This is a genomic window from Pseudomonas sp. OST1909 (genome assembly GCF_015277575.1).
Classification (GTDB): Bacteria; Pseudomonadota; Gammaproteobacteria; order Pseudomonadales; family Pseudomonadaceae; genus Aquipseudomonas; species Aquipseudomonas synxantha_A.
The window spans coordinates 1-57,334 of record NZ_CP063780.1; the positions used below are offsets into that span (position 1 = coordinate 1).

Consider the following 57,334-nt stretch of genomic DNA (forward strand, 5'->3'; position numbering starts at 1 on the left):
ATGTCCCGACTCAATCCCCGGCAGCAAGAAGCCGTGAACTACGTCGGCGGCCCTCTATTGGTGCTCGCCGGCGCCGGCTCCGGCAAGACCAGCGTGATCACCCGCAAGATCGCGCACCTGATCCAGAACTGCGGCATCCGCGCCCAGTACATCGTCGCCATGACCTTTACCAACAAGGCGGCGCGGGAAATGAAAGAGCGGGTCGGCACCCTGCTCAAGGGCGGCGAAGGCCGCGGCCTGACGGTGTGTACCTTCCACAATCTGGGCCTGAACATCATCCGCAAGGAGCATGTGCGACTGGGCTACAAGCCCGGCTTCTCGATCTTTGACGAGACCGACGTCAAGGCCCTGATGACCGACATCATGCAGAAGGAATACGCAGGCGACGACGGCGTCGACGAAATCAAGAACATGATCGGCTCATGGAAAAACGACCTGATCCTGCCCGCCGAAGCCCTGGAAGCTGCACGCAACCCCAAGGAGCAGACCGCCGCCATCGTCTACACCCACTACCAGCGCACGCTCAAGGCGTTCAACGCAGTGGACTTCGACGACCTGATCCTGCTGCCGGTCAAGCTGTTCCAGGAACACAAGGACATCCTGGAGAAGTGGCAAAACAAGGTGCGCTACCTGCTGGTGGACGAATACCAGGACACCAACGCCAGCCAATACCTGCTGGTGAAGTTGCTGATTGGTACGCGCAACCAGTTCACCGTGGTGGGCGACGACGACCAGTCGATCTACGCCTGGCGCGGCGCCCGCCCGGAAAACCTGATGCTGCTCAAGGAGGACTACCCGTCGCTGAAAGTGGTGATGCTGGAGCAGAACTATCGCTCCACCAGCCGCATCCTGCGTTGCGCCAACGTGCTGATCTCCAACAACCCCCACGAGTTTGAAAAACAACTGTGGAGCGAGATGGGCCATGGCGATGAGATCCGCGTGATCCGCTGCCGCAACGAAGACGCCGAAGCCGAACGCGTGGCCGTGGAAATCCTCAGCCTGCACCTGCGCACTGACCGACCCTACAGCGACTTTGCGATCCTGTATCGCGGCAACTACCAGGCCAAGCTGATCGAGCTGAAACTGCAGCACCATCAGGTGCCGTATCGCCTGTCGGGCGGCAACAGCTTTTTCGGACGCCAGGAAGTAAAAGACCTGATGGCCTACTTCCGGCTGATCGTGAACCCGGACGACGACAACGCCTTCCTGCGCGTGATCAACGTACCGCGCCGGGAAATCGGCTCCACTACCCTGGAAAAGCTCGGCAACTACGCTACCGAACGCAAGATTTCCATGTATGCCGCCACCGACGAAATCGGCCTGGGCGAACATCTGGACACGCGCTTCACCGATCGCCTGTCACGCTTCAAGCGCTTCATGGACAAGGTGCGCGAACAGTGCGCCGGCGAAGACCCGATCAGCGCCCTGCGCAGCATGGTCATGGACATCGACTATGAAAACTGGCTGCGCACCAACAGCTCCAGCGACAAAGCCGCGGATTACCGCATGGGCAACGTCTGGTTCCTGATCGAGGCGCTGAAGAACACCCTGGAAAAAGACGAAGACGGCGAAATGACCGTCGAGGACGCCATCGGCAAGCTGGTGCTGCGTGACATGCTCGAACGCCAGCAGGAAGAGGAAGACGGTGCCGAAGGCGTGCAGATGATGACCTTGCATGCCTCCAAGGGCCTGGAGTTTCCTTACGTGTTCATCATGGGCATGGAAGAGGAAATCCTCCCGCACCGCTCCAGCATCGAAGCCGACACCATCGAGGAAGAACGGCGCCTGGCCTACGTGGGCATCACCCGCGCACGTCAGACCCTGGCCTTCACCTTTGCCGCCAAGCGCAAGCAATACGGCGAAATCATCGATTGTGCCCCCAGCCGGTTCCTTGACGAGCTACCGCCGGACGACCTGGCCTGGGAAGGCAATGACGACACCCCCACCGAGGTGAAGGCCGTGCGCGGCAACACCGCCCTGGCGGATATACGCGCGATGCTAAAGCGCTAGAATCGACTACTTTTTAATCTACTTTCGGCGCCTGTTGCGCCATCAGAGGAAGCTTTCCGTGGAAGCACTGCACAAGAAAATTCGCGAAGAAGGCATCGTGCTTTCCGATCAGGTTCTCAAGGTCGATGCCTTTTTGAACCACCAGATCGACCCGGCACTGATGAAACTGATCGGCGACGAATTCGCCGCGCTGTTCAAGGATTCGGGGATCACCAAGATCGTCACCATCGAAGCCTCAGGTATTGCACCGGCGATCATGACCGGGCTGAACCTGGGTGTACCGGTGATCTTCGCGCGTAAGCAGCAGTCGTTGACCCTGACGGAAAACCTGCTGTCGGCAACGGTGTATTCCTTCACCAAGAAAACCGAAAGCACCGTGGCGATCTCCCCACGCCACCTGACCAGCAGCGACCGCGTGCTGGTGATCGATGACTTTTTGGCCAACGGCAAAGCGTCCCAGGCGCTGATTTCGATCATCAAACAGGCCGGCGCTACCGTGGCCGGCTTGGGGATCGTGATCGAGAAGTCGTTCCAGGGTGGGCGTGCGGAGCTCGATGCGCAGGGTTATCGGGTTGAGTCGCTGGCGCGGGTGAAGTCCTTGGCGGGTGGTATCGTGACCTTCATCGACTAAATCAACGTGTGGGAGCTGGCTTGCCTGCGATAGCGGAGTGTCAAACGACAGAGATGTCGACTGTCAGGCCCTCATCGCAGGCAAGCCAGCTCCCACATTTGATTTGTGTTGCCTGTCAGCGGGCGGTCGCCTGTAGCCCAGCAAGCAATAACCGTTGATACAAATCCTCTTTAAACCCCTCCGGCTTATCCAGACGCATCCGTACCAGATGCTCGGGATACGCCTGCGGCTCCGGTGCATCCAGTGCCGCCTTGCCCAACTCCAGAATCTCCGTCAGCTTGAATTTGCTCTTGAGCCAGTTCAACGCTCGCAACAAGTCCCGCTCCTCATCCGTGAAATCACTGCCCAACGGGTATTCCGGGAACAACCGTCGATGCTTGGCCTGAATCGCCTGGAGGCGTTCCGGCGTGTTGTCCGCAAAGCGCGGATCCAGCTGGAAGTCCTTGGGCAGCTTGCCGGCCTTTTGTGCCTGCTCAATCAAGTCGCCCTGGAAACGCGAGTCTGTGATATTGAGCAGCGCTTCGATCACCTTGGCATCCGTCTGCCCGCGCAAGTCGGCAATGCCGTACTCGGTAATGACGATATCCCGCAGGTGCCGGGGAATGGTGCAGTGGCCGTACTCCCAGACAATATTGGAACTGACCTCGCCCGCCGACTCCCGCCAGCTGCGCAAAATCAGGATTGAACGCGCACCGTCCAGCGCATGCCCCTGGGCAACGAAATTGTATTGCCCGCCCACACCGCTGAGCACGCGACCGTCTTCCAATTGGTCGGCCACGCCGGCACCGAGCAATGTGACCATGATCGCGCTGTTGATAAATCGCGCATCCAGGCGCTGCAGCCGCTTGAGTTCTTCCTGGCCGTACAGCTCGTTGATATAGCTGATGCCGGTCATGTTGAATTCGAGGCGCTTGGCGTGGGTCATTTCCTGTAAGCGCTGGTAAAAACTGCGCGGCCCTAGAAAGAAGCCGCCATGGATCGACACGCCATCGGGTTGCGCCGCATCGTCCAGGGTGCCTGCGTTGGCCTGCATCTGGGTCGCCACATCCGGGTAGACCTTGCGCCGCACAATCCCGGCATCCGCCAGCACCAACAGGCCGTTGACGAACATCTCGCTGCAACCGTAAAGACCACGGGCGAAAGGTTCGACACCGCCCTCACGGCTGATCAACGGCGCCCACTGATACACATCCAGGTCCGTCAGCAGCAATCGATAGGCTTCGTTATCGGCCTGGCGCGCCAGCAAGGCGGCAGTCAGCGCATCGCCCATGGAGCCAATGCCAATCTGCAAGGTGCCGCCGTCACGTACCAGGGTGCTGGCGTGCAGGCCTATAAAATGATCCTGGAAGCCCACCGGCATGTTCGGCGTGGAAAACAATGTGCTGCTGTCTTTTTCATCGAGCAGGTAGTCGAACGCGTCCATGCCCAACTCGGCGTCGCCGGGCATGTACGGCAAATCGCTATGGACCTGGCCGACAACGAGGATGGTTTCCCCGGCTTCGCGGCGCTTGGCGATCATCGGCAGCAGGTCGAGGGTGATATCCGGGTTGCAGCTCAGGCTCAGGCGATCAGGATGCTCGGCGCTGCTGGCAACCAGTTGCGCCACCAGGTTCAGGCCGGCGGCGTTGATGTCGCGGGCGGCATGGCTGTAGTTGCTGCTGACGTAATCCTGCTGCGCCGAGGCGCTATGGAGCAGGCTGCCGGGCTGCATGAAAAACTGCTTGACCTGGATATTCTGCGGCAGGCTGTCCTTGTGCAGGTCTGCGAGGAAATCCAGCTCGGGGTAGTCACCGAACACCCGCTCGATGAACGGTTCGAGAAAGCGCTTCTGCAAGCCATCGCCCATCGTCGGGCGGCCCAGGCTCAACGCGGTGTAGATCGTCAGCGCCCGCTCCGGCAGTTTGGCAATACGCCGGTACAGCGCGTTGGCGAACAGATTGGGCTTGCCAAGACCCAGCGGCATGCCCATGTGGATATGCGCCGGCAACCGCGCCAGTACGTCGTCAACTGCTTGCTCGATTGAACACAACTGCACCATCGGACTGCTCCCGAACATTCCATGAATTGGAGTTGGACCGAGCTTGCCGGGTCTTTGCTGCAATGAACAGCGTCGAAACACAAATCGCGAGCACAAAAAAGCCGCTCGCAAGCGGCTTTTTGGCGAACTTAAGCTTATTTCAAACCTGACATCTTCTGGATAGCGCCCTTAAGCTCGTCATCCGAGCAATCATTGCACGTGCCTTTAGGGGGCATGGCGTTGATACCGGTGATGGCCTTGGCCAGGATGCCATCAAGGCCGCCCTGATGATCGGCGCGCTCTTTCCACGCGGCCGTATCGCCAATCTTCGGCGCGTTCAGCAGACCGGTACCATGGCACGCATTGCAGTGCTTGGCGATCACCTCATCCGGCGTTTTCGCACCACCGCCACCACCCGCTGCCACAGCGACCTCCATGCCCTTGCACTCCTGGCCCTGGACGCAAACCTGGCCCACAGGCTCCAGGCGCTTGGCAATGTCATCATTGGTCGCAGCTTGAGCGCTGACAGCCCATAGGGCCAGTACGGTTGCTGGTGCAGCCAGCATTTTCATAATTAGGTTCACGCGTTCACCCTCAATGGTGGCTATTCACGCCTGCGGCCACGGTTTCGCAGGCGGCGAAAGTATAACGGTTAGCCCGGGCTGCCGAAACAACCCTATTAAATAAAGGGAGATACGGCCACACGGATACAGCTATGGGAGCCTCTGCAACGCTGGCAGGGCGCCTCTTTTGTTAAAAGTTCGCGGGCGTGGCTGCGCTGATTAGTCGCGCCGGCACATCGAACGGGTTGCGAAAACGATGGGGCTTGGTGCTTTCAAAGTAGTAGCTATCGCCAGCTTCGAGCACAAAAGTTTCAAGACCGACCACCAATTCCAGGCGACCTTCCAACAGGATCCCGGTCTCCTCGCCCTCATGGGTGAGCATTTCTTCGCCCGTGTCGGCGCCTGGCGGGTAAATTTCGTTGAGAAAGGCAATAGCCCGGCTCGGGTGCGCCCGGCCCACCAGTTTCATGGTGACGGCACCGTCAGAGATGTCGATCAGCTCATTGGCTTTATAGACGATCTGCGTCGGTATTTCCTGGAGGATCTCCTCGGAAAAGAACTCGACCATGGACATGGGGATACCGCCCAGCACCTTGCGCAGGGAGCTGATCGAGGGGCTGACGCTGTTTTTCTCGATCATCGAAATGGTGCTGTTGGTGACGCCCGCGCGCTTGGCAAGCTCGCGCTGGGAAAGACCTTTGAGTTTACGGATGGATTGCAGTCGTTCGCCGACGTCCAATGCAGGAGCCTCCTAGGATTCAGGCTTTGTTGTAATTGAGCGTTATCATGGCGACAGCGTTCAGTATTTACAACACTTGGGCCTAAATCCCGGGCAGCTGCATTCGTACCCGGCCATCAAGCGCCGCAATAGAGCCTTGGCACCCGGCGCAGGTTGCAGAAAATCTGGTACGGAATGGTATCGGCAGCAGTGGCGACGTCACTGGCGAGGATGTTCTTGCCCCACAACTCCACGGTTGAGCCAAGGCCCGCTTGGGGTAAGTCGGTGAGGTCGACACACAGCATGTCCATGGACACGCGCCCCAGCAGTTGGCTGCGCTGGCCCGCCACCAGCACCGGCGTACCGGTTGGCGCGTGGCGGGGGTAACCGTCGGCATAGCCCATGGCAACCACTCCGATGCGCATCGGCTTGGGCGTGACAAACCTGGCGCCATAGCCCACGGGTTCGCCAGCCGGCAGTTCGCGTACACAAATGATTTTGGACTCCAGGGTCATCACCGGCTGCAACCGTGCGGCAAAGGCCTGGTCTTCGCCAAATGGCGTTGCGCCGTAGAGCATGATGCCAGGGCGTACCCAGTCGCTGGCCACGCCTGGCCAGCCTAATACAGATGGGGAGTTACGCAGGCTGACTTCGGCAGCCAAGCCTTGGCGAGCTGCTTCGAATACCGTGACTTGTTCGTTGCTGCTGACGCAATCGAGCTCATCGGCGCGGGCAAAATGGCTCATCAACACGATCTTCGCGACTTTGCCGCTGGCCAGCAGGCGCTGGTAAGCCTCTTGATAATCCTTGGGGTGCAAGCCGACACGGTGCATGCCCGAGTCCAGCTTGAGCCACACGGTCAGTGGTTTGCTCAGTTTGGCCTGTTCGATGGCCTCAAGCTGCCACAACGAATGCACCACACACCACAAATCCTGTTCGATGATCAGCGGCAACTCGTCCGCCTCAAAAAAGCCTTCCAGCAACAGCACCGGCGCGCGAATGCCGGCGGCACGCAGTTCCAGGGCTTCCTCGATGCATGCCACGGCAAACCCGTCGGCTTCGGTTTCCAGTGCCTGGGCCACGCGCACGGCACCATGGCCGTAGGCATCCGCCTTGATCACGGCGAGCGCCTTGGCCCCCGTGACTTCACGGGCCAATTGGTAGTTGTGGCGCAGGGCTTGAAGGTCGATCAGGGCACGGGCTGGACGCATGGCGGCAGGCTTCTAGGCAGCAAGGTGAAGAAAAACCGGTGCCGACCAACAACGTCGGCGCCGGGAGAGGGATCGTTGCTAAGGCAGCGCCGCCACGACGGACAGCTCTACCAGGATTTGCGGCTCGCACAATTTGGCTTCAACCGTGGCACGGGCCGGGGCGACGCCTTTGGGCAGCCACTTGTCCCACACCGCGTTCATGCCGGCGAAGTCGGCGTCGATATCCTTCAGGTAGATGGTCACCGACAGCAACCTGGACTTGTCGGTACCGGCCAGGTCCAGTAAACGCTCGATATTGACCAGGGTTTCACGGGTCTGCTGTTCAATCCCGGCACTCAGGTCGTCGCCGACTTGCCCGGCCAGATACACGGTACCGCTGTGAACCACGATCTGGCTCATGCGCTCATTGGTGAGCTGGCGCTGGATTGACATGTTGTGCGGACTCCTGGTGATTGCCATAACGGGAAATATCGAGGCCGGCGGCGCTGATCTGCGGCGTTTTCTTTGCCATCAGGTCGGCCAGCAAACGACCGGAACCACAGGCCATGGTCCAGCCGAGCGTGCCGTGACCGGTATTCAGGAACAGGTTCTTGAATGGGGTGGCACCGACAATCGGCGTGCCGTCGGGTGTGGTCGGACGCAGACCGGTCCAGAAACTGGCTTGGGCCAAATCGCCGCCCTGAGGATAAAGGTCGTTGACGATCATCTCCAGGGTTTCACGTCTTTGCTGCTTCAGCGACAGGTCAAAACCGGCTATTTCAGCCATGCCGCCGACACGAATACGGTTGTCGAAACGGGTGATCGCGACCTTGTAGGTCTCATCGAGAATGGTCGAGGTGGGCGCCATTGCCGGGTTGGTGATCGGCACGGTCAGCGAGTAGCCCTTGAGCGGGTAGACCGGCGCCTTGATCCCCAGTGGCTTGAGCAGCTTCGGCGAGTAACTGCCGAGGGCCAGTACATAGCGGTCGGCGGTTTCCAGCTTGCCGTCGATCCACACACCGTTAATGCGATCACCGGCGTAATCGAGGCGCTGGATGTCCTGCTCGAAACGGAACTCAACGCCCAACTGCCTGCACATCTCGGCCAGGCGCGTGGTGAACATCTGGCAGTCGCCCGTCTGGTCGTTCGGCAGCCGCAAAGCACCGGCGAGGATATCCGTGACGCTGGCCAGGGCCGGTTCAACGCGGGCAATACCGGCGCGATCAAGCAATTCGAACGGCACGCCGGACTCTTTCAACACCGCGATATCCTTGGCGGCACCGTCAAGTTGGGCCTGGGTGCGGAACAGCTGGGTCGTACCGAGGCTGCGGCCTTCGTAGGCAATGCCGGTCTCGGCACGCAATTCGTCGAGGCAGTCGCGGCTGTACTCGGACAGGCGCACCATGCGCTCCTTGTTCACCGCATAGCGGCTGGCCGTGCAGTTGCGCAGCATCTGCGCCATCCACAGGTATTGATCGATATCGGCGGTTGCCTTGATCGCCAGCGGCGCGTGGCGCTGCAGCAACCACTTGATCGCCTTGAGCGGCACACCCGGCGCGGCCCATGGCGAGGCGTAGCCAGGGGACACCTGGCCGGCGTTGGCGAAACTGGTTTCCATGGCAGCGGCAGGCTGACGGTCGACCACCACGACATCGAAGCCGGCCCGCGCCAAATAGTAGGCACTGGTCACCCCAATGACACCGCTACCCAAGACCAGAACGCGCATTTTTATATCCTCATCACGGGCTTAGCCGCTGACGTGTGTTATTCGAGCAATGATGGGCGCAGTGTAAAAAACAATCACCAGTGCATTTCACTATATAAATGCCTATATTTGGCGACAATTCTTGGCAAAAACCCTTTTCACAGAGGCGTATCCCCTATGCGTACCAACACCCAGACCAAGCGGGAGCTGGACAAGATCGACCGCAATATCCTGCGCATCCTGCAAACCGACGGGCGCATTTCGTTCACGGAGCTGGGGGAAAAGGTCGGGCTGTCCACCACTCCCTGTACCGAGCGGGTGCGGCGCCTGGAGCGCGAAGGGATCATCATGGGCTACAACGCGCGGCTCAACCCGCAGCATTTGAAAGGCAGCCTGCTGGTATTTGTCGAGATCAGCCTGGATTACAAGTCTGGCGACACCTTTGAAGAGTTTCGCCGCGCCGTGCTGAAACTGCCTCATGTGCTGGAGTGCCACTTGGTATCAGGGGACTTCGACTACCTGGTGAAAGCGCGCATTTCGGAGATGGCTTCGTACCGCAAGTTGCTCGGCGATATCCTGCTCAAGTTGCCCCATGTGCGCGAATCCAAGAGCTATATCGTGATGGAAGAGGTGAAGGAGAGCCTGAACCTGCCGATCCCCGATTGACTCAGTCAGACCAGCACTTGCCGGGTACTCGCCATGTACTCGTGGATCTGCTTCTCGACCCGCGGATGAATCAGCTCAACCGGTCGGCGCCCATTGGGGCATGGCAAGGTCTTGGTGGTGCCAAACAGGCGACAGATCAGTGGCCGCTCGTCATACACCGTGCACCCATGGGGCCCCAGGTGCACGCAGTTCAGCTCATCCATGGCGGCCTCCTGCTCGGCGGCCGTCTTGCGTGGCAGGCGCGACATTTCCTCAGGCGAAGTGGTCACCGGCCCACAGCAGTCATGGCAACCCGGAACACATTCAAATGAAGGAATCTGTCTGCGCAGCGCGCTGACTTTCTGACTGTTGCAACTCATCGAAACACATACCCAACGGCGAATAGGCGTGGATTCTGACGCAAAACGCAGCGCGCAGACAGCTTCATCGGACCGCTGTATCCTGCGTCAAATTTTCCAAACAGGGAGGCTCCCCATGACCGCCAGCGCCCGGCATACCGCGTCCTACTACGCCGCCAGCAGCGTGCCGCACCCCGAATACCCGGCGTTGACAGGCGAGCTGCGCGCCGATGTATGCGTGATTGGCGCAGGGTATTCCGGGCTCAACACGGCTTTGGAGCTGGCCGAGCGCGGCTTCAGCGTGGTGGTGCTGGAAGCACGCAGAATCGGCTGGGGCGCCAGCGGGCGTAATGGCGGCCAGTTGATTCGCGGCGTCGGCCACGGGCTGGATCAGTTCGCGTCCGTGATCGGCAGTGACGGCGTGCGCCAGATGAAGCTGATGGGGCTGGAAGCCGTGGAGATCGTGCGTGAACGCGTAGAACGCTTCCAGATTCCCTGCGACCTGACCTGGGGCTACTGCGACCTGGCCAACAAACCCCGTGATTTGCAGGGCCTGGCGCAAGATGCCGAAGAACTGCGCAGCCTGGGCTACCGCCACGAGGTTCGCCTGCTGCAAGCCAGCCAGATGAGCAGCGTGATCGGCTCCGAGCGCTATGTGGGCGGCATGATCGACATGGGCTCTGGTCACCTGCACCCACTGAACCTGGCGCTGGGCGAGGCGGCCGCCGCGCAGCAGTTGGGCGTGAAGTTGTTCGAGCAGTCTGAAGTGACGCGCATCGACTACGGCCCCGACGTCAAGGTGCACACCGCCCAGGGCCACGTACGTGCCAAGACCCTGGTGCTGTGCTGCAACGCCTACCTGAATGGGCTCAACCCGCAGTTGAGTGGCAAGGTACTACCGGCCGGCAGCTACATCATCGCCACCGAGCCCTTGAGTGAAGCGCAAGCGACCCGCCTGCTGCCGCAGAACATGGCCGTGTGTGACCAGCGCGTGACGGTAGACTACTTCCGCCTGTCCGCCGACCGCCGCCTGTTGTTCGGCGGCGCCTGCCACTATTCCGGACGCGACCCCAAGGATATCGGCGCCTATATGCGACCGAAAATGTTGCAGGTATTCCCGCAACTGGCCGACGTGAAGATCGACTACCAGTGGGGCGGCATGATCGGCATCGGCGCCAACCGCCTGCCGCAGATCGGCCGGTTGGCGGATCAACCCAATGTGTATTACGCCCAGGCTTACGCGGGTCATGGCCTGAATGCCACGCACCTTGCGGGCAGGTTGCTCGGCGAAGCCATCAGCGGCCAGCAACAGGGGCGTTTCGACCTGTTCGCTCAGGTGCCGCACATCACCTTCCCCGGTGGCAAACACTTGCGTTCACCGCTGCTGGCGCTAGGGATGCTCTGGCACCGCCTCAAAGAACTGGTCTGATCAACTGCGCCAGAACGGCTTCAAGCCTTCCTGGCGCGCCTGTTCAGCGGTCAAACCCACGTCCAGCAGCTGCTCGCGGGTCAGCGTAAGCAACGCCTTGCGCGTGTGACGACGGTGCCAGAACAGGCTCCAGCGGCTGCCGACAGGCGCAGTCGTTGCCCGCTCCTGCCCTGCTTCCAGTTCTTGGCTGTGTAGCGCCAGCCGCACATCGCTCATGCCGTTCATTTTGCTGCCCCTCGTTGGCTTGTTGCCTTGAGTGACTAGGATGGGGGCACGGGCAAAACCATTACAGATCCAGCCTGTTTTTATTAAATCCATACAGATACTGCCTATGGACGGCTGAATCCTGTATTTTCCCTCTATCTGTACTGGTCTATCAGGAGCGGCCGCCATGACCCTTTACGTCAACCTCGCTGAATTGCTCGGCACTCGCATCGAACAAGGCTTCTATCGCCCCGGCGATCGCTTGCCCTCGGTGCGAGCCTTGAGCGTGGAGCACGGGGTCAGCCTGAGCACCGTGCAGCAGGCCTATCGGTTGCTGGAAGACAACGGCCTGGCGATGCCCAAGCCCAAGTCCGGTTACTTTGTACCCGCCGGTCGCGAGCTGCCGGCCCTGCCCGAGATAGGCCGCCCGGCCCAACGACCGGTAGAGATCTCCCAGTGGGACCAGGTGCTTGAGCTGATTCGCGCGGTACCCCGCAAAGACGTCATACAGATGGGCCGTGGTATGCCAGATGTATTGTCACCCACCCTGAAACCTTTGCTGCGCAGCCTGGCGCGGGTGAGTCGGCGCCAGGATCTGCCGGGCCTGTATTACGACAACATCCTTGGCTGTATGGAATTGCGCGAGCAAATCGCTCGACTGTCGCTGGACTCCGGCTGCCAACTGACCGCTGAAGACATTGTGATCACCACCGGCTGCCATGAGGCGCTGTCGGCCAGCATCCGGGCGATCTGCGAGCCCGGCGATATTGTTGCGGTGGACTCGCCCAGCTTCCACGGCGCCATGCAGACCCTCAAGGGCCTGGGCATGAAAGCCCTGGAAATCCCCACCGACCCGATCACCGGCATTAGCCTGGAAGCGCTGGAACTGGCGCTGGAACAGTGGCCGATCAAAGTCATCCAGCTCACGCCCAACTGCAACAACCCGTTGGGCTACATCATGCCGGAGGCGCGCAAACGCGCACTGCTGACACTCGCGCAGCGCTATGACGTGGCAATCATCGAAGACGATGTGTATGGCGAACTGGCCTACAGCTACCCACGCCCTCGCACCATTAAATCCTTCGATGACGATGGCCGCGTGCTGCTCTGCAGCTCATTCTCGAAAACCCTGGCACCCGGGTTACGCATTGGCTGGGTCGCGCCAGGGCGCTACCTGGACCGGGTGTTGCACATGAAATACATCAGCACCGGCTCTACCGCCACCCAGCCGCAGATTGCGATTGCCGAATTTCTCAAAAACGGCCATTTCGAACCGCATTTGCGCCGGATGCGCACGCAATACCAGCGCAATCGCGACTTGATGCTCGACTGGGTGAGCCGCTACTTCCCGGCAGGCACGCGCGCCAGTCGGCCCCAAGGCAGCTTCCTGCTGTGGATCGAACTCCCGGAGGGCTTCGACACCTTGAAGCTCAATCGCGTGTTGGTGGAGCAAGGCGTACAAGTGGCCGTAGGCAGCATCTTTTCTGCCTCCGGCAAGTACCGTAACTGCCTGCGAATGAACTACGCCGCCAAGCCAACCCCGCAGATTGAAGAAGCGGTGCGCAAGGTCGGCGCCGCCGCGCTCAAAATGCTGGCAGAGACGCTGCACTGACCTTTCGCCGGAAAAGGCCGTCATATATCGATAACCGCCCCGACCTGGAAGCAGCTCCCTTGATAATTCGACGGCTATTACCGTTTTTGCTGTTGGGCACCTTGGCCCTGGGCGGCTGCGCCACGGTCGACTCACCGCGTATTCCCAGCGATGCCCTGCCGGCGAACGGCTCCTCGTTCGGGCGCTCGATCCAGGCCCAGGCGGCGCCGCACCAGGGGCGCTCGGGTTTTCGCTTGCTGCCCAACAGCAGTGAAGCCTTCATGGCTCGCGCCGAGCTGATCCGCAACGCCCAATCCAGCCTCGATTTGCAGTACTACATCGTTCACGACGGCATCAGCACGCGTATGCTCGTGGACGAACTGCTCAAGGCCGCCGACCGCGGCGTGCGTGTGCGCATCCTGCTGGACGACACCACCAGCGACGGCCTCGACCAGGTCATCGCCACCCTCGCCGCCCACCCCAAAATCGAAATTCGCCTGTTCAACCCCCTGCATTTGGGCCGCAGCACCGGCGTTACACGCGCCATGGGCCGTGTATTCAACCTGTCGCTGCAACATCGGCGCATGCACAACAAACTGTGGCTGGCGGATAACAGCGTGGCCATTGTGGGCGGGCGCAATCTGGGGGACGAATATTTCGACGCCGAGCCCAACCTGAACTTCACCGATATCGACATGCTCAGCGTCGGACCGGTGGCAGAGCAACTGGGTCACAGTTTCGATCAGTACTGGAACAGCGCACTGAGCAAACCTATTGATGAGTTTGTCTCGAAGATGCCCTCCAAAATCGATCTGGCCGTCGCCCGCGGGCGCCTGGAAGCTTCATTGGCGCAATCGCGTCAGCAGAACCACGCGCTGTATAACCGCCTGCGTACCTATCAGACCCAACCCCGTATGGACATCTGGCGCCGTGAGCTGATCTGGGCCTGGAACCAGGCGCTGTGGGACGCACCGAGCAAGGTGCTGGCCAAGGCTGATCCGGACCCGCAGTTGCTGCTCACCACCCAATTGGCCCCGGAGCTGGAAGGGGTCAGCCGTGAACTGATCATGATTTCGGCGTACTTCGTTCCGGGGTCGCCCGGGCTGGTGTACCTGACGGGTCGGGCCGATGCAGGGGTGTCGGTGAGCTTGCTGACCAACTCCCTTGAAGCCACTGACGTACCGGCCGTGCACGGCGGTTACGCGCCCTATCGCAAGGCATTGCTGGAGCATGGGGTCAAACTTTATGAGCTGCGCCGACAACCAGGCGACCCCAGTGCCAGCAGTGGCCCGCACCTGTTTCGTCGCGGCAGCCTCTACGGCTCCGATTCGAGCCTGCACAGCAAGGCAATGATCTTTGATCGCGAGAAGTCATTTATCGGCTCGTTCAATTTCGACCCGCGTTCGGTGCTGTGGAACACCGAAGTCGGCGTACTGGTGGACAGCCCAGAACTGGCGGAGCATGTGCGTAACCTGGCGCTGGAAGGTATGGCGCCGACGCTGAGCTACGAGGCGAAATTGCAGGATGGCAATGTGGTGTGGGTCACCGAGGACAACGGGCAATTGCACACCCTGACCCGCGAGCCCGGCAGTTGGTGGCGCCGTTTCAATGCCTGGTTCGCCACGTCAGTTGGCCTGGAACGCATGCTTTAAGACCAAAGAAGTTCAGGCAGGCTGCGCTGCTCCAAACGCCCCTTGGCGCAGCAACAGCACCACCAGCCCCAACGCCCCCGCCGCCATCAGCAATGGCAGTGCATGACCGCTGACCCATTGGCTGCCCGCACCCGCCACCAGCGGCCCGATCAGGCAACCAATGCCCCACAGCTGCGCCACGTGGGCGTTGGCACGCACCAACGCATCATCACGGTAGCGCTCGCCAATCAAAATCAGCGACAGGGTAAACAACCCACCCGCGCTGGCGCCGAACAGCACCCACACCGGCCAGATCAGCAGTGTGTGCATCAACAACGGCACCGCCAGGCTCGACGCCAACAACAGCAGTGCACACCCCAGGAATAACGTGCGGCGCGGCAAGTAATCGGCCAGGGCGCCGATGGGCAATTGCAGCAGCGCATCACCCACGACCACTGTGCTAACCATCGCCAAGGCAATCTCGGCAGTGAAGCCCTGTTGCAGGCAGTACACCGGCAACAGCGTCAGAATCATCGCTTCGAATGCGGCGAATAACGCCACCGCCCAGGCAATCGCCGGCAAGCTCAGGCAAAAGCGCCACAGCTCGCTGAACGTGACGCTGAACGCATCAGCCGTCGGCGCCCCGGATCGCCCCAGCAACAGCAGCGGCGCCACTACCAAAAGGCCGACGCCCACCCAGAACCCGTAATCATGATCGGTGCCCATCAGGCCCAGCAGCAAGGGTCCCGACAGCTGGCTCAAGGCATAAGTGCAGCCATACAGCGCCACCAAGCGGCCGCGCCACTGCTCGACCACCAGTTGGTTGATCCAGCTTTCACCCAGAATAAATACGATGGTCAGGATCACCCCGATCATCAACCGCAGCACCAGCCACACCGGGTAGCTGGGCAGGATCGCCAGCAAACCGATAGACAGCGCCCCGGCCCACAGGCACAGGCGCATCAAGTTGGCAGTGCCGAGCCAGGACGCCATTCGGCTGGAGACCTTGGCACCCAGCAATACGCCGAATGCCGGCATCGCCGCCATCACGCCTATGGCGAAGCTGCCGTAGCCCCAGCCTTCAAGACGCAGGGATACCAACGGCATGCTCACGCCCAAGGCCAGGCCAACGCTGAGTACCGATGCCAGCACGGCGAAATAAGTCGCCCAACGCATTGCCACGCTCCTGTGGATAATTTACGGGGTCGCACAAAACAGTGTGGGAGGGGGCTTGCTCCCGATAACGGTGGGCCAGTCACCACATGCAGTGGCTGACACCCAGCTATCGGGGGCAAGCCCCCTCCCACATTTGGCCTGCAGTGCTGCTTAGAGTTTGATCCAGGTCGCCTTCAGCTCGGTGTACTTGTCGAACGCATGCAGCGACTTGTCGCGGCCATTACCCGACTGCTTGAAACCACCAAACGGTGCGGTCATGTCGCCGCCGTCGTACTGGTTAACCCAGACGCTGCCGGCACGCAGGGCCTTGGCCGTCAGGTGCGCCTTGGAGATATCCGCCGTCCATACCGCTGCGGCCAGGCCGTATTGGGTGTCGTTGGCAATGGCGATGGCTTCTTCGGCGCTGTCGAAAGTGAGCACCGACAGGACCGGGCCAAAGATCTCTTCCTGAGCGATCTTCATGGCATTGGTCACGCCATCGAAAATAGTTGGCTCGACGTAGGTGCCACCGGTTTCTTCCAGTGTGCGCTTACCGCCAGCGACCAGTTTGGCACCGTCGGCATGACCGGACTCAATGTAGGACAGCACGTTATTCATCTGCTGCGTATCCACCAGCGCACCCACGTTGGTGGCTGGGTCCAGTGGGTTGCCCGGCTTCCAGCCTTTGAGCGCCTCGATCACCAGCGGCAGGAAGGTGTCCTTGATGGAACGCTCCACGAGCAGGCGCGAACCGGCAGTGCAGACTTCACCCTGGTTGAAGGCGATGGCACTGGCCGCAGATTCGGCGGCGGCTTGCAGATCCGGCGCATCGGCAAACACGATATTAGGGCTCTTGCCGCCCGCCTCCAGCCACACACGCTTCATGTTCGATTCGCCGGAGCGGATCAACAGTTGCTTGGCGATCTTGGTGGAGCCAGTGAACACCAACGTATCCACGTCCATATGCACCGCCAGGGCGTTACCCACCGTGTGGCCATAGCCTGGCAATACGTTGAACACGCCTTTTGGAATGCCGGCTTCGACGGCCAGGGCGGCGATACGGATGGCGGTCAGCGGGGATTTTTCGGACGGTTTTAGGATCACCGAGTTACCGGTGGACAACGCCGGGCCGAGTTTCCAGCAGGCCATCATCAATGGGAAGTTCCACGGCACGATAGCGCCGACCACGCCGACTGGCTCGCGGGTCACCAGGCCGAGTTGATCATGAGGGGTGGCCGCGACTTCGTCGTAGATCTTGTCGATTGCCTCACCGCTCCAGCTCAGGGCATTTGCCGCACCGGGAACGTCGATGTTCAGGGAGTCGCTGATCGGCTTGCCCATGTCCAGGGTTTCAAGCAGTGCCAACTCTTCGGCATTGGCCTTGAGCAGCGCGGCGAAACGGATCATGGTGGCTTTGCGCTTGGCCGGCGCCAGGCGCGACCAGACACCGGAATTAAAGGTGGCGCGGGCGTTTTCCACGGCGCCCTGGGCGTCAGCCGCGTCACAGCTGGCGACAGTGGCCAGCAGACGACCGTCTACCGGGCTGATGCATTCGAAGGTGTCACCGGAAACGGCGGCGGTGTATTCGCCATTGATGTAGGCGCGGCCTTCGATCTTCAGATCCTTGGCGCGTTGTTCCCAGTCGGCACGGGTCAGGGTGGTCATGCGAGTGTCCTCCTCTTATTGAATAGAGGGCCAGGCGGGTGTCCCCCCGGCAGCCTCAAAGAATTCTTGCCCGCCAGCCAGCTGTTCGGCGCAAGGCAGCTGCCACCCTAAACCAGCGGCTGGGGATGTTTCAATATATTTGACATAACGGCGGTAAACGCCCTTGCGATGTTCATTTTAATAAACATAGACTTTGGGCTCTCCAACCGCAGGCCAGACGGGACACGCACATGAGCATCCAGGATATCGTCGACTTCAGCCAAGCCAGCACAGCCCCCGAACGCTACCGCCCTGCTGCAGAAAAAATCCTCAAGGGCGATCCCGAGCAAACGATCTACAACCACTACAACAGCCCGTGTGGCCAGATGAATGCAGGGGTATGGGAAGGTGAAGTCGGGCAGTGGAAGGTCAACTACACCGAGCATGAATACTGCGAAATTGTGCAGGGGGTTTCCGTGCTGCGTGACGCCGAGGGCAACGCCAAGACCTTGCGCGCCGGCGACCGCTTCGTGATCCCCGCTGGCTTCAAGGGCACCTGGGAAGTGCTGGAAGCGTGCCGCAAGATCTACGTGGTGTTCGAGCAGAAAGCCTGATCAGCAAATCCCAGGCAAAAAAAAGCCCGCATCGTGAGATACGGGCTTTTTTTCACAAGGAAGAAAATCAATTACTTGATTTTGCCTTCTTTGTAGATCACGTGCTTGCGAACGCGCGGGTCGAACATTTTCTTTTCGAGCTTGTCCGGGGTAGTACGCTTGTTCTTGTCGGTAGTGTAGAAGTGACCAGTACCGGCGCTAGAGATCATTCGAATCAATTCACGCATGATAGAGCTCCTTAGATCTTGCCGGCGGCGCGGATTTCGGCCAGCACGACAGTGATGCCACGCTTGTCGATAATACGCATGCCTTTGGCAGATACACGCAGGCGAACAAAACGTTTCTCTTCTTCAACCCAGAAGCGGTGATGCTGCAGGTTCGGCAGGAAACGACGACGGGTTTTGTTATTTGCGTGGGAAATGTTATTCCCAGTCACCGGACCCTTACCGGTAACTTGACAGACTCTCGACATGCCTCAGCCCTCTAAAACCACATGCCCAACCCGGCATGGGTTGGCCGCTTAATCTCTCAGTCATTTGGCGCCAGGCGCCGCGTTTCTTTAGGGTCTTACCGGCTACACCTACAAGCGAAGGAACCGGGCCCCTAGAAAAGAGCGCTGCTTTATACCAGAAAGACCCCAGTGCAACAACAGCCCGTGTGTTTTTACCAGCGTAAATCTTGGTGCCGGACGCCCGAACCGCTGCCAGTAGGGGCCGCTGTAACAGCTGACCGCTCGTCGCACAGAATGATTTACAGCGCCCGCAGGCACAGGGAAGTGCACGGCGAAACGCGCTGAGGCGCCATCAAAACAGCATTTTGGCCAAAAGCACAGGCAAAAATGGGCTAGTCATTTATCAATCAGACCTCTACGGTAGGCTTTTTCCAGACTGCACTCGCAGATGGGCCTTCGATCTGCACAGGAAACCGAATATGCGCCTCGCTGCCCTACCACTACTGCTTGCCCCCTTCTTTATCGCACCGATGGCCGTTGCAGCCACCAACTTGAGCGTCTGCACCGAGGCCAGCCCCGAAGGGTTCGATGTGGTGCAGTACAACTCGCTGACCACCACCAACGCCTCGGCGGACGTGCTGATGAACCGCCTGGTGAACTTTGATGCGGCCAGCGGCAAGCTGGTACCGAGCCTGGCAGACAGCTGGGAAGTTTCCCCCGATGGTCTGACCTACACCTTCAAGCTGCACCCGGGCGTGAAATTTCACCGTACCGATTATTTCAGCCCAAGTCGCACGCTGACCGCCGAAGACGTGCGCTTCAGCTTCGAGCGCATGCTCGATCCGGCCAACCCGTGGCACAAGATCGCCCAGAGCGGCTTCCCCCACGCCCAGTCCCTGCAATTGCCGGCACTGGTCAAGAAGATCGATGCCCTCGATCCGCTGACGGTGCGTTTCACCCTCGACCACGCCGACTCCACCTTCCTCCCGGCGTTGAGCATGGGCTTTGCCTCGATTTACCCGGCTGAATATGCCGACAAACTGCTCAAGGCCGGCACGCCTGAGAAACTCAACAGTCAGCCCATCGGCACCGGCCCGTTCGTGTTCGTGCGCTTCCAGAAAGACGCCGTGGTGCGCTACAAGGCCAACCCGGACTATTTCGCGGGCAAACCGGCTGTGGATAACTTGATCTTTGCCATCACCCCGGACGCCAACGTACGGTTGCAGAAACTGCATCGCAACGAATGTCAGATTGCCCTGTCACCCAAGCCCCTGGATGTAGGCGAAGCCGAAAAAGACCCGGCGCTGAAGGTGGAAAAAACCGCTGCCTTCATGACCGCTTTCGTCGCCATCAACAGCCAGCACCCACCGCTGGACAAACCCGAAGTACGCCAGGCGATCAACCTGGCCTTTGACAAGGGCAGCTACCTCAAGGCCGTCTTCGAGGGCACCGCCGAAGCAGCCAACGGTGTGTACCCGCCCAGTACCTGGAGCTATGCCAAGGATTTGCCAGGCTACCCACAGGATCTGGCCAAGGCCAAGGCGCTGCTGGAACGTGCCGGGCTCAAGGACGGTTTCAAGACCACAATATGGACGCGCCCTACCGGCAGCCTGCTGAACCCCAACCCGAACCTCGGCGCCCAACTGCTACAGGCCGACCTGGCCAAGGTTGGCATCCAGGCTGAAATTCGTGTGATCGAATGGGGCGAATTGATTCGCCGCGCCAAGGCCGGCGAGCACGACTTGCTGTTCATGGGCTGGGCCGGCGACAACGGCGACCCGGACAACTTCCTGACCCCGCAGTTTTCCTGCGCAGCGCTGAAATCCGGCACCAACTTCGCCCGCTACTGCGACCCCGCTCTGGATAAGTTGATCAGTGCCGGCAAGACCACCAGCGAGCAAGGCGTACGCACCAAGCTGTACCAGCAGGCCCAGGCGCAGATCCAGCAGCAGGCGCTGTGGCTGCCGCTGGCGCACCCGACGGCGTTTGCATTGGCGCGCAAGAATGTCGAGGGTTACCAGGTAAGCCCGTTCGGCCGCCAGGATTATTCGAAAATCAGCCTCAAGCCCTAGGGCGCAACCCCCTTCCCTGTGGAGCGAGCTTGTTCGCTCCTACAGGGACAGAGGTGGCTATACCCATCCGTATTCAGCCATCGACAGCGGATCACCATCTCCCACAATGATGTGATCCAGCACCCGCACATCCACCACTTCCAACGCCTTTTGCAGCATTTTGGTCAATCTGCGATCAGATGCACTGGGCTCCGCATTCCCGGAGGGATGGTTGTGGCACAAAATCACCGCTGCCGCGTTATGCGCCAAGGCACGCTTGACCACCTGCCGCGGGTAAACAATCGCAGTGTCGATGGTGCCCTGAAACAACGCCTCGAACCCCAGTACACGATGCTTTGAGTCCAGGAACAGACAGCCGAATATCTCATGAGGCTCATGGCGCAACAGCGCCTTGAGGTATTGACGCACAGCCAGCGGGCTCTCCACTACCGAGTCGGCGCGCAAGCGTTCGGCCAGATGGCGCCGGGACATTTCCAGCACCGCCTGCAATTGGGCGAACTTCGCCGGCCCCAACCCCATATGCTGGCTGAACAGCGTCTGGCTGGCCTCCAACAGCGGGCGCAGGCCGCCAAACTGCACCAGCAGATCACGCGCCAGATCCACCGCACTTCGACCGGAAACTCCAGTACGCAGGAAGATCGCCAACAATTCGGCGTCGGACAGGCTCGCCGCGCCGCCTTCCAACAGCTTCTCCCGTGGACGCTCCGCCACAGGCCAATCACGAATACTCATCCCACCTCCGTCTGTATCTGCTGCGCTGTTGCGCGGCGGACGCTGTGTTATCGTAGGCCCTCTTTTTTGCATGCGATTTCACCTGGGGAGGGGTCATCGCAGGCGTCACTGAACTGGCATCACTGAACTGGAAAGGCAAACCAATGCAGCGTCTGTATCGGAAACGCATCGTTCTCGGCGTCGGCGGCGGCATTGCCGCTTACAAGAGCGCAGAGTTGGTTCGCAGGCTCCTGGACCAGGGCGCGGAAGTGCGCGTGGTCATGACCCGTGGTGGCAGTGAGTTCATCACCCCGTTGACCATGCAGGCCCTGTCCGGCCACCCGGTTCACCTCGACCTGCTGGACCCGGCGGCCGAAGCCGCCATGGGCCATATCGAACTGGCCAAATGGGCCGACCTGGTGCTGATCGCCCCGGCCACCGCCGATCTGATCGCCCGCCTGGCCCAGGGCATCGCCGATGACCTGCTGACCACCCTGGTATTGGCCACCGACGCCACCGTGGCGATCGCCCCGGCCATGAACCAGGCCATGTGGCGCGACCCAGCCACCCAAGCCAATACCCAACTCCTGCAAAGCCGTGGCCTCAAAGTGTTTGGCCCCGCATCCGGCAGCCAGGCCTGTGGCGACGTCGGCATGGGCCGGATGCTCGAAGCCACCGACCTTGCGCTGTGCGCCGCCGATTGCTTCCAGCATCTGGCCCTGACCGGCAAGCACGTGCTGATCACCGCAGGCCCAACCCAGGAAAACATCGACCCGGTGCGCTACATCACCAACCATAGCTCAGGAAAAATGGGCTTTGCGTTGGCAGAAGCTGCGGTCGAGGCAGGCGCACGGGTGACCCTGATCACAGGTCCCGTGCATTTGCCGACCCCTGATCGCGTCACGCGAATCGACGTAGTCAGCGCCCGGGACATGCTGGCGGCCTGTGAAGCCGCCATTCCCTGTGACCTGTTCATCGCCTCGGCAGCGGTTGCGGATTACCGCCCGGAAGTCGTAGCCCCGCAAAAGCTCAAGAAAGACCCTACAAGCGGCGACGGCCTGCTCCTGCAAATGGTGCGCAACCCGGACATTCTGGCCACCATCGCCACCCGTCCGGACCGTCCGTTCAGTGTCGGTTTCGCTGCCGAGACCGAGCACCTTCTGGACTACGCCGCGCGCAAACTGAAAGACAAAAATCTCGACTTGATCGTTGCCAATGATGTCGCCAACCCGAGCATCGGCTTCAACAGCGAGGAAAATGCCTGCAGCGTGATCGACCGCGAGCTGCACGCCACCCTTTTCGCCCAGACCAGCAAGGGCAAGATTGCCCGCCAACTGATCTCTTTTATCGCCCAACGGCTGAACCAGGTTTAATTTTCATGCACGCTTTGCAAGCCAAGATCCTCGACCCCCGCATCGGCAACGAATTTCCCCTGCCGGCCTACGCCACACCAGGCTCCGCCGGCCTGGACCTGCGCGCCATGCTCAAGGAGGACACCATCCTTGAGCCGGGCCAGACCATCCTGATCCCGACCGGCCTGTCGATCTATGTCGGCGACCCGGGCCTGGCGGCGCTGATCCTGCCGCGCTCCGGCCTGGGCCACAAACACGGCATCGTGCTCGGCAACCTGGTCGGCCTGATCGACTCCGACTACCAGGGTGAGCTGATGGTCTCGTGCTGGAACCGTGGCCAGACTGCTTTCAACATCGCCGTCGGCGAGCGCATCGCCCAACTGGTCCTGGTGCCGGTGGTGCAGGCGCATTTTGAATTGGTGCAGGAATTCGACGAAACCCAACGCGGCGCAGGCGGTTTTGGGCATTCCGGCAGTCACTGACTAAGCTGAACGTGGCCGGATGCAATCGTCCGGCCACGCGCCACCGCCCGGCTTTTCAGGATGAAGAATGCGCGGAAATAATCATCGAGATTTCTCCAATGAAATCAAAGGACTACGTAAAAATAATGCTAGCGCCAATGCGCCGATGGCATTTTTACACCACGAACTCTCTGCCGAAAACGCCGTCATACCCTTCAGTTTGAGCCTGCCGGCCAGCCACATCAGGCCCGCCTTGCCCCCTTTCAGATGGAGTTTCCCCCGCGATGAGTACCGCAGCCCGCGTAGCCCCGACCTTTCCCGACAGCATTTTTCGCGCCTATGACATTCGTGGCGTGGTACCCAAGACCCTGACCGCCGAAACCGCCTACTGGATCGGCCGCGCCATCGGTTCGCAGAGCCTTGCCCAGGGCGAACCCAACGTCTCGGTGGGTCGTGACGGCCGCTTGTCCGGCCCCGAGCTGGTCGAGCAACTGATCCAGGGGCTGGCCGACAGCGGTTGCCATGTCAGCGACGTCGGCCTGGTGCCGACACCCGCGTTGTACTACGCGGCCAACGTACTGGCCGGTAAATCCGGGGTGATGCTCACCGGTAGCCATAACCCTTCGGACTACAACGGCTTCAAGATCGTCATCGCTGGCGATACGCTGGCCAATGAACAGATCCAGGCCCTGCACACCCGCCTGAAGACCAACGACCTGACCAGCGGCACCGGCACCATCACCAAGGTCGACATCCTGCAGCGCTACTCCGATGAAATCACCCGCGACGTCAAGCTCGCGCGCCGCCTCAAAGTGGTGGTGGATTGCGGAAACGGCGCGGCTGGCGTGATTGCCCCGCAATTGCTCGAAGCGCTGAACTGCGAAGTGATCCCGCTGTTCTGCGACGTCGACGGCAACTTCCCCAACCACCACCCGGACCCGGGCAAGCCGGAAAACCTGGTGGACCTGATCGCCAAGGTCAAGGAAGTGGGCGCCGACGTCGGCCTGGCCTTCGATGGCGACGGTGACCGCGTAGGCGTGGTGACCGAAACCGGCGAGATCGTATTCCCCGACCGCCTGCTGATGCTGTTTGCCCGTGACGTCGTGGCGCGCAACCCCAATGCCGAGATCATCTTCGACGTGAAATGCACCCGCCGCCTGACGCCACTGATCAAGGAGTACGGCGGTCGCCCGCTAATGTGGAAGACCGGTCATTCGTTGATCAAAAAGAAAATGAAGGAAACCGGTGCACTATTGGCCGGCGAAATGAGCGGCCACGTCTTCTTCAAGGAGCGCTGGTTCGGGTTTGACGACGGCATTTACAGCGCCGCTCGTCTGCTGGAGATCCTCAGCAAGGAAAAATCCACCGCCGAAGAACTGTTTCAGACCTTCCCGAATGATATTTCTACGCCAGAGATCAATATCCATGTGACCGAGGAGAGCAAATTCAGCATCATTGACGCATTGCACGATGCGCAATGGGGTGAAGGGGCCAACCTGACCTCCATTGATGGTGTGCGAGTCGATTACGCCAAAGGCTGGGGCCTGGTTCGCGCGTCCAACACCACACCGGTGCTGGTCCTGCGTTTCGAGGCGGATACCGAGGCCGAGTTGCAGCGCATCAAGGACGTGTTCCACGCCCAGTTGAAACGTGTTGCCCCTGATCTCCAATTACCGTTCTGATTTTTTGCCCGGAGCCCTGAATGACCCTCGAACGCGAAGCCGCTGCCAACACCGCCAAGGTCCTGTCCGAAGCGTTGCCTTATATTCGACGCTACGTCGGCAAGACGCTGGTGATCAAGTATGGCGGCAATGCCATGGAGAACGAAGAGCTGAAAAATGGCTTCGCTCGCAATGTCGTGCTGATGAAAGCAGTGGGCATCAACCCAGTAGTCGTACATGGCGGCGGGCCGCAAATTGGCGACCTGCTCAAGCGTCTGTCTATCGAGAGCCACTTCATTGATGGCATGCGCGTGACCGATGCACAAACTATGGACGTGGTCGAAATGGTTTTGGGCGGTCAAGTCAACAAAAGCATTGTCAACTTGATCAATAGCCATGGTGGCAGCGCGATTGGCCTGACCGGCAAAGATGCCGAACTGATCAGGGCCAAGAAACTCACCGTGACGCGGATGACGCCGGAGATGACCACTCCAGAAATCATCGACATCGGCCAGGTGGGCGAAGTGATCGGCATCAACACCGATTTGCTCAACCTGCTGGTCAAGGGCGACTTCATCCCGGTGATTGCGCCGATCGGCGTGGGTGCCAATGGCGAGTCCTATAACATCAACGCCGATCTGGTAGCCGGTAAGGTGGCGGAAGCACTGAAGGCTGAAAAGCTGATGCTACTGACCAATATCGCCGGTTTGATGGACAAGGAAGGCAAGGTACTGACCGGCCTGACCACCCAGCAGGTAGACGACCTGATCGCCGACGGCACCATCTACGGCGGCATGTTGCCGAAGATCCGTTGCGCGCTGGAAGCAGTCCAAGGTGGTGTAGGCAGCTCGCTGATCCTGGATGGCCGTGTGCCGAATGCAATCCTGTTGGAAATCTTCACTGATACCGGTGTGGGCACGCTGATCAGTAACCGCAAGCGTCCTTAACCGCTGCAAATAAAAAGGCCCCGCTCAATCCGATTGAGCGGGGCCTTTTTGTATAGAGCCAGAGGACAATGGAGATCCCCCTCCTACACAAGCCCCTTTCAACAAAAATTCAGTATCAGACGCCAAACTGCTCGCGGTATGCACGCACAGCCGGCAAATGCTGCTTGAGCTGCGGATCATCCTCCAGGAACTGCAACACCTGGTTCAACGACACGATACTTACCACGGGAATGCCGAAATCACGCTCCACCTCCTGGATCGCCGACAACTCACCGTTGCCACGCTCCTGGCGGTTCAAGGCGATCAGCACGCCGGCGGCCTTGGCGCCGTCCTGGGAAGCGATGATTTGCATCACCTCACGAATCGCGGTGCCGGCGGTGATCACGTCATCGATGATCAGCACATCACCGGTCAACGGAGCCCCTACCAGGCTGCCGCCTTCACCGTGGGCCTTGGCTTCCTTACGGTTGAAGCACCACGGCAGATCCTGCCCATGATGTTCCGCCAGGGCCACCGCTGTAGCCGCAGCCAGGGGAATACCCTTGTAGGCCGGACCAAAAAGCACATCAAAGGAAATACCGCTTTCAACGATGGCTGCCGCGTAGAAACGACCCAGCTGAGCCAGGGCCGAACCCGAGTTGAACAAGCCTGCATTGAAGAAGTACGGGCTGGTGCGCCCGGACTTGAGAGTGAACTCACCGAAGCGTAAAACGCCGCGATCGATGGCAAAACGAATGAAATCGCGTTGATACGCCTGCATGAAAAAAGCCTCAGATACCACGGATTTAGCTAATTAGGTGGACGGCGTGTATCATACACGCACGCGATTTTTGGGGCCATTTATGCGGATCATCAGTGTGAACGTTAATGGTATTCAGGCTGCAGTCGAGCGTGGTTTGCTCAGTTGGCTGCAAGCCCAGAATGCCGACGTCATCTGCCTGCAGGACACCCGCGCCTCCGCCTTTGAACTGGACGACCCAGCCTTCCAACTGGATGGCTACTTCCTTTATGCCTGCGATGCCGAAGTGCCCACCCAAGGTGGCGTGGCTTTGTACTCGCGGTTGCAACCCAAGGCGGTCATCAGCGGCCTCGGCTTCGAGACAGCCGACCGCTACGGGCGCTACCTGCAAGCCGATTTCGACAAGGTCAGCATCGCGACCTTGCTGCTTCCTTCGGGGCAGAACGGCGATGAAGACTTGAACCAGAAGTTCAAGCTAATGGACGACTTCGCCCGTTACCTGGATAAACAGCGACGCAAACGTCGCGAGTACATTTATTGTGGCTCGCTGTACGTGGCGCAACAGAAGCTGGATATCAAGAACTGGCGCGACAGCCAGCAATCACCGGGCTTCCTGGCGCCGGAACGGGCCTGGATGGACGAGATTGTCGGCAACATGGGCTATGTCGATGCCCTGCGCGAAGTCAGCCGCGAAGGCGACCAGTACAGCTGGTGGCCGGATAACGAACAGGCCGAGATGCTCAACCTGGGCTGGCGCTTCGACTATCAGCTGCTGACCCCGGGACTGCGCCGGTTCGTACGCAGCGCTCGCCTGCCACGCCAGCCGCGCTTCTCGCAGCACGCGCCGCTGATCGTGGACTACGACTGGACCTTGACCATCTGAGGTCCTTTTCCAGGCACAAAAAAAACCGACAGCAATGTCGGTTTTTTTGTGGCCGCTCGGTTACTTGACCAGACGCCAAGTCCACGGATAGCGATAGGCAATGCCCTTGTTGGCCTTGATCCCGGCAATGATCGTCAGTATCAACGCCCCTATCACCAGTACGGTCATCAGCAAAAAGCCGACCACCACGAAGCCCAACACCAGACACACCAACCAGGCGATGGCCACGGTGATCTGGAAGTTCAGAGCTTCCTTGCCCTGATCATCGATAAGCGGGTCCACATCCTTCTTGAACTGCCACAGGATCAGCGGCCCCAACACGCTGCCGAAGGGGAACACCAACCCTGCAAACGCCGCGAAATGACACAGCATTGCCAACTGGCGTACTTCCTTGGACGGTGCCGGAACCGGCAATTGGCTGTCATTCATGGCGCTTCTCCTTGGGGCAGGTTTAGTCAGCGAGTGCAGCGGTTTGCAGTGCAAAGATTTCGGTCATGCCCTTCTGGGCAAGGGCCAGCATCGCGTTCAGCTCAGCCGGCTGGAATGGCGCGCCTTCGGCGGTGCCCTGCACTTCGATGAAACCACCGGTGCTGGTCATGACCACGTTCAGATCGGTCTCGGCGGCCGAGTCTTCCAGGTAATCCAGGTCCAGCACAGGCTCGCCCTGGTACATGCCGACCGACACAGCGGCGATCATCTGCTTGAGCGGGTCACCCGCTTTAAGGCCACCACGCTTCTTGATCACTTTCAATGCGTCGACCAGGGCCACCATTGCGCCAGTGATGGATGCAGTACGGGTACCGCCATCAGCCTGGATCACGTCGCAGTCGACGTACAGGGTCACGTCGCCCAACTTGGACATGTCCAGCGCGGCGCGCAGGGAACGGCCGATCAGGCGCTGGATTTCCAGGGTACGCCCGCCTTGCTTGCCACGGCTGGCTTCACGCTGGTTACGCTCACCGGTGGCGCGCGGCAACATGCCGTACTCTGCGGTCAACCAGCCCTGGCCCTGGCCCTTGAGGAAGCGCGGCACGCCGTTTTCGACGCTGACGGTGCAAATCACCTTGGTATCGCCAAACTCGACCAGTACGGATCCCTCGGCGTGTTTGGTGTAGTTGCGGGTGATGCGGATCGAGCGGAGCTGATCGGCAGCGCGACCACTTGGACGTTTCATAGGGGATACCTGTACTGAGGACGAAAAACTGCCGAGCATTATAGAGCCGCGAGCCGATTCGGGGCACTTCTAAAAATTCGGTTACGAATGCGCATGTTTGGGCGCCTCCTGCGCACTGCGCTACAATCCTGCGCCTCTCGACTGTAGGAGCGAGCTTGCTCGCTCCTACAGGTCGGCCTGGCCAATCTCTATCTATCCAACACGAGGTACCTCCATGGTGCACAGCATGACCGCCTTCGCCCGTGTCGAAAAAGCCGGGGTTCAAGGCACCCTCAGCTGGGAATTGCGCTCGGTCAACAGCCGTTACCTGGAGCCACACCTGCGCCTGCCCGAGTCGTTCCGCGACCTCGAAGGCGCCGTCCGTGAAGCGCTGCGCCAGGGCATTTCCCGTGGCAAGCTGGAATGCACCCTGCGTTTTACCGAAGAAACCACCGGCAAACCGCTGCAGCTGGACCGCGACCGCGCCGCACAACTGGTGGCCGCCGCCGAAACCATCGCCGGCCTGATCAAGCAACCGGCCGCGCTGAACCCTCTGGAAGTGCTGGCCTGGCCCGGCGTACTGGTGGGCGACGCAACCGACCCGCAGGCCCTGAACGCCGAAGCCCTCGCGCTGTTCAACCAGGGCCTGAAGGAACTCAAGGCCGGCCGTGAGCGCGAAGGCGCTGAACTGGCGCGCCTGATCAACGAGCGTCTGACATCGATCGAAGCCGATGTGGTCACCCTGCGCGAACTGGTGCCGCAGATGCTTGCCACCCAGCGCCAGAAGATCCTCGACCGCTTCACCGACATGAAAGCCGACCTTGACCCGACGCGCCTGGAACAGGAAATGGTCCTGCTTGCCCAGAAAAGCGACGTGGCTGAAGAGCTCGACCGCCTGAGCACCCACATTCTTGAAGTGCGCCGCGTGCTCAAGTCTGGCGGCGCCGCCGGTCGGCGCCTGGACTTTCTGATGCAGGAACTCAACCGCGAAGCCAATACACTGGGCTCCAAGGCGTTCGATCCGCGCAGCACCACGGCGGCGGTCAACCTCAAAGTGTTGATCGAGCAAATGCGCGAACAAGTACAGAATATTGAGTAAGGCAACCTCCATGACCCACAGCACCGGCACCCTTTACATCATTTCCGCCCCTTCGGGTGCGGGCAAAAGCAGCCTGGTCAAAGCCTTGACCGACGCTGACGAGCAGATCCGCATTTCGGTGTCGCACACCACCCGCGCCATGCGCCCGGGCGAAGTGAACGGCGTGCACTATCACTTCGTCGAGCGTACCGAATTCGTCAAGATGATCGAACACGGCGACTTCCTGGAGCGTGCCGAAGTCTTCGGCAATCTCTACGGCACCTCCCAAAGTCATCTGCAGCAGACCCTGGACGAAGGCCACGACCTGATCCTGGAAATCGATTGGCAGGGCGCCGAGCAAGTGCGCCAATTGATGCCCAAGGCACGCTCGATCTTTATCCTGCCGCCGTCGCTTGAAGCCTTGCACCAGCGCCTGACCAACCGTGGCCAGGACAGCGACGAGATCATCGAAGGGCGTATGCGTGAAGCCGTGAGCGAAATGAGCCACTATGTCGACTACGACTACCTGATCATCAATGACGATTTTGCCCACGCTCTGGATGATTTGAAGGCGATTTTCCGTGCCAATCAGCTCCAGCAAAAGCGTCAACAGCAGCGTTTCGGCAAATTACTCGCCGAACTGCTCGGCTGATTGGCGCTTCCCAAAACCGCTGCAAGGGCCTTACATTGGCACTTGTAGCGGTTTTGCGAGAACCTGCGAAAAATCAGCGCTTCCCTAAACGCTGGTGATTTTTTAAACTGCTCAGTCCGCTCGCCCAACCGGGCAGCGCGCATCTTGCATTCGCTCCGAGGAATACCATGGCCCGCGTAACCGTTGAAGACTGCCTAGAACACGTGGATAACCGCTTTGAGCTGGTCATGCTCTCTACCAAGCGTGCCCGTCAACTGGCCACTGGCGGCAAAGAGCCCCTGGTCCAGTGGGAAAACGACAAGCCTACTGTTGTAGCCCTGCGTGAAATCGCTGAAGGCCTGATGAGCTACGAGTTCATTGCCAACGCCGAAATCGTTGAAGACGAACCGCTGTTTGCAGCGTTCGAGGACGAGTCCAACGAGGCCGTCTAAGCCTATGCCAGGTCGACGTAGCACGGCGCAGGGTCACAGTCATCGGCAGGAGTTCACACTTTGCCGAGCATAGACGCCCTCGCCGATCGCTTATCGGCCTACCTCGGCCCAGACCAGGTCAACCTGGTCCGCCGAGCGTATTTCTACGCCGAACAAGCCCACGACGGCCAACGCCGACGTAGCGGTGAAGCGTATGTCACCCATCCCCTTGCGGTGGCAAATATCCTGGCCGACATGCACATGGACCATCAGAGCCTGATGGCCGCGATGCTGCATGACGTGATCGAAGACACCGGCATTGCCAAGGAAGCGCTCAGCGCGCAATTTGGCGAAACCGTGGCCGAACTGGTCGACGGGGTCAGCAAACTGACCCAGATGAACTTCGAGACCAAGGCCGAAGCCCAGGCGGAAAACTTCCAGAAGATGGCCATGGCCATGGCCCGAGACATTCGGGTGATCCTGGTAAAGCTGGCCGACCGGCTGCACAACATGCGCACGCTGGAAGTGCTGTCCGGCGAAAAGCGTCGGCGCATCGCCAAGGAAACCCTGGAAATCTACGCGCCCATCGCCAACCGGCTGGGCATGCACGCCATTCGTATCGAATTCGAAGACCTTGGTTTCAAAGCCATGCACCCGATGCGTTCGGCGCGCATCTACCAGGCGGTCAAACGCGCCCGGGGCAATCGCAAGGAAATCGTCAACAAGATCGAAGAATCCCTGAGCCATTGCCTGGCGATCGACGAAATCGAAGGCGAGGTCAGTGGCCGCCAGAAGCACATCTACGGCATCTACAAGAAGATGCGCGGCAAGCGCCGGGCCTTCAACGAGATCATGGATGTGTACGCGTTCCGGATCATCGTCGACAAGGTCGATACCTGCTACCGCGTGCTGGGCGCTGTACATAATTTGTACAAACCCTTGCCGGGCCGCTTCAAGGACTACATCGCGATCCCCAAGGCCAACGGCTATCAGTCGCTGCATACCACGCTGTTCGGTATGCATGGCGTGCCGATCGAGATTCAGATCCGTACCCGCGAAATGGAAGAGATGGCCAACAACGGCATCGCCGCCCATTGGCTGTACAAATCCAGCGGCGACGAGCAGCCCAAAGGCACCCATGCCCGCGCCCGTCAGTGGGTCAAGGGCGTGCTGGAAATGCAGCAACGTGCCGGCAACTCCCTGGAATTCATCGAAAGCGTGAAGATCGACCTGTTCCCGGACGAGGTCTACGTGTTCACGCCCAAGGGCCGGATCATGGAGCTGCCCAAGGGCTCCACGGCGGTCGACTTTGCCTACGCGGTGCACACCGACGTGGGCAACAGCTGCATTGCCTGTCGGATCAATCGTCGTCTCGCGCCGCTGTCCGAGCCCCTGCAAAGCGGCTCCACGGTCGAGATCGTCAGTGCTCCAGGCGCACGCCCCAACCCGGCATGGCTGAACTTCGTGGTCACCGGCAAGGCCCGTACGCATATTCGCCACGCCCTGAAACTGCAGCGTCGCTCAGAGTCCATCAGCCTGGGCGAGCGCCTGCTGAACAAGGTGCTCAACGGCTTCGACAGTGCCCTGGACAAGATTGCGCAAGAGCGCGTGCAGGCGATGCTTCACGAGTATCGCCAGGAAACCATCGAAGACCTGCTCGAAGATATCGGCCTGGGCAACCGCATGGCCTACGTGGTCGCCCGTCGCTTGCTGGGCGAAGGCGAACAGCTGCCGAGCCCGGAAGGCCCGCTGGCGATTCGCGGCACCGAGGGTCTGGTGCTCAGTTACGCAAAATGTTGCACACCGATTCCGGGCGACCCGATTGTCGGCCACCTGTCCGCAGGCAAGGGCATGGTGGTGCACCTGGACAACTGCCGCAATATCACCGAAATCCGCCACAACCCGGAAAAATGCATCCAGCTCTCGTGGGCCAAGGATGTCACCGGCGAGTTCAACGTCGAGCTGCGGGTGGAGCTGGAACACCAGCGCGGCCTGATCGCCCTGCTGGCCAGCAGCGTCAACGCGGCCGACGGCAATATCGAGAAAATCAGCATGGACGAACGTGATGGTCGCATCAGCGTGGTCCAACTGGTGGTCAGTGTGCACGACCGCGTGCACCTGGCCCGCGTGATCAAGAAACTGCGCGCCTTGACCGGTGTGATCCGCATCACCCGTATGCGTGCATAACCGATCCATTACAAGGAGTCATTCATGACCAAGACAGTTATCACCAGCGATAAAGCCCCAGCCGCCATCGGCACCTACTCCCAGGCGATCAAGGCGGGCAACACCGTCTACATGTCCGGCCAGATTCCGCTGGACCCAAAGACCATGGAGCTGGTTGAAGGCTTCGAAGCCCAGACCGTACAAGTCTTCGAAAACCTCAAGTCCGTGGCTGAAGCTGCCGGTGGTTCGTTCAAGGACATCGTCAAGCTGAACATCTTCCTCACCGACCTGAGCCATTTTGCCAAGGTCAACGAGATCATGGGCAAGTACTTCGAACAACCCTACCCAGCCCGCGCCGCCATCGGCGTTGCCGCCCTGCCAAAGGGCGCACAGGTTGAGATGGACGCCATTCTGGTCATCGAGTAAAACACCCGGCGCAGCCCCAAAAGGCTGCGCCGGCTTCGTTTCATAAGGATTTCGTAATGCGCAAAGCGCTTGTAGCCTCTTCGTTGCTCGCACTGTTGCTGGGCGGCTGTGCCAGCAACCCGGCCGACCTGGACGTAAGCGGTACCTGGATCAACCAGGCCGCCATCGACGCGGCAGCCAAGGGCGGCCCTTTGCGTGAAGCCCTGCAATCCTATGGCCCCAACCTTGAGTGGGAGGTCAATACCAAGGCGTTGCAGGCGCGCTACTACAACGGTTTTGAAGTAGCGGAAGGCAAGTTGTCGGGTGAAAAACCCGGCGCGTGGAGCGTGGACTTCTACGGCAGCTCCGCCACCGAACTCAAGCGCAAAGGCAAACAATTGCTGCAAGTGGCCAACGACAATGAGCCAGAGCAGCTGTTCGCCCGCGCCAAAGACCCGGCCCCCGAAGGCGCACCACTGGGTGCCAACTTCGAACGGGCACTGTATGCGGCCTACATGGGCGGCGACTGGAAGATAACCGACGGCACCGGCAACGGCGCCACAGTGCAGTTCCAGGCTGACGGCAAGATCGCCGGTCTGCCTGGCGTTGACCGTTACTCACTGTGCCTGGCGGGTGATTGCGCCTCCATGAGCGGCGGCTACGACAGCATCTGGCTGCAACTGAACGGCCAGGGCAATCCATGGATCTTCGTACGCAAGGGTGAGCAGCTGGAAATCTTCCAGGCGATCAACACCGCGCAGGCGGATGAAGTGCCTCAGTTCACCCCAGGCCCACGCCAGTGGCTGCTTGAAAAGTAATAACAGCGTCATCTGGATCTAAAGGTGGGAGGGGGCTTGCCCCCTCCCACATGTTTGACCGGGTTTCAGCCTTTCAGGATGGCGGTATAGCCTTCCCGGTAAGTCGGGTATGTTGGCACCCAACCCAGCGCCTTGATGCGCGCATTGCTGCATTGCTTACTGCCGGCACGGCGCACACTGGCGTCCTCAGCCCATTCGGTTACGCCCAGGTACTCGCGCAACCAACCCACCACCTCTGCCAGTGGCGCAGGCGCATCATCGACACCGATGTACACCTTGTCCAATGCACCGCCCTGCTCCACGTGCCGCAATAAAAAGGCCAACAACCCGGCCGCATCATCGGCGTGAATCCGGTTGCCATATAAAGGCGGGTCAACCGCTACGCGGTAGCCTTGACGCACCTGGGTCAATAGCCATTCACGACCCGGGCCGTAAATCCCGGTCAGCCGCACAATGGTGGCCGGAATACCACTATTGAGCGCCACTTGCTCAGCTTCCAGCATCACCTGCCCGGAATAACCCTTCGCTTGCGTCTCTGACGTTTCGTCGACCCACTCGCCGTTCTGCTGCCCATACACACTGCTGCTGGAGACAAACAGCAAATGCTTGGGCGTCTGGCCGTAGTCGTCCAGCCACTCCAGTACATGCTGCAACCCTTGCACGTAGGCGGCGCGATAGCCGGCCTCGTCGTGGTCGGTGGCAGCGGCGCAGTACACCAGATAATCCACCCCGCCGATCGGCCAGGTGTCCGGGCAATCCTTTTTGAACAGATCGCCAGCGATGCCGATCACGCCGTCGGGCAAGCGTGAAATATCGCGGCGCAGGCCGTGGACCTCCCATTCCGAGGCCAGCAATTGGCTAGCCAGCCGACTACCCACATCACCGCAACCGGCAATCACAACAGAAGGCGCAGACATCATAAAACTCCATTCTCAAAGGCGCAGATTAGCCGCGCGAGTGGATCAACGGCCAGTAAAAAGCGAAATAAAGTAACAGTGCCACTTTAGTTAACAAGAATTACTTGCAATAATAACCGCCCATTTGTCCTCGACCCAAAAGGGTCTGGAAGGACGATCACCCATTTTTTCTCTCAGGTCCGGCCAGCATGACACGTAATACAACCCCCGCTTCGCCAACCAAGCCTCACAGCCCATCCCGCGCCTGGCGTGCGATTGCTGCGATGCTGTTCAGCGTCCTGCTGGCACCGACCGCCGCATTCGCTGATGCCACCGCACCCGCCACTCCGGCAGCTACCGAGCAGAATGCTGCTGCCCCGACGGCGCCTGCCGTTGCGCCAGTGGCTACCGACCCGGCCCAGGCCACGGGCGACGCCGCACCTGCCAACGAAACCGGCGTTGTGCTGGAAGAAGACAACACCCTGGGCATGGCCCACGACCTGTCGCCATGGGGCATGTACCAGAATGCCGACGTAGTGGTGAAGGCCGTGATGATCGGCCTGGCCATCGCGTCGATCATCACCTGGACCATCTGGATTGCCAAAGGCTTCGAGCTGCTGGGCGCCAAGCGTCGTCTGCGCGCTGAAATCGTCCACCTGAAAAAAGCCACTACCCTCAAGGAAGCGAGCGAAACCGCAACCAAAAAGGGCACCCTGGCCAACACCCTGGTGCACGACGCGCTGGAAGAAATGCGCCTGTCGGCCAACACCCGCGAAAAAGAAGGCATCAAGGAACGCGTGGCGTTCCGCCTGGAGCGCTTGGTTGCCGCTTGCGGCCGTAACATGAGCAGCGGCACCGGCGTACTCGCCACCATCGGTTCCACCGCGCCGTTTGTCGGCCTGTTCGGCACCGTATGGGGCATCATGAACAGCTTCATCGGCATCGCCAAAACCCAGACCACCAACCTCGCCGTCGTTGCCCCCGGCATCGCTGAAGCCCTGTTGGCCACTGCCCTGGGCCTGGTTGCCGCGATTCCAGCGGTGGTGATCTACAACGTCTTCGCCCGTTCGATCGCCGGCTACAAGGCTCAGGTATCGGATGCGTCGGCAGAAGTCCTGCTGCTGGTCAGCCGTGACCTCGATCACCTACCTACCGAGCGCAGCTCGCAACCGCACATGGTGAAAGTGGGGTAATCGGCCATGGGCCTGCATTTGAATCAAGGCGACGACGAACTCGTCGAGAACCACGAAATCAACGTTACGCCGTTTATCGACGTGATGCTGGTGCTGCTGATCATCTTCATGGTGGCAGCACCGTTGGCCACTGTGGACATCAAGGTTGACCTGCCCGCCTCCAGCGCCAAGCCGGCGCCGCGGCCGGAGAAGCCGATTTTCCTCAGCGTCAAGGCGGATCAACGCCTGTTCCTGGGCGAAGAAGAGGTCAAGGCTGAAACCCTGGGGCCGGTGCTCGACGCCAAGACTCAGGGCAAGAAAGACACGACGATCTTCTTCCAGGCCGACAAGGGCGTGGACTACGGTGACCTGATGAGCGTGATGGATGCCCTGCGGGCAGCCGGCTACCTCAAGGTAGGCCTGGTCGGACTTGAGACGGCAGCCAAGAAATGATCACGACGCGCCACAAACTGACGCGTTACGGCACCAGCCTCGCCGTCGTGCTGGGCGTGCATGCCGTCGCGATCATCATCGCCCTCCAATGGTCCGCGCCGCAGGTGATCCAGTTGCCGCCGGCCGCGATGGTCATCGACCTGGCGCCGCTGCCAGCGCCACCGCCGCCGCCGGCACCGCCCAAGGTCGTGGCGCCACCGCCGCCACCGGTTGAAGAGCTGCCCCTGCCGAAATTGGCCGAGGCGCCCAAACCGACGATCCAGGTGCCCAAGCCGGTCAAGCCCAAACCCAAGCCGCAACCGCCCAAGCCCGTGGAGAAAAAGCCCGATCCGCCCAAGGAGAAACCGTCCGAGGAGCCACCGAGCGAAACGCCGCCGAGCAACGCGCCTGCGCAAAAATCCGCCCAGCCCGCTCCCGGTCCTTCGGCACAACAGCTTGCCGCCCAGGCATCCTGGCAAAGTACCCTGCTGGCGCACCTGCAGAAGTACAAGAAGTACCCGCCGGGCGCCCAGCAACGTGGCAAGGAAGGCATGAACCGCTTGCGCTTCGTGGTCGATGGCGAAGGCAATGTACTGTCCTACGAACTGGAAGGCCGCTCCGGCAACGCCGACCTGGACCGTGCGACCCTGGAGATGATCCGCAAGGCTCAACCCTTGCCCAAACCGCCTGCCGACTTGTTGAAAAACGGCAGTGTCGAACTGGTTGCGCCCTTCGTTTACAACATCGATAAACGTCGCCGCTAGCAGAGCAATGTGGGAGGGGCTCGCACCCTCCCGCATCGTCTTTCACCGCGACAACAATTTCCGACATTCCCCACTCAATCCCCAGCAAAGTTCTGATAACGTGCGTCTATCGATTGCAGCCGGTATGCTTGGCCCGCAACTTCATGGACGCCCGCTATGACTCTTACAGAATTACGCTACATCGTGACCCTCGCCCAAGAACAGCACTTCGGCCATGCCGCCGAGCGTTGCCACGTCAGCCAGCCGACGCTGTCGGTGGGCGTGAAAAAGCTTGAAGACGAACTCGGTGTGCTGATTTTCGAGCGCAGCAAGAGCGCCGTGCGCCTCACCCCAGTGGGCGAAGGCATCGTTGCCCAGGCCCAGAAGGTCCTGGAACAAGCGCAAAGCATTCGCGAGCTGGCCCAGGCCGGCAAGAACCAGCTGACCGCACCGCTCAAGGTTGGCGCGATCTACACTGTCGGCCCTTACCTGTTCCCGCACCTGATCCCGCAACTGCACCGCGTCGCGCCGCAGATGCCGCTGTATATCGAAGAAAACTTCACCCACGTGCTGCGCGACAAACTGCGCAACGGCGAGTTGGACGCGATCATCATCGCCCTGCCGTTCAACGAGGCGGACGTGCTGACCCTGCCGCTCTACGACGAGCCGTTCTACGTGCTGATGCCGGCCTCGCACCCGTGGACCAAAAAGGACACCATCGACGCCGGCCTGCTCAACGACAAGAGCCTGCTGCTGCTCGGCGAAGGCCACTGCTTCCGCGACCAGGTACTGGAAGCCTGCCCGACCCTGACCAAGGGCAACGACGGCGCCAAGCACACCACGGTGGAATCCAGCTCCCTGGAAACCATTCGCCATATGGTCGCTTCCGGCCTGGGTATTTCGATCCTGCCGCTGTCAGCGGTAGACAGCCATCACTACGCTCAAGGCGTGATCGAAGTTCGCCCACTCACGCCTCCGGTGCCGTTCCGTACCGTGGCGATCGCCTGGCGCGCCAGCTTCCCACGCCCCAAGGCAATTGAGATTCTCGCCGACTCGATCCGCCTGTGTTCGGTGGCCAAGCCGCCCGCTGCGAGCTAAGCAACCGTATGACTGAGCTGTCGCAGGTGTCGGTGACGGCACTCAAGGGTGTCGGTGACGCCATGGCCAAGAAGTTGGCCAAGGTCGGCCTGGAAAACCTCCAGGACGTGCTGTTCCACTTGCCCCTGCGTTATCAGGACCGCACCCGCGTCGTGCCCATCGGCCATTTGCGCCCAGGCCAGGATGCGGTGGTCGAAGGCACTGTCAGCGGCGCTGACGTGGTGATGGGCAAGCGCCGCAGCCTGGTGGTGCGCCTGCAGGATGGTACTGGCGGCTTGAGCCTGCGCTTCTACCATTTCAGCAACGCGCAGAAAGAAGGCCTCAAGCGTGGCACCCGTGTGCGCTGCTACGGCGAGGCACGTCCCGGTGCATCGGGCCTGGAGATCTATCACCCGGAATACCGCGCCATCACCGGCGACGAACCGCCACCGGTGGACACCACCCTCACGCCAATCTACCCGCTGACCGAGGGCCTGACCCAGCAACGCCTGCGCCAACTGTGCATGCAGACCCTGACCCTGCTCGGCCCGCAAAGCTTGCCCGACTGGCTGCCGTTGGAGCTGGCGCGTGACTATCAACTGGCGCCCCTGGCCGATGCGATTCGCTATCTTCATAACCCGCCGGCAGATGCCGACGTGGACGAACTCGCCCTCGGCCATCACTGGGCCCAGCATCGCCTGGCCTTCGAAGAGCTGTTGACCCACCAACTGTCCCAGCAGCGCCTGCGTGAAAGCATGCGTTCCCTGCGTGCGCCGGCGATGCCCAAGGCTACGCGGCTGCCCGCGCAATACCTGGCCAACCTCGGCTTTGCGCCGACCGGAGCACAGCAGCGCGTGGGCAATGAGATCGCCTACGACCTCAGCCAGCAAGAACCCATGCTGCGCCTGATCCAGGGCGACGTGGGCGCAGGCAAAACCGTGGTCGCCGCCCTCGCCGCCTTGCAAGCACTAGAGGCGGGTTACCAAGTCGCGCTGATGGCGCCGACAGAAATTCTCGCCGAACAACACTTCATCACCTTCAAGCGCTGGCTCGAGCCGCTGGGCCTGGAAGTGGCGTGGCTGGCCGGCAAGCTCAAAGGCAAGAACCGTGCGAGCGCCCTGGAGCAAATCGCTGCCGGCGCGCCGATGGTGGTAGGCACCCATGCGCTGTTCCAGGACGAAGTGCAGTTCAAGAACCTCGCGCTGGTGATCATCGACGAGCAGCATCGCTTCGGCGTGCAACAGCGTCTGGCCCTGCGCCAGAAAGGCGTGGGCGGGCGCATGAATCCGCACCAGTTGATCATGACCGCCACCCCGATCCCGCGCACCCTGGCCATGAGCGCCTACGCCGACCTCGACACCTCGATCCTCGATGAACTGCCGCCCGGGCGTACGCCGGTCAACACCGTGCTGGTCACCGACACCCGGCGCGTCGAAGTGATCGAGCGCGTACGCGGCGCCTGCGCCGAAGGCCGCCAGGCGTACTGGGTCTGTACCTTGATTGAAGAGTCCGAAGAGCTGACCTGCCAGGCCGCCGAAACCACTTACGAAGACCTCACCAGCGCCCTGGGCGAACTCAAGGTCGGACTGATCCATGGCCGCATGAAACCGGCAGAGAAAGCCGCAGTGATGGCCGAGTTCAAGGCCGGTAACCTGCAATTGCTGGTGGCTACCACGGTGATCGAAGTGGGCGTAGACGTGCCCAACGCCAGCCTGATGATCATTGAAAACCCCGAGCGCCTTGGCCTGGCGCAACTGCACCAATTGCGCGGCCGCGTCGGCCGGGGCAGCGCTGCCAGCCATTGCGTGCTGTTGTATCACCCGCCGCTGTCGCAGATCGGCCGCCAGCGCCTGGGCATCATGCGCGAAACCAACGACGGGTTTGTCATCGCCGAAAAAGACCTCGAACTGCGCGGCCCGGGTGAAATGCTCGGCACGCGCCAGACCGGTCTGCTGCAATTCAAGGTCGCTGACCTGATGCGTGACGCCGACTTGTTGCCTGCTGTGCGCGACGCCGCACAAGCCTTGTTGGAACGCTGGCCCGAACATGTCAGCCCGCTGCTGGATCGCTGGCTGCGGCACGGGCAGCAATACGGCCAAGTGTGACGCCCGACGCACTTATCCGACCATCACCCGTATCAAGCTGGTTATACTCCAATGACTGTAAGAAATTGGATCAGGCCATGTCAGAAGTTGCCCTCGCCACAGCCCCACTGACCGCCCCGCCGGTCATTCGGGCGCTGCTCGCAAAGCTCGCCGTCCCCTACACGGAAGTCGCCGAACACGCGGGCCTGAACCCTGCGCGAAAGGTCCAGGCGGTGCTGCTTGAGGATGCGGTCGGCGCACTCATGGTGCTGTTCCCACAAAGCCAGTTGCTTGACCTCAACCGCCTCACCGAACTCACTGGTCGCCGCCTTACGGCCGTAGCCCCGGAGCGCGTCGAGCGTATGCTTGGCAAGCATGACCTGAGCCTGCTGCCCGGGTTGCCGCCGCTCACCAGTTCACCGTGCCTGTATGAAGGCAGCCTGCTCAACGAACCGAGCCTGCTGGTGCATTCGGGCGAAGCCGGGCTGTTGCTGGAAATCCCCAGTGACGCCTTCAAGAGCCTGCTCACCAAGGCCAGTGCCGCCCAGTTCGGCGAGCCATTGAGCAACATTCGCCCGAACCTGGACCGCCCCAATGATGACCGCGAGGAAATCACCCAGGCGATGCAGGCGTTCACCGCCCGCCGCATTCAGCAACGCCTGGAAGCGACCATCGAGATTCCACCGCTGGCCGACACGGCGCAGAAGATCATCAAGCTGCGCGTCGATCCCAACGCCACCATCGATGACATCACCGGCGTGGTGGAAACCGACCCGGCGCTGGCCGCCCAAGTGGTGAGCTGGGCTGCGTCGCCCTACTACGCCTCGCCGGGCAAGATCCGTTCAGTCGAAGACGCCATCGTGCGCGTACTGGGCTTCGATCTGGTGATCAACCTGGCGCTGGGCCTGGCACTGGGTAAAACCCTGAGCCTGCCCAAAGACCGTCCGCATCAGTCAACTCCGTACTGGCATCAGTCGATCTACACCGCTGCCGTGATCGAGGGACTGACCCGCGCCATGCCCCGTGCCCAGCGCCCGGAAACCGGCCTGACCTACCTGGCCGGGCTGTTGCACAACTTCGGCTATCTGCTGCTGGCCCATGTGTTCCCACCGCATTTCTCGCTGATCTGCCGACACCTGGAGGTCAACCCGCACCTGTGCCACAGCTATGTCGAGCAACATTTGCTGGGGATCAGCCGCGAGCAGATTGGTGCGTGGCTGATGCGCTACTGGGACATGCCGGATGAACTGTCCACGGCCCTGCGCTTTCAGCACGATCCGACCTATGACGGTCAATATGCCGAGTATCCGAACTTGGTGTGTCTGGCGGTGCGATTGTTGCGTAGCCGGGGGATTGGATCGGGGCCAGATGAGGCGATTCCGGATGCGTTGCTGGAGCGTTTGGGCTTGAGCCGGGAAAAAGCTGAGGAAGTGGTCGCCAAGGTGTTGGATGCCGAGGTGCTGTTGCGCGAGTTGGCATCGCAGTTCAGCCAGGGCTAAATCTTTCACCTGATAAACCGCTATCGCAGGCAAGCCAGCTCCCACAGTTGACCGAGTTCCAGCGTTGGAACGCAGCCAGACTGTGGGAGCTGGCTTGCCTGCGATGAATCCAACTCGGTATACCTGAAAACCCTACTTCTTTTTCTTCGGCTTCAAATACTTGGTCAACCCCTGAAACCAGATCACCAACGCCGGGTTGCCCTTGATCTGGATCGACTTGTCCTGAATCCCCGTCATGAACGCCAGTTGCTTGTTCTTCGCCTGCATCGTGGCAAAACCGTAGGCGGCATCTTTGAAGGCAATCGCAAAGGCAGGCTCAGGGTGAACACCTGAACGGCTGGTGATGCGCTGGTCTTTGACAATGAAGTGACGGGCAACCTTGCCGTCGAGGGTCTGCAGCTGGAAGGCCAGGTCTTTGTCACCCAGTTGCTGCTGGAAGGCGGGATTGGTGCGGCTGGCTTTGCCCATCATCAGGCCAAGCACCCACAGGAGAAGACGAAATTTCATGCACACGGCCTCGGTGTATTTATTGGAGTGGCCGCAGCAGTGTAACGATTTGCAAATAGAACGCCACCGATCTTGCGCTTTAGGCACAGATCGGCTGGCGTTTAACGCTTATAGCAACAAGTACTTAGACGTTAGGGCAAGGTACCGGCGCCCAGTCAACCAGGTTCGGGTTGGTGCAGTTGAGCTTGAGCTGCGAATCACCTGCGTTGGCTACCTGCTTGCTTTCAGCTTGCTTGGCCTGGGCCGTTTGCAAGGTCTTCTCGGTGGTGACCGCTTCTTTCGGCACGGTTGGCAGCACCGGCTTTTTCGGTGGCTTGGTGCCCGCGCCTTTCTTCTTGGTCGGCGTCACGACAGGCGCCACTTCGGCCTGTGCCACGGTAACTACGTCGGCACGCTGCACACCGACTTGTTGCAGGTCTTTTTCGTAAGCCTGGGTGTAGTTGTTCAGGTCTTCGCCGGCTTTGCCGTTGACTGCGACGATCAGGTCATTGGATTCCTTGAGGCCCGCAACGATTTCCGCCAGGCGCTTGCGGCCTTCGGTATCGTTGACGGTCTTGGCCTTGCGGTCGGCCACAAGCTTGGTGAACGCACTCTGGTAGCACTGCTGCGACGCCTTGGCGTAGGCGGTGCTGCGGTCGATGTCGGAGACGCTTTTATTCACGTCAGCGGCATAGGAGGCGATGCGCTGGTTGTCATCGGCGATCTGCTTCTGACGTTCGGTGTAGTAACCCGCCGCGCCGCCGGCCAGGGCGCCACCGGCAGCACCGATGGCGGCATTACGGCCACGTTTTTCCTTGTCGCCGGTCAGGGCACCCAACAACGCACCGCCAGCCGCGCCGATGGCGGCACCGGTCACCACCGACTTGGTCATGTTCGAATCGGTGGCACGCAGGTGCTGCACCGGCTCGTAGCAGTTGGGGTAGTACTCGACCTTGGTGCTCGACGCGACCTTGGACGCAGGCGACGTAGCGCAACCGGTCAACACGGTGCTGAAACCGGCCGCGATCAGCAGCAGGTGACGCTTGGAAACCGACTTACGGGAAAAAAGCATAGATGTGATCTCTGTTAAGTTTGACTTGCCCAGCACGGCCCACCGCCGCCTGAGTCCCTTCCAAGCTCGCTAGACAGCCAACGATCAAGACCGCTGACCGCTCGCTGCGAGCAATTCCTTCAAGATCGTTGCCGGGTCGGCCCGCTGTTGCTTGCGGTAGTTGCCGACATGGCGAACGAACAGTGTTGCGCGCGTCACCAGGCTCTTGCCGAGCACTGGCTTGCGATCCAACTCTTCCTTGACCCGTTGAAACTGCGCCTGGATCACCGCATCGGTGTAGCGCGTGCCGGTGGCCAGGTTGTCGATATAAATCGCCACCGCGCCGTCCAGAGCGCTGCGTCCATTGGCAATGGCGGTGGCGAACAGCTGCGCGCTGGCTTCGTCCTTGCTGTCCACGGCCTGCTGGCGACTCTTCTGCAGGTTGGCCAGGCGAATGTTGTAGTTGCTGATGGTCTCGGCCACCAACGCCGCCGACTGGATCAGGTTGCCCGCGGCCTCTTCGCGCTGCTGGGCGATCAGCGAAACGTTGCGCTTGAGCTCTTCGTTGACCAGGCCCAGCTCGGCTTGCAGCTTGGGGTCGACGCTGGCGGCGATGATGCTGTCCAGGCGCTTGGTCGGGTCCTGGGCGTCGTCGATGGCGTCAGTCAATGAGGCCAGGCGCCCTTCCTTCTGCCATTGGGCAAACAATTCCTTGTAACGCGAGCGCGGTGCCGACAGTGCGCCAATCGCCACGCGAAAGCCGGTGGTCTCGTTGCTTTGCTCAGTGCCATCGGCCGCAAACAATGGGTATTCGCGGCGCATACCGGTGAACAAGGTGCCCTCGCCTTCCAGGTAATTGCCGCCCTTGACCACAAAGCCGCCATAGGTGCCCTGGCGTCGGCCGGCATGTACCAGCTGGAACGATTCCTGGACCATTTCCGCAGCGTTGCCGATCACGTCGAACAGGCCGATGGGGTTGGGCAATTTGGTGCCGATGGGCATCAGCCGTGCCGCCTGACCGGTGCCGCCAGCGACCTGGTTGAACACCGCGTAATCAGCCAGCGGGCCATCGCTTTCGCTGCCCTCGGCGCGCCGTGGATACAAGCGGCCTTCCAGGTCCTGACGGCTAACCGCCTGGCCGCCGCGTGCGGCGTACTCCCACTCAACCTCGGTAGGCAGGCGCACAAAGCCCAGGCCGCCGTCTTCGGCCGAGGCGCCACGCCCGCTCACCGGCAACAACTCGCGGTGGTATTTCATCAGCCAGGCGCTGTACACCGCCGAAAAACGCTCGGCTTCAAAACGCGACAGCTTCACCTTGGGCAACCGCCCGGCCATGCCGGTGGGCGCGTCACACGCCGGTGCCGGTTCACCGCTGGCCAGGGATTGCGCCTGGCCCATCACCTGGGCGTATTGGCGTGCGGTCACTTCGTACTTGCCGATGAAGTACAGCATGGGCTTGAGTGGGGTCTTGGCGTCGGTCTTTGGCATCAGCGGCGCGATGACCTTGTTCCAGGCCTTGGGCAAGTCCTTGAGGGTGAACTGGCCGTTGATGAAGTCGCGGCGGTAACCGGAAATAAACGACTGCTGGTAACCGGCCTCGCCTTCGGCAAAGGGGTAGCCGAGGCTGACTTCGCGGTCATCCAGGGTGCCCTGGGCCAGCACGTAGGCGTAGCGGAACACCATGTTGCCTTCGCACGGCAGCGGCAGGCTCACGTCGTCCGGCAACGGTTTGGGATTGTCGAGCTTGTCGCTTGCCTCATCCGCCCAGGCCAGCGAGGCCAGGCTCAGCGCCACGCAGGCGCCCAGTAACTTATACATCTCTGATTCCTTCAGAAGCCTGGATACGCGCCACCCGCCACCCCCCACAGGCCGCCGCCACGGCGCTGACGCCGAGCACGGCAGCCAGGGCCAGGCCGTAGTGACGCGCCAACAGATGGCTGGCGTACTCGCCCGGCACCTGCACGAAGAGTTGATTCAAACCCGCTTCGGCCAGGCCATAAAGCCCGACACTGAGCAAGCCCGCAAAACCGGCGCTGTACAGCGCCTGCAACAGCACAAACAGCAACAGCGCGCCGGTGGAAAACCCAAGCAGGCGCAACACTGACAATTCCCGGCGCTTGCGCGCGACCGCCGCCAACGCGCCGGCAAAAATCGCCGCAAAGGCTCCGGCCAGGGCCAACCCGGCGATGATCCAGAACACAATCGACAGGTTGCGGCTCAACGACTGCACCTGGGCGATAGTGTGCGCCTGGGTCGACACCAGCAGGTTCTGCCCGGCGAAATACACCCGCAGCGGTTCCACATCACTGAGGCTGCGCGCATACAGGCGAAACGCCGGATAGATACGCTGTTCGCTCACGCCCGCCACCTCGCCGTCCCAATGCAACGCCGGCACCGCACGGCCATCGCGATAATCTTCCGCCGCTTCCAGCAGCGCTAAATCAGTCAACAGTCCATCACGGGCAAATGCTTCCAACGGCAACACCGCCAGCACTTGCAACCGCGTGCGCTGGGCCTCGACGCGCCCCGCCACTTGCCGCGCAAAGCTGGTTTCCAGCCAGTCTCCGGGCCTTGCTGCAAGCTTTTCGGCAGCGGTATGGCTGAGCACAATCTGATCCAAACCGTGAGGCATCGGTAAGCCTGCCAACAACGGATCACCCGCTGCGGTTGGCAACATTTCCAGGGTCAGCGCGCCCACTTGGGCCGTTGCCGCAATCTGCCGTGTGCGCGGCAAAGCAAACGCCACATCGCTGCGCTGCCCCAACTGCTCGATAAACGCTGCGCTGAATCGGCCACCGCCTAACGGGATAATTTCACGGGTAGCCGGATCGGTCTCCAAGCGTTCGGTCAAACTGCTAACCAGTCCAAATTTCAGGCCGAATAACACCAGCAATGGCGCGATAACCGCTACCAGCGCCAGCACCGAACAGGCCGACAGCCAACCGTCGTTGCGATAGTCCTGCCAGGCGAGTGAGGCAAGCAGACCGATGCGCATCAGCACGCCTCCCCGAGGGTTGCGGTGACGCCGCCGTCAGCATCGCGACGGCAACCGATACGCCGCACCTGCAAGCCACTGGCGCGGGCCAGGGGTTCGTCATGGGTGGCGATCACACAGGCCGCCCGCTGTTCACGGGCCCGGGCCAGCAGCGCCTGCATCACCCGCTCGGCGTTGAGCGGGTCGAGGGAAGCGGTCGGCTCATCCGCCAGCACCAGTTGCGGCGCATGGGCCAGGGCGCGGGCACAACTCACGCGCTGGCGCTGGCCCACCGACAACGCCGCCGGGCGCTTGGCCAACTGATCGCTGACCTGCAACTGCTCGGCCAGACGCGCCACGCTGCCGTCGTCCTTCAAGCCCAGCAATTGCCGGGACAACGTGATATTTCCGCGCACATCCAGAAATCCCAGCAGCCCACCGGTTTGCGGCACATAGCCCAAGTGCTGGCTGCGCAACGCGGCCAAGGCGGATTGCCGGTCGGCACGCCACAGCGCGCCGATGTCCTGCTGGTTGAACGCAAACTGCCCGACCTGATCCGGCGCCAACACCAGCGCCAGCAGATCCAGCAACGTGCTTTTGCCGCAACCACTGGGGCCGACAATCGCCAGTTGTTCGCCCGCTTGCAGGTGCAACGCCGGAATCACCAGGCTGTAGCGCTGGCTACCAACGCCCCGGCTCTTGTGCACTGCGCTCAGGTTCAACATTACGGCAGCGTCGACAGCGGCACGCGGTACAACGCATCACCCGGTTCGGCGTCGCCGAAACGGACCCAGTTGGCCACGTCGTTATGGAAGGTTTCATACAGGCGGATTTTCGAATCCAGCTCGTCGATAAAGTCTTCCTGCTCGGCCACGCTCAACGACAACCACAAATCCTGGGTCATGTTCAGCGACTTGCTGCGGTACGGCAGGCCCTCCAGGTATTCACCGAGCAGACCACCGTCGGCCAGGTTACCGCCCTTGCGCAGGGCTTGGGGGTCTCGGCTCATGTAGGCCGAGGCGCTGGCGATTTCCTGGAAGAAATCCTTGGGCGAGCTTTGGGTTTTGCGCGCCGCATCCACGACCAACTTCAGCGACTGTTGCAGGTCATTGAGTTGCAGCTTGGTCAGCATCACGCACACCTGGAACGCTGGCAGTGCCGGGTTGGTCAGGTCGCGGTCGGCGGTCCAGGCGCTGACCAGTTGCGGCGCCTGGCTGGCGGTTTTGCGCCCGAGGAAGTCCATGTGCATGGCATAACCGACCGCGGTGGATTTGTCCGCCAGACTTGGCGCCGAACCGAGCAGCGGCACCGGTTGCGGCGTGTTGTTGCGCACCTGATGCACCAGGTCGGCGAACACTGTACCGATCTCATCGACGCGCTCACCCAGCTTGCGCACATCGCCTCCCGGCACTGGCGTGTACAGGTCACCGATCTGCGGATTGGCGTCGGCGGTGAGGATGCGGTACTGGCTCTCGGCACCGGCGTGGGTTTTCTTGCCGACATCGGTGCGCAGGTGCAGCGCGTAGATCTTGATCTGCTTGCCGAGTGCGGCCTGACGCACTTCGGCTTCGTTCATCTGGGTAGCGGCGAAAGGGTCGTTCTTGCGCAGCGCACCCGCGTCGGTGACCAGCAGGATGATGCGCCCGCCATAGCCCGACCAGTCCATGCCATCCACCGCTTGCATCACCCCGGCAAACGCATCTTCGTTGAAGGAATGGCTGGAGACGGTTGAGGCTTTGACCTGGCGCGCCATATCGAGGAAGCGCTGCGGATCGCGCCCCTGGTCGAGGCTGATCAGGGTCTTGGCGACGTACTCAAGGCCAGGGGTTTTCTTGATGCTGCTGCGAAAGCCGACCAGGCCGAAGCTGACGCTGTCCAGTTCGCCGCGCTCGGCGATACGGGTTTGCAGCTCGTGTACCACGTCGCGGATCTGGTCGATGTAGGGCTGCATCGACACCGTGGTATCCACCACCAGCACCACGGCGGTGCGGAATGCATCGGCATTGGCGCTGAGCGTCGGGGTTGCCGGTTTGGCAGCCGCGCTGCGGCCTGGGTCGATGGAGGCCACGTTGAGCAACTGCACCGGCTGGCCGTTTTCGTCGAAGCTCTCTTTTGAGTCGAAAATCGGCAACAGGTAGAACTGGTTTTGCGGCACCGCGCTGGCTGTCGGCTCAAGGGCCAGGACTTGCTGGTTGTCCTCAGGGTTGTTCTGCGCCTTGGTCAGCACGCTTTTCGCGGCAGCAGGATCGGCCAACAGTTTCTCCACCTCGCCGGATTGGCGCAGGAACATCACGGGCGCACGCCCCGAGCGCTCGGTGAACTTGAGCACCAGGCTTTGTTTCCAGTCGCTGACCTGGGCGGCCGGCAACCAACCGTCGCTGCGCCCATCGGTGGCGGCGCCCACGCGTACCCACGGGCTGCCATCCACTTCCTTGCGCTGGTACACGTAGAGCACGGAAAACGCCGGCAACGCCTTACCCGGCGTGCTGCCCGCGTCTGCTGAAAGCTGGGCGCCGGGCTTGCTGAGTACGCGCTGGAACAGGGTCTTCTTGCCCGCCATCAGCAACGGGCGTTGACCGCCATCCACTGCAGCGACAGCCACCGGTGGCGTCACCGTGGGCACCACGGCGGCTGGCGGCTGAGCCGGTTCATCGCTGCCACTCAACCACCAGTAGCTGGCGCCACCAATGGCCAACGCGACGGCGACCGCCACGGCGGCCAAGGCCAATACCGGACCACGGTGCTGCTCGGAGGGGGCACTGTGCTGGGTCGGCGTTACCACCGGTTGGCGCACTATTGGCTGCGGCTGCGGTTTATCAGTCGGAATGTCGATGGTGACGGGGGTCATGCCTGCCAGATCAAAGCTCAATGGAATCGGCAGCGGCCGTACCAGCGTGGCGTCCGATTCATCCGCCGGCAGTTGATCCAGCGCCAACAACAACGCTGCCGCATCCGGATAACGCTGCGCCGGGTCTTTGGCCAACAACTTGCGCAGCACACCCTGGTAACGCCCGTGATGCACAGGCAATTCCGGCAACGGCTCAGTCAGGTGCGCCAGCGCAGTGGAAAGCGCATCGGTGCCGCTATAGGGCAGCTTGCCGACGAGGATTTCATACAGCACCACACCGAGTGCGTAGAGATCGGCGCGCCCGTCGATCTCCTGGCCCCGCGCCTGCTCGGGGCTCATGTAGCTGGGTGTACCCACGGCAAACCCGGCCTGGGTGAATTGGGTGCGGTCGTCCAGCGACTTGGCGATACCAAAGTCGGAAAGTACTGCGGTGCCATCGGCGCGGAACAGAATATTCGCCGGTTTGACGTCGCGGTGCACCAAGCCCTGGGCATGGGCATAACCCAGCGCCGAGGCGATCTGACGGATCAGCGTCACCCCCTGCTCCGGCGTCAGGCCGGCAGCGATGCGCTCCTTGAGCGTGCCGTTGGGCAGGTATTCCATGGCCATGTAATACAGCTCACCGACGTTGCCGATGTCATGGATAGTCACCGTGTGCGGGTGCGAAAGGCGCGCCAGGGTCTTGCCCTCACGCAGGAAGCGCTCGCAGAAACTCGGATCGGCCGCCAGCGCCGCGGCCATCACCTTCAACGCTACCTTGCGCTCCAGCGAACGCTGGGTCGCCAGGTACACGCTGGCCATGGCGCCTTCGCCGATCTCGCCTTCGATGTCATAACCTGGAATGACAATGTTCATGACGAAACCTTCACGACGAGGGTGGTGATGTTGTCCGGTGCGCCGCGATTGAGCCCCAGGTGCACCAGGCTGCGCACGATTTCATCCGGTGCGTCATGGCTGAGCACGTCGCGGATTTCGCGGTCTTCGACGGTCTTGTTCAGGCCGTCGCTGCACAACAGGTAGCTGTCGCCGGGAGCAATCAACAGTTCGACCGACGCCACGTCCAGTTGCGCTTCCACGCCGACAGCGCGGGTGACGATATTGGAGCGCGGATGAGTGCGGGCGTCAGCTTCGCTGAGCAAGCCGCTGTCTTGCAGGTCCTGCACGTAGCTGTGGTCGCGGGAGATGCTTTCCAGCACGCCGTCACGCAGGCGATACAAGCGACTGTCGCCGGCCCACAGGCACACACCGCGCAAGCCACGGGCGGCAAATACCACTACCGTACTGCCCATCATGGTCACGCCACGGTTGGCGGTTTCTTCGCGTACAGCGGTGTTGATGCGCAGCAGGTCATTGCGCAGCGCCGCGGTGTATTCGTCGAGGGAGCGGCCCAGCGGCACATGGCGCAGGCTGTCGACGATCAAGCTGCTGACATAGTCCCCCGCGGCGTGCCCGCCCATGCCATCGGCCACCACCCACAGGCGGTTTTCCGGCAGGTCCAGAAAGGCATCTTCGTTGACTTGGCGAACCATGCCCACATGGCTTTTGCTCGCGGATTTGTACGTCGCGCCCATCTACACCACACCTTCTTGTCCGAGCAAAAACTGCGCAAAATCATCGGCGGCAGGCAAGCCCTGGCACCGTAATAAACCAGGTGAAATACGTTGCGAACCACGGCCCCACCACAGGCTCGCGCCCTCGCACGCCTGTTCGGCCAGTGCGGTCATGCGCTGATGGGGCACCGTAACGGCCACGCGCTGCAGGCCGGCGAAACGGCTGTCGACCGCACGCGGCTCACTCGCAGGAAAGCCCAGGGCGTCGAGACCCGCGTTGAAACTTTCGAAGGTAGCGCCACTGTCCAGGGTGCTGAGCAACAGCTCTTCGGCCTGCTCGAACCAGGCGTCCGGCCCGCCCACCAGGGAGGCGGGGTTGGTGTCGTGATCCAGCAAGGTGACCACGGCCAGCGGAAAATACCGCCCGACCCGATCAATGCTCGGCATCACCACGCCCGCCGCGGCATCGGGCCCGCATACGCCCGGCGCCAGTACAAAGCGCCACAACGGGCTGACCAGGTACACGTTGAGCCAGTCACCGCCCAGGCTGTTCTGGCTGGCGAGCAAACCCGCCGCCAGCCAGCTGTCCCACGGGCCGATAAAACTCTGGGGCAAGGCGCGGCTGACAAAATCCCCGCGACTGGCCAACTTGCCGTAGAAACCCACAGTCGTCATAGCCGCTCCGGCAGGCTGAAACCGCTGAGCACGCGGCTCTTGAACGGGTTGAAGGCACTGTTGGCGCGCAGCTCGTAGGCGATGCTCGCACCATCGACCCGCAGGCGCAGGTTGAAGCGGTCCGGCGAATTGCCCGCGGTGAGATCCGATTGCTCCAGCAGACGGAACCAGGCCCACGGGCCGTCCAGCGTGATGCCGGAGCGACCACTGGCCGACGGCGGCATGATGGAAATACGCACCACGCCGATGCTGCCGGGGTTCGGCCATTGCATCGCCACCGGGCGGCTCGGGCCGTGGTCGTAGCTCAACTGCTGGCCATCCAGATCAAGCAGAAACTGGGTGATGGTCGGGTCCATCGACACCGGCTTGAGCTCGAAACGCACGATGGGCTGGGTACCCCCGGACCTGAAGAACGCATCGCGAATTGTCGCCGCCCGCTGGAAGGTTTGCAGCACGCCCGGGGCAATCCCCAGCTTCTGCGCCGCGCCCGGTTGCCAGCGCCAGGTCTGTGCCGATGTATCCACATACGGCTGCAGGTATTTGCGGAAGTAGTTGTCCATCACCCCGCCCACGCCGAAGAACTGGCCGAAGTCATCCAGGGTGGCGTCCCGCGCACTGCCCGGCGACATCGGATAGCGACCGGCCAACGACTGGCGATACACGTTGACCACTTCGCTGACCCAGGCCGCGTTCAGTTGGTTGCGTACCCCGCCCATCATGCTGTTGGTGGTGGAATTGACCACCGACTTGACCATGCCCTGCACCAGCGGCGGCTGACGCTCGGCATTCAGGCTGACCCGCGTGGCCGCAGCCGCCGCCTGGTTCTTGGCCTCGCCGAGCAGTGCATCACCGCTGGCGCCGACCATGGCGCTGACCTGCACATACAGCGCATTCATGTCCGACAGCAGGCCGTCGATGGCCGCCGGTTCGCCTTCGTTTTTGCTGACGATGCTGTTGAGTTCGGCAAAGTGCGCGGTCACCGGATCCTCCGACGCTGCCGGGGCATTCGCCGTCGGTTGCTCCTGGCCAAGCAAGCTGCCAAGGCGCTCTTTGAGCTTGTCGACGCCACCTTCCACCGGTACACCCTTGGCCGCCAACTGGCGCTCTTCGGCTTGCAGGTCGGTTTCCCTGGCGACCGCCACCAGCAGCTTTTTCAGCGGCGAGGTCGGGCCGGAAATCACCCGCAGCACGTCGGCGGCCTGGGCCACGCTGGTGATCGGCACAAAGTCGATGTCGGCAAGCAGTGCATCCCACTGACGCTGGTAGTCCTGGAAGTACAAGCGACGCACATCCGCGGCCAGGCTCACCACGTTCTGCTGATCGGCCTGTTCGTGGCCCAGCACCCATTGTTCCTCGGCCAGGGTGCCGGTCTGGTTCAGGCTGCTCAGCAAGAACGCCTGACGATAGCCCTTGGCAGTGAAGAAGCCACTCAACGGCTCACCCAACGGCTTGCCGCTTTTGCGGCTGAACACCAGCGCGGCGTCACGTCCAGCGGCTTCGTTGAGACGAAAGTCCGGGATGCCTTCGGGCAGTTTCTGGCGCTTGACCCGGTCATACACGCGCTGGGCCACCGGCAGTTGCTGCAACTGGCGTCGCAGGTCATCGATCAAGCGTGGGTCCAGGCGAGCACTCGGCGGGTGCCGTTCGAACAGCGCTTGCAGGTGCCCGGCCAGCGCCTGACGCTGATCGGCCGGAAGGTCGCGGGGCAGGTTGCGGTCCCAGTCCAGGGCGATCCAGGCCTTGATAAAGTCCGGATCGTAATGCTCGGTGTCGGCGAGCATCAGGTAGGCCTTGAGGCCCTCGTAGAGGAAGTCGGAGTTACCGCCGCCGTGCAGTTGCTCTTCGATGCGCGTCACCAAACGTGGCGCGAACACGGCGATCAACAGCTTGCGGTAGACACTGGCGGATTCGGCTTCAAGCATATCGCCCTGATACAGCCCCAGCCCTTCGGACCAGCTCGGCGAATCCCCCGCGAGGTTCTTCACCGCGTTCAGCAGTGGTAGCACCGCGAGCACTTCGCGTTGTGCCGGGCTCAGGTTCTGCACGGTCTGGCCCAGGGGCGCAACTTTCTGATCGACCTGGGCGATATACGCCTGGTTGGCGCGATAACTCACCCACCACAGGCTGCTGACCACCACGACCAGCGCAACGGTGGCCGCCAGCACACCACGTGCAATCCACTTGCGGCGCCGTTCGACCTTTGGGTTCACACCCACCAAACCACGCTCGGCAAAGGCCACAGCGGTGAAGAGTTTTTCGATGAAGTAACTGCGCCCGGTGCCGCTCTGACGCGCCAGGTGCTGGCGGTCCAGGTTCATGCTCTGGGCCATGGCGCCGATCAGGCGGTCAATCGGGCTGCCTTCCTGGGTGCCGCTGGTGAAATACACACCACGCAGCAACACGCGCTCTTCAAAGGCGTTGGGCTTGAACACACCTTCAAGGAAGCTTTGCAGACAGTCCTTCAACGCGCCGAACTGCTGCGGGAAACCGTAGATCAGGTCGCGGCGCGCCGGGTCGCGTTCCTGTTGCAGGCGCTCGACCAGGCGTTCGTTGAGGCGCTGCTCCAGCCCGGCGAATTCGCTTTGCAGGTGCGCCAACGGGCTGTCGCTGTGCTTGCCGTCGTCCAGGGCGAAGGTCATGCCCCATACCTGGGCGCGCTCTTCCTTGCTCAGGTTGTCGAAGAACTCCATGAAGCCCGGCACCAGGTCGAGCTTGGTGAGCATCAGGTAGATGGGGAAACGCACGCCCAACTGGGTGTACAGCTCCTGGATACGCAGACGAATCGCGGCGGCATGGGCGGCGCGCTCGGCGTCTGTGCCCAGCAGCAAATCCGACAGGCTGATGGCGATAAACGCACCATCGATGGGTCGGCGCGAACGTTGCTTTTTCAGCAGGTCAAGAAAGCCCAGCCACGCGGCTTTATCCACCGTCGAGTTGCTGTCCTGGGTGGTGTAGCGGCCCGCGGTATCGAGCAAAACGGCCTGATCGGTAAACCACCAGTCGCAGTTACGCGTACCACCGACGCCGCGCACGGCACCGGCGCCCAACTGCGCCGCCAGCGGAAAATGCAGCCCGGAATTGACCAGTGCGGTGGTCTTGCCCGAACCCGGCGGGCCAATGATCACGTACCACGGCAGCTCGTAAAGGTTGCGGCGTTCGTCACCGCCGAGCTTGGCTTTTTTCAGCAGCGTCAGGGCTTCATCCATGCGCTGGCGCAAGGTCGACAACTCTTCGGCAGTGGCAACACTGTTGGGATCAGCCGGGGTTTCGGCGGCCAGGCTGCGCATCACCTCGGCGGCCTGGCGGCGGGCCTGGATGATACGGAACACGCGGTAGACGAGCCACAGCGCAAATACCAGAATGATCAGCGCCCAACGTCGCCCCTCGGGCATCAACACGTCGAGCAACGGCCCGACAAACCAGATGATCAGGCTCAGGGCAATCAGGCCCAGAACGGGGATTACCCAGCGAATCATGAAACTGAAAAACGCCTTCACTCGACGCCCTCCGCCAGTACGGTGATTTCAACCCGACGATTGCGGGCACGGCCTTCGGCAGTCCCGTTGCTCGCCAGCGGCTCGGTGTCGCTACGGCCTTCGGCGCTGAAGCGATCAGCCTGGCCGGTCTTGGCCGCGAGGATCTCCAGCACCGACTTGGCCCTGGCTTCGGACAGCGCCCAGTTCGACGGGAAGCGCAGCGTGGCGATCGGGCGGTTGTCGCTATGGCCGGTGACACGCACCTGGCCCTTGACCTTGCGAATGGCATCAGCGATGCGCAGCATCAGCGGCTGGTAAGCATCGACAATGCTGGAGCTGGCGGAGGCGAACAGCTCATCGCCACGAATGGTCACCACCGAACGGTCAACCTTGTCTTCCACGGCCACGCGACCGGCCTTGATGTCTTCGGCCAGGAAGCCGGCCAGGCGCGGCCGCTCGATCACTTTTGGCTGCGCCACCGGACGGTCGATGGCCTGTACCGGGATCTCGCCCAGGGCATGGATATTCTTGAACACCGGCTCGGCGTCCGAGGCCAGTTTCATGCGCAGGCCAAACAACAACGCCAGCAATAGCGCTAGACCAATCGCCACAGCGATCCACGGCGGCATGAATTGCGCCAGGCGATCACGGGCCACGGTCACGCCGCGCCAGTGCGGCGACAGCTCACGCTCGTGTTCGCCACGGGCACTGCGAATCGCTGCGGCGGTGCGCTCGCGCAAGGCTTCCAATTGGCTGCGACCGTCGGTCATCACGCGGTAGCGGCCTTCGAAACCCAGGCACATGCACAGGTACAACAGCTCCAACAGGTACAGGCGTTCCCGTGGGCTTTGCAGGCAGTGGTCGAGCAACTGGAAGACCTTTTCACCGCCCCAGGCTTCGTTGTGCACGGTGATCAGCAGGCTTTGCTTGCCCCAATCACTGGTGCTGCCCCACGGCGTGCTCAACACCGCTTCATCCAGGGCGGTGCACAGCGCGTAACGGGCCAGCAGCACTTCGTTGCGCGCCACACCAGCCGCTTCGGCGCGTTCTTCGAACTGGCGCAGATAGGCCAACAACTGCGCCCGCAGGCTGGCTGGCGCCGGGTGGGCGATGGTGTTGCGCAGCCGCGTCAGCAACGCCAGTAAAGGGCCGGCGGCGCTTTCCAGCGGGTTCAGGCCGTGGCTCTTGCCAGTGAGGATCGGCGCAGCCGGCATCGACAGCGGCGCCGGTTCTGCGCGTGCAGGCTCCGGCGCTCGGCCACCCGGGCGCGGCATGAACTGGGTGCGGTCATCGTCATTGGGATGCATCGCGGATTATCCTCGGATCGCCCAGAAGGCCAGGTTCAAGCCCGGGAACTGCCCGGCGATGTGGAAGGCAAAGCCGCCGGAATTGCTCAACTGCTGCCAGTGCTCGCTGCCTCGGTCCAGCTCGTAGTAGGTACTACCGGCGTGGTACGGCAATTGGCGCGGCGCCACCGGTAACGGCAGCAAGCCAATGCCTGGCAGTTGCAGGTTGACCATGTCGCGAATGTGCTCCACCGAACCGACTTTGCTCTGCTGGCCGAAGCGTGCGCGCAGGGTTTCGCCGGGCACATCGGCACGCACCACGAGGATGAAACTGGCGTTGTCGAGCAGGGTCTTGTCGGCCAGCATCGCCACGTGGATACCGTAGGCCTTCTCCACAATCGGGATCGGCGTGGCCTTGCTGTCGATCAGCATCGACAGCGCTTCACGCAGGGCCGCCATCACCGGAGTGAAGCTCAGCGCCAGGTCATCGTGCTGGTATTGCGGGTATTCCTGAGGGCGGCGACCTGAAGTGGAGAAGGTCGAAAATTCACCGGCCAGGCTCACCAGCTCGCTGAAGAAGCGCTCCGGGTGCAGCGGGCTCAACTGGCTCAAATGCTGGATCAGCGGCTGGGCGCGATTGACCAGTTGCAGCAGCATGAAGTCGGCAATCTCCGAAGCGCCGCCAGCGCCGGAGGCCACCACGCGCCCCGCCAGGGCTTCGCCGCGCTGGTGCAGCAGGCCGAGCAGTTCGCTGCGAAACGCAGTCAGCGGTTTGCTTGCGGTCACATTCAGCACCGGCGGGATGTAGGTGTCGTCGAGCACCAGCGCACGGTCGGCGCGTTTTTCCTTGATGCGTACCAGGCCAATCGCGGCATAGTCGCTGATGCCGTCCTGCGCCGTCAGCAGGCGCAATGCCCGCGATCCCACGGCCACCGGGGCGCGGTTTTCGAACGGCGCGTTGTCGTCACGCACTTCACGCACCTGGCTGACATAACGCGCAGCTTCCAGCGCTTCGCCTTC

The 57,334-nt window shown here is 61.4% G+C and carries 52 protein-coding genes and 1 pseudogene (1 of these 53 cut by a window edge); 25 read left to right on the forward strand and 28 right to left on the reverse strand.

All coding sequences use genetic code 11. The features are described from left to right. On the forward strand, nt 1-2,010 hold the full coding sequence (gene rep, locus IH404_RS00005; protein WP_005792464.1) for a DNA helicase Rep: 2,010 nt from the start codon (nt 1-3) through the stop codon (nt 2,008-2,010). A gap of 58 nt (nt 2,011-2,068) precedes the next feature. Then, nucleotides 2,069-2,641: a xanthine phosphoribosyltransferase gene (locus IH404_RS00010; RefSeq protein ID WP_005792465.1), complete on the forward strand. Its 573-nt coding sequence runs from the start codon at nt 2,069-2,071 to the stop codon at nt 2,639-2,641. Between the two features lie 115 nt (nt 2,642-2,756). Here the strand turns inward: IH404_RS00010 and IH404_RS00015 are convergent, their stop codons facing one another. The 6 genes from IH404_RS00015 to dadA form a co-directional block, all read right to left on the reverse strand. Then, complete coding sequence (locus tag IH404_RS00015) at nt 2,757-4,679, reverse strand: acetyl-CoA hydrolase/transferase C-terminal domain-containing protein (RefSeq protein WP_005792466.1); 1,923 nt, start codon at nt 4,677-4,679, stop codon at nt 2,757-2,759. A gap of 134 nt (nt 4,680-4,813) precedes the next feature. Continuing rightward, the gene (locus tag IH404_RS00020) at nt 4,814-5,230 is read right to left on the reverse strand and encodes a c-type cytochrome (protein ID WP_005792467.1); all 417 of its coding nucleotides are present in this window, start codon (nt 5,228-5,230) and stop codon (nt 4,814-4,816) included. Between the two features lie 181 nt (nt 5,231-5,411). Beyond that, entirely contained in the window at nt 5,412-5,960 is a 549-nt protein-coding gene (locus IH404_RS00025; RefSeq protein WP_005792468.1) for a cupin domain-containing protein, read from the reverse strand. A gap of 116 nt (nt 5,961-6,076) precedes the next feature. Then, entirely contained in the window at nt 6,077-7,150 is a 1,074-nt protein-coding gene (alr, locus tag IH404_RS00030) for an alanine racemase (protein WP_005792469.1), read from the reverse strand. 78 nt (nt 7,151-7,228) lie between these two features. Continuing rightward, complete coding sequence (locus IH404_RS00035) at nt 7,229-7,582, reverse strand: RidA family protein (protein ID WP_005792470.1); 354 nt, start codon at nt 7,580-7,582, stop codon at nt 7,229-7,231. After that, complete coding sequence (gene dadA / locus IH404_RS00040; RefSeq protein ID WP_194439578.1) at nt 7,554-8,855, reverse strand: D-amino acid dehydrogenase; 1,302 nt, start codon at nt 8,853-8,855, stop codon at nt 7,554-7,556. The genes IH404_RS00035 and dadA overlap by 29 nt, the downstream gene beginning before the upstream one ends. Before the next feature lie 156 nt (nt 8,856-9,011). On the opposite strand from dadA, the gene IH404_RS00045 reads away from it, so the two are divergent. Further along, nucleotides 9,012-9,500, forward strand: coding sequence for an Lrp/AsnC ligand binding domain-containing protein (locus tag IH404_RS00045; RefSeq protein ID WP_003176896.1), 489 nt, complete (start codon nt 9,012-9,014; stop codon nt 9,498-9,500). Nucleotides 9,501-9,505: 5 nt separating this feature from the next. Here the strand turns inward: IH404_RS00045 and IH404_RS00050 are convergent, their stop codons facing one another. Further along, nucleotides 9,506-9,859: a YkgJ family cysteine cluster protein gene (locus IH404_RS00050; protein WP_005792472.1), complete on the reverse strand. Its 354-nt coding sequence runs from the start codon at nt 9,857-9,859 to the stop codon at nt 9,506-9,508. Between the two features lie 115 nt (nt 9,860-9,974). On the opposite strand from IH404_RS00050, the gene IH404_RS00055 reads away from it, so the two are divergent. After that, a complete protein-coding gene (locus IH404_RS00055) occupies nt 9,975-11,267 on the forward strand; it encodes an FAD-binding oxidoreductase (protein WP_005792473.1) in 1,293 nt (430 codons plus the stop codon). On the opposite strand, the gene IH404_RS00060 is transcribed toward IH404_RS00055, so the two are convergent. After that, on the reverse strand, nt 11,268-11,492 hold the full coding sequence (locus IH404_RS00060) for a DUF1127 domain-containing protein (protein ID WP_005792474.1): 225 nt from the start codon (nt 11,490-11,492) through the stop codon (nt 11,268-11,270). Nucleotides 11,493-11,658: 166 nt separating this feature from the next. On the opposite strand from IH404_RS00060, the gene IH404_RS00065 reads away from it, so the two are divergent. Next, on the forward strand, nt 11,659-13,083 hold the full coding sequence (locus IH404_RS00065; protein WP_005792475.1) for a PLP-dependent aminotransferase family protein: 1,425 nt from the start codon (nt 11,659-11,661) through the stop codon (nt 13,081-13,083). Nucleotides 13,084-13,145: 62 nt separating this feature from the next. Further along, nucleotides 13,146-14,714, forward strand: coding sequence for a phospholipase D family protein (locus IH404_RS00070; protein WP_087945296.1), 1,569 nt, complete (start codon nt 13,146-13,148; stop codon nt 14,712-14,714). Between the two features lie 12 nt (nt 14,715-14,726). On the opposite strand, the gene IH404_RS00075 is transcribed toward IH404_RS00070, so the two are convergent. Continuing rightward, nucleotides 14,727-15,869 (reverse strand): MFS transporter, encoded by a 1,143-nt coding sequence (locus IH404_RS00075; RefSeq protein ID WP_005792477.1) that lies wholly within the window; start codon nt 15,867-15,869, stop codon nt 14,727-14,729. A gap of 150 nt (nt 15,870-16,019) precedes the next feature. Beyond that, nucleotides 16,020-17,513: an aldehyde dehydrogenase gene (locus tag IH404_RS00080; protein ID WP_005792478.1), complete on the reverse strand. Its 1,494-nt coding sequence runs from the start codon at nt 17,511-17,513 to the stop codon at nt 16,020-16,022. Between the two features lie 230 nt (nt 17,514-17,743). Between IH404_RS00080 and IH404_RS00085 the strand changes: the two genes are divergently transcribed. Beyond that, on the forward strand, nt 17,744-18,106 hold the full coding sequence (locus tag IH404_RS00085; protein WP_005792479.1) for a cupin domain-containing protein: 363 nt from the start codon (nt 17,744-17,746) through the stop codon (nt 18,104-18,106). A 71-nt stretch (nt 18,107-18,177) separates the two neighbouring features. Here IH404_RS00085 and rpmG read toward each other — a convergent pair whose 3' ends face one another. After that, nucleotides 18,178-18,333 (reverse strand): 50S ribosomal protein L33, encoded by a 156-nt coding sequence (rpmG, locus tag IH404_RS00090; protein WP_003176906.1) that lies wholly within the window; start codon nt 18,331-18,333, stop codon nt 18,178-18,180. 11 nt (nt 18,334-18,344) lie between these two features. After that, a complete protein-coding gene (rpmB, locus tag IH404_RS00095) occupies nt 18,345-18,578 on the reverse strand; it encodes a 50S ribosomal protein L28 (RefSeq protein WP_003176907.1) in 234 nt (77 codons plus the stop codon). Between the two features lie 458 nt (nt 18,579-19,036). Here rpmB and IH404_RS00100 point away from each other — a divergent pair, with 458 nt between their 5' ends. After that, nucleotides 19,037-20,629: an ABC transporter substrate-binding protein gene (locus tag IH404_RS00100; RefSeq protein WP_194439580.1), complete on the forward strand. Its 1,593-nt coding sequence runs from the start codon at nt 19,037-19,039 to the stop codon at nt 20,627-20,629. Between the two features lie 57 nt (nt 20,630-20,686). On the opposite strand, the gene radC is transcribed toward IH404_RS00100, so the two are convergent. Further along, nucleotides 20,687-21,361, reverse strand: a complete 675-nt coding sequence (gene radC / locus IH404_RS00105) for a DNA repair protein RadC (RefSeq protein WP_103734156.1) — start codon at nt 21,359-21,361, stop codon at nt 20,687-20,689. A gap of 143 nt (nt 21,362-21,504) precedes the next feature. Here radC and coaBC point away from each other — a divergent pair, with 143 nt between their 5' ends. The 4 genes and pseudogenes from coaBC to argB all read left to right on the forward strand — a co-directional run bounded on the left by coaBC (nt 21,505) and on the right by argB (nt 25,761). Next, nucleotides 21,505-22,713, forward strand: a complete 1,209-nt coding sequence (gene coaBC / locus IH404_RS00110; RefSeq protein WP_005792482.1) for a bifunctional phosphopantothenoylcysteine decarboxylase/phosphopantothenate--cysteine ligase CoaBC — start codon at nt 21,505-21,507, stop codon at nt 22,711-22,713. A gap of 5 nt (nt 22,714-22,718) precedes the next feature. Further along, nucleotides 22,719-23,174, forward strand: coding sequence for a dUTP diphosphatase (gene dut / locus IH404_RS00115; RefSeq protein WP_005792483.1), 456 nt, complete (start codon nt 22,719-22,721; stop codon nt 23,172-23,174). Between the two features lie 248 nt (nt 23,175-23,422). After that, nucleotides 23,423-24,835, forward strand: a pseudogene (locus tag IH404_RS00120) (phosphomannomutase/phosphoglucomutase); the annotation flags it as partial. Between the two features lie 20 nt (nt 24,836-24,855). Further along, nucleotides 24,856-25,761 (forward strand): acetylglutamate kinase, encoded by a 906-nt coding sequence (gene argB, locus IH404_RS00125; protein ID WP_005792485.1) that lies wholly within the window; start codon nt 24,856-24,858, stop codon nt 25,759-25,761. A 115-nt stretch (nt 25,762-25,876) separates the two neighbouring features. On the opposite strand, the gene pyrE is transcribed toward argB, so the two are convergent. Further along, the gene (gene pyrE, locus IH404_RS00130; RefSeq protein WP_003195489.1) at nt 25,877-26,521 is read right to left on the reverse strand and encodes an orotate phosphoribosyltransferase; all 645 of its coding nucleotides are present in this window, start codon (nt 26,519-26,521) and stop codon (nt 25,877-25,879) included. A gap of 82 nt (nt 26,522-26,603) precedes the next feature. On the opposite strand from pyrE, the gene IH404_RS00135 reads away from it, so the two are divergent. Further along, complete coding sequence (locus IH404_RS00135; RefSeq protein WP_003195493.1) at nt 26,604-27,383, forward strand: exodeoxyribonuclease III; 780 nt, start codon at nt 26,604-26,606, stop codon at nt 27,381-27,383. Nucleotides 27,384-27,443: 60 nt separating this feature from the next. Here the strand turns inward: IH404_RS00135 and IH404_RS00140 are convergent, their stop codons facing one another. Together IH404_RS00140 and rph are read right to left on the reverse strand one after the other, a co-directional pair. Beyond that, entirely contained in the window at nt 27,444-27,812 is a 369-nt protein-coding gene (locus IH404_RS00140; RefSeq protein ID WP_005792486.1) for a DUF4870 domain-containing protein, read from the reverse strand. Between the two features lie 22 nt (nt 27,813-27,834). Then, complete coding sequence (gene rph / locus IH404_RS00145; protein ID WP_005792487.1) at nt 27,835-28,557, reverse strand: ribonuclease PH; 723 nt, start codon at nt 28,555-28,557, stop codon at nt 27,835-27,837. A 214-nt stretch (nt 28,558-28,771) separates the two neighbouring features. Here rph and IH404_RS00150 point away from each other — a divergent pair, with 214 nt between their 5' ends. The 6 genes from IH404_RS00150 (at nt 28,772) to IH404_RS00175 (ending at nt 34,065) form a co-directional block, all read left to right on the forward strand. Continuing rightward, on the forward strand, nt 28,772-29,635 hold the full coding sequence (locus IH404_RS00150) for a YicC/YloC family endoribonuclease (RefSeq protein WP_005792488.1): 864 nt from the start codon (nt 28,772-28,774) through the stop codon (nt 29,633-29,635). A gap of 10 nt (nt 29,636-29,645) precedes the next feature. After that, nucleotides 29,646-30,266, forward strand: a complete 621-nt coding sequence (gmk, locus tag IH404_RS00155) for a guanylate kinase (protein ID WP_003213284.1) — start codon at nt 29,646-29,648, stop codon at nt 30,264-30,266. Nucleotides 30,267-30,433: 167 nt separating this feature from the next. Then, nucleotides 30,434-30,697 carry a DNA-directed RNA polymerase subunit omega gene (rpoZ, locus tag IH404_RS00160; RefSeq protein WP_003176920.1) on the forward strand — a complete coding sequence of 88 codons (264 nt, stop codon included), beginning with the start codon at nt 30,434-30,436 and terminating at the stop codon, nt 30,695-30,697. A 60-nt stretch (nt 30,698-30,757) separates the two neighbouring features. Next, nucleotides 30,758-32,863 (forward strand): bifunctional GTP diphosphokinase/guanosine-3',5'-bis pyrophosphate 3'-pyrophosphohydrolase, encoded by a 2,106-nt coding sequence (spoT, locus tag IH404_RS00165; RefSeq protein WP_005792489.1) that lies wholly within the window; start codon nt 30,758-30,760, stop codon nt 32,861-32,863. A 24-nt stretch (nt 32,864-32,887) separates the two neighbouring features. Further along, a complete protein-coding gene (locus tag IH404_RS00170; RefSeq protein ID WP_003176922.1) occupies nt 32,888-33,268 on the forward strand; it encodes a RidA family protein in 381 nt (126 codons plus the stop codon). A 56-nt stretch (nt 33,269-33,324) separates the two neighbouring features. Beyond that, nucleotides 33,325-34,065 carry a hypothetical protein gene (locus IH404_RS00175; protein WP_005792490.1) on the forward strand — a complete coding sequence of 247 codons (741 nt, stop codon included), beginning with the start codon at nt 33,325-33,327 and terminating at the stop codon, nt 34,063-34,065. 65 nt (nt 34,066-34,130) lie between these two features. Here IH404_RS00175 and IH404_RS00180 read toward each other — a convergent pair whose 3' ends face one another. Then, on the reverse strand, nt 34,131-34,982 hold the full coding sequence (locus IH404_RS00180) for an SDR family oxidoreductase (RefSeq protein ID WP_005792491.1): 852 nt from the start codon (nt 34,980-34,982) through the stop codon (nt 34,131-34,133). 188 nt (nt 34,983-35,170) lie between these two features. Between IH404_RS00180 and exbB the strand changes: the two genes are divergently transcribed. From exbB to IH404_RS00210, 6 genes are all read left to right on the forward strand, one after another. Continuing rightward, nucleotides 35,171-36,154 carry a tonB-system energizer ExbB gene (gene exbB / locus IH404_RS00185; RefSeq protein ID WP_005792492.1) on the forward strand — a complete coding sequence of 328 codons (984 nt, stop codon included), beginning with the start codon at nt 35,171-35,173 and terminating at the stop codon, nt 36,152-36,154. 6 nt (nt 36,155-36,160) lie between these two features. Next, a complete protein-coding gene (gene exbD / locus IH404_RS00190) occupies nt 36,161-36,586 on the forward strand; it encodes a TonB system transport protein ExbD (RefSeq protein ID WP_003195519.1) in 426 nt (141 codons plus the stop codon). Further along, on the forward strand, nt 36,583-37,329 hold the full coding sequence (locus IH404_RS00195; protein WP_005792493.1) for an energy transducer TonB: 747 nt from the start codon (nt 36,583-36,585) through the stop codon (nt 37,327-37,329). The genes exbD and IH404_RS00195 overlap by 4 nt, the downstream gene beginning before the upstream one ends. A gap of 156 nt (nt 37,330-37,485) precedes the next feature. Next, on the forward strand, nt 37,486-38,406 hold the full coding sequence (locus IH404_RS00200; RefSeq protein WP_032878710.1) for a hydrogen peroxide-inducible genes activator: 921 nt from the start codon (nt 37,486-37,488) through the stop codon (nt 38,404-38,406). A gap of 8 nt (nt 38,407-38,414) precedes the next feature. Next, nucleotides 38,415-40,490, forward strand: a complete 2,076-nt coding sequence (recG, locus tag IH404_RS00205; RefSeq protein WP_194439582.1) for an ATP-dependent DNA helicase RecG — start codon at nt 38,415-38,417, stop codon at nt 40,488-40,490. Between the two features lie 77 nt (nt 40,491-40,567). After that, nucleotides 40,568-41,968 (forward strand): aminoacyl-tRNA deacylase and HDOD domain-containing protein, encoded by a 1,401-nt coding sequence (locus IH404_RS00210; RefSeq protein WP_194439584.1) that lies wholly within the window; start codon nt 40,568-40,570, stop codon nt 41,966-41,968. 132 nt (nt 41,969-42,100) lie between these two features. Here IH404_RS00210 and IH404_RS00215 read toward each other — a convergent pair whose 3' ends face one another. From IH404_RS00215 to tssK, 11 genes are all read right to left on the reverse strand, one after another. Continuing rightward, nucleotides 42,101-42,475, reverse strand: a complete 375-nt coding sequence (locus IH404_RS00215; protein WP_032803751.1) for a hypothetical protein — start codon at nt 42,473-42,475, stop codon at nt 42,101-42,103. A 124-nt stretch (nt 42,476-42,599) separates the two neighbouring features. After that, nucleotides 42,600-43,526 carry a type VI secretion system-associated lipoprotein TagQ gene (gene tagQ / locus IH404_RS00220; RefSeq protein WP_005792498.1) on the reverse strand — a complete coding sequence of 309 codons (927 nt, stop codon included), beginning with the start codon at nt 43,524-43,526 and terminating at the stop codon, nt 42,600-42,602. Nucleotides 43,527-43,610: 84 nt separating this feature from the next. Further along, nucleotides 43,611-45,323, reverse strand: coding sequence for an SUMF1/EgtB/PvdO family nonheme iron enzyme (locus IH404_RS00225; protein ID WP_005792499.1), 1,713 nt, complete (start codon nt 45,321-45,323; stop codon nt 43,611-43,613). Then, the gene (locus IH404_RS00230) at nt 45,316-46,500 is read right to left on the reverse strand and encodes a hypothetical protein (RefSeq protein WP_005792500.1); all 1,185 of its coding nucleotides are present in this window, start codon (nt 46,498-46,500) and stop codon (nt 45,316-45,318) included. The genes IH404_RS00225 and IH404_RS00230 overlap by 8 nt, the downstream gene beginning before the upstream one ends. Beyond that, entirely contained in the window at nt 46,500-47,204 is a 705-nt protein-coding gene (locus tag IH404_RS00235; protein ID WP_194439586.1) for an ABC transporter ATP-binding protein, read from the reverse strand. Before IH404_RS00235 ends, IH404_RS00230 begins: the two co-directional genes overlap by 1 nt. After that, on the reverse strand, nt 47,204-50,182 hold the full coding sequence (locus tag IH404_RS00240) for a serine/threonine-protein kinase (RefSeq protein WP_194439588.1): 2,979 nt from the start codon (nt 50,180-50,182) through the stop codon (nt 47,204-47,206). Before IH404_RS00240 ends, IH404_RS00235 begins: the two co-directional genes overlap by 1 nt. Further along, the gene (locus IH404_RS00245; RefSeq protein ID WP_005792503.1) at nt 50,179-50,898 is read right to left on the reverse strand and encodes a protein phosphatase 2C domain-containing protein; all 720 of its coding nucleotides are present in this window, start codon (nt 50,896-50,898) and stop codon (nt 50,179-50,181) included. The genes IH404_RS00240 and IH404_RS00245 overlap by 4 nt, the downstream gene beginning before the upstream one ends. Continuing rightward, on the reverse strand, nt 50,899-51,552 hold the full coding sequence (gene tagF / locus IH404_RS00250) for a type VI secretion system-associated protein TagF (protein WP_194439591.1): 654 nt from the start codon (nt 51,550-51,552) through the stop codon (nt 50,899-50,901). After that, on the reverse strand, nt 51,549-55,049 hold the full coding sequence (gene tssM / locus IH404_RS00255) for a type VI secretion system membrane subunit TssM (protein ID WP_194439593.1): 3,501 nt from the start codon (nt 55,047-55,049) through the stop codon (nt 51,549-51,551). Before tssM ends, tagF begins: the two co-directional genes overlap by 4 nt. After that, the gene (locus IH404_RS00260) at nt 55,046-56,335 is read right to left on the reverse strand and encodes a DotU family type VI secretion system protein (RefSeq protein ID WP_005792506.1); all 1,290 of its coding nucleotides are present in this window, start codon (nt 56,333-56,335) and stop codon (nt 55,046-55,048) included. The genes tssM and IH404_RS00260 overlap by 4 nt, the downstream gene beginning before the upstream one ends. A gap of 6 nt (nt 56,336-56,341) precedes the next feature. Next, a protein-coding gene (gene tssK, locus IH404_RS00265; RefSeq protein ID WP_005792507.1) for a type VI secretion system baseplate subunit TssK crosses the window boundary here: on the reverse strand, nt 56,342-57,334 show its 3' portion. 342 nt of this gene lie beyond the right edge of the window; only the last 993 of its 1,335 coding nucleotides appear in the window; its start codon lies beyond the right edge, outside the window; it ends in the stop codon at nt 56,342-56,344.

What these genes read in the sequence shown, in the direction of transcription:
- rep (WP_005792464.1), top strand. Translation starts at nt 1, where the DNA reads ATGTCCCGACTCAATCCCCGGCAGCAAGAAGCCGTGAACTACGTCGGC.
- IH404_RS00015 (WP_005792466.1), bottom strand. Translation starts at nt 4,679, where the DNA reads ATGGTGCAGTTGTGTTCAATCGAGCAAGCAGTTGACGACGTACTGGCG.
- IH404_RS00020 (WP_005792467.1), bottom strand. Translation starts at nt 5,230, where the DNA reads ATGAAAATGCTGGCTGCACCAGCAACCGTACTGGCCCTATGGGCTGTC.
- alr (WP_005792469.1), bottom strand. Translation starts at nt 7,150, where the DNA reads ATGCGTCCAGCCCGTGCCCTGATCGACCTTCAAGCCCTGCGCCACAAC.
- IH404_RS00035 (WP_005792470.1), bottom strand. Translation starts at nt 7,582, where the DNA reads ATGTCAATCCAGCGCCAGCTCACCAATGAGCGCATGAGCCAGATCGTG.
- dadA (WP_194439578.1), bottom strand. Translation starts at nt 8,855, where the DNA reads ATGCGCGTTCTGGTCTTGGGTAGCGGTGTCATTGGGGTGACCAGTGCC.
- IH404_RS00045 (WP_003176896.1), top strand. Translation starts at nt 9,012, where the DNA reads ATGCGTACCAACACCCAGACCAAGCGGGAGCTGGACAAGATCGACCGC.
- IH404_RS00050 (WP_005792472.1), bottom strand. Translation starts at nt 9,859, where the DNA reads ATGAGTTGCAACAGTCAGAAAGTCAGCGCGCTGCGCAGACAGATTCCT.
- IH404_RS00055 (WP_005792473.1), top strand. Translation starts at nt 9,975, where the DNA reads ATGACCGCCAGCGCCCGGCATACCGCGTCCTACTACGCCGCCAGCAGC.
- IH404_RS00060 (WP_005792474.1), bottom strand. Translation starts at nt 11,492, where the DNA reads ATGAACGGCATGAGCGATGTGCGGCTGGCGCTACACAGCCAAGAACTG.
- IH404_RS00065 (WP_005792475.1), top strand. Translation starts at nt 11,659, where the DNA reads ATGACCCTTTACGTCAACCTCGCTGAATTGCTCGGCACTCGCATCGAA.
- IH404_RS00075 (WP_005792477.1), bottom strand. Translation starts at nt 15,869, where the DNA reads ATGCGTTGGGCGACTTATTTCGCCGTGCTGGCATCGGTACTCAGCGTT.
- IH404_RS00080 (WP_005792478.1), bottom strand. Translation starts at nt 17,513, where the DNA reads ATGACCACCCTGACCCGTGCCGACTGGGAACAACGCGCCAAGGATCTG.
- IH404_RS00085 (WP_005792479.1), top strand. Translation starts at nt 17,744, where the DNA reads ATGAGCATCCAGGATATCGTCGACTTCAGCCAAGCCAGCACAGCCCCC.
- rpmG (WP_003176906.1), bottom strand. Translation starts at nt 18,333, where the DNA reads ATGCGTGAATTGATTCGAATGATCTCTAGCGCCGGTACTGGTCACTTC.
- rpmB (WP_003176907.1), bottom strand. Translation starts at nt 18,578, where the DNA reads ATGTCGAGAGTCTGTCAAGTTACCGGTAAGGGTCCGGTGACTGGGAAT.
- IH404_RS00100 (WP_194439580.1), top strand. Translation starts at nt 19,037, where the DNA reads ATGCGCCTCGCTGCCCTACCACTACTGCTTGCCCCCTTCTTTATCGCA.
- radC (WP_103734156.1), bottom strand. Translation starts at nt 21,361, where the DNA reads ATGAGTATTCGTGATTGGCCTGTGGCGGAGCGTCCACGGGAGAAGCTG.
- coaBC (WP_005792482.1), top strand. Translation starts at nt 21,505, where the DNA reads ATGCAGCGTCTGTATCGGAAACGCATCGTTCTCGGCGTCGGCGGCGGC.
- dut (WP_005792483.1), top strand. Translation starts at nt 22,719, where the DNA reads ATGCACGCTTTGCAAGCCAAGATCCTCGACCCCCGCATCGGCAACGAA.
- argB (WP_005792485.1), top strand. Translation starts at nt 24,856, where the DNA reads ATGACCCTCGAACGCGAAGCCGCTGCCAACACCGCCAAGGTCCTGTCC.
- pyrE (WP_003195489.1), bottom strand. Translation starts at nt 26,521, where the DNA reads ATGCAGGCGTATCAACGCGATTTCATTCGTTTTGCCATCGATCGCGGC.
- IH404_RS00135 (WP_003195493.1), top strand. Translation starts at nt 26,604, where the DNA reads ATGCGGATCATCAGTGTGAACGTTAATGGTATTCAGGCTGCAGTCGAG.
- IH404_RS00140 (WP_005792486.1), bottom strand. Translation starts at nt 27,812, where the DNA reads ATGAATGACAGCCAATTGCCGGTTCCGGCACCGTCCAAGGAAGTACGC.
- rph (WP_005792487.1), bottom strand. Translation starts at nt 28,557, where the DNA reads ATGAAACGTCCAAGTGGTCGCGCTGCCGATCAGCTCCGCTCGATCCGC.
- IH404_RS00150 (WP_005792488.1), top strand. Translation starts at nt 28,772, where the DNA reads ATGGTGCACAGCATGACCGCCTTCGCCCGTGTCGAAAAAGCCGGGGTT.
- gmk (WP_003213284.1), top strand. Translation starts at nt 29,646, where the DNA reads ATGACCCACAGCACCGGCACCCTTTACATCATTTCCGCCCCTTCGGGT.
- rpoZ (WP_003176920.1), top strand. Translation starts at nt 30,434, where the DNA reads ATGGCCCGCGTAACCGTTGAAGACTGCCTAGAACACGTGGATAACCGC.
- IH404_RS00170 (WP_003176922.1), top strand. Translation starts at nt 32,888, where the DNA reads ATGACCAAGACAGTTATCACCAGCGATAAAGCCCCAGCCGCCATCGGC.
- IH404_RS00175 (WP_005792490.1), top strand. Translation starts at nt 33,325, where the DNA reads ATGCGCAAAGCGCTTGTAGCCTCTTCGTTGCTCGCACTGTTGCTGGGC.
- IH404_RS00180 (WP_005792491.1), bottom strand. Translation starts at nt 34,982, where the DNA reads ATGTCTGCGCCTTCTGTTGTGATTGCCGGTTGCGGTGATGTGGGTAGT.
- exbB (WP_005792492.1), top strand. Translation starts at nt 35,171, where the DNA reads ATGACACGTAATACAACCCCCGCTTCGCCAACCAAGCCTCACAGCCCA.
- exbD (WP_003195519.1), top strand. Translation starts at nt 36,161, where the DNA reads ATGGGCCTGCATTTGAATCAAGGCGACGACGAACTCGTCGAGAACCAC.
- IH404_RS00195 (WP_005792493.1), top strand. Translation starts at nt 36,583, where the DNA reads ATGATCACGACGCGCCACAAACTGACGCGTTACGGCACCAGCCTCGCC.
- IH404_RS00200 (WP_032878710.1), top strand. Translation starts at nt 37,486, where the DNA reads ATGACTCTTACAGAATTACGCTACATCGTGACCCTCGCCCAAGAACAG.
- recG (WP_194439582.1), top strand. Translation starts at nt 38,415, where the DNA reads ATGACTGAGCTGTCGCAGGTGTCGGTGACGGCACTCAAGGGTGTCGGT.
- IH404_RS00210 (WP_194439584.1), top strand. Translation starts at nt 40,568, where the DNA reads ATGTCAGAAGTTGCCCTCGCCACAGCCCCACTGACCGCCCCGCCGGTC.
- IH404_RS00215 (WP_032803751.1), bottom strand. Translation starts at nt 42,475, where the DNA reads ATGAAATTTCGTCTTCTCCTGTGGGTGCTTGGCCTGATGATGGGCAAA.
- tagQ (WP_005792498.1), bottom strand. Translation starts at nt 43,526, where the DNA reads ATGCTTTTTTCCCGTAAGTCGGTTTCCAAGCGTCACCTGCTGCTGATC.
- IH404_RS00225 (WP_005792499.1), bottom strand. Translation starts at nt 45,323, where the DNA reads ATGTATAAGTTACTGGGCGCCTGCGTGGCGCTGAGCCTGGCCTCGCTG.
- IH404_RS00230 (WP_005792500.1), bottom strand. Translation starts at nt 46,500, where the DNA reads ATGCGCATCGGTCTGCTTGCCTCACTCGCCTGGCAGGACTATCGCAAC.
- IH404_RS00235 (WP_194439586.1), bottom strand. Translation starts at nt 47,204, where the DNA reads ATGTTGAACCTGAGCGCAGTGCACAAGAGCCGGGGCGTTGGTAGCCAG.
- IH404_RS00240 (WP_194439588.1), bottom strand. Translation starts at nt 50,182, where the DNA reads ATGAACATTGTCATTCCAGGTTATGACATCGAAGGCGAGATCGGCGAA.
- IH404_RS00245 (WP_005792503.1), bottom strand. Translation starts at nt 50,898, where the DNA reads ATGGGCGCGACGTACAAATCCGCGAGCAAAAGCCATGTGGGCATGGTT.
- tagF (WP_194439591.1), bottom strand. Translation starts at nt 51,552, where the DNA reads ATGACGACTGTGGGTTTCTACGGCAAGTTGGCCAGTCGCGGGGATTTT.
- IH404_RS00260 (WP_005792506.1), bottom strand. Translation starts at nt 56,335, where the DNA reads ATGCATCCCAATGACGATGACCGCACCCAGTTCATGCCGCGCCCGGGT.